At 74.8% G+C, this 57,671-nt stretch carries 44 protein-coding genes, 1 tRNA gene and 1 pseudogene (1 of these 46 running past the window's edge); 28 read left to right on the top strand and 18 right to left on the bottom strand.

Annotated features, from left to right (window positions below; all coding sequences use genetic code 11):
* A protein-coding gene (locus JK356_RS19210) for a DUF5709 domain-containing protein (RefSeq protein ID WP_201869911.1) crosses the window boundary here: on the top strand, positions 1–119 show its 3' end. The gene continues 376 nt to the left of window position 1, outside the view; 119 of the gene's 495 nt are visible here — the last part of the coding sequence; the start codon falls outside the window, past its left edge; its stop codon occupies positions 117–119.
* Between the two features lie 8 nt (positions 120–127).
* Here the strand turns inward: JK356_RS19210 and JK356_RS19205 are convergent, their stop codons facing one another.
* Positions 128–1,423: a DUF4032 domain-containing protein gene (locus JK356_RS19205; RefSeq protein ID WP_201869910.1), complete on the bottom strand. Its 1,296-nt coding sequence runs from the start codon at positions 1,421–1,423 to the stop codon at positions 128–130.
* A 132-nt stretch (positions 1,424–1,555) separates the two neighbouring features.
* Between JK356_RS19205 and JK356_RS19200 the strand changes: the two genes are divergently transcribed.
* Entirely contained in the window at positions 1,556–2,176 is a 621-nt protein-coding gene (locus JK356_RS19200; RefSeq protein WP_201869909.1) for a nucleoside/nucleotide kinase family protein, read from the top strand.
* A gap of 11 nt (positions 2,177–2,187) precedes the next feature.
* Here the strand turns inward: JK356_RS19200 and JK356_RS19195 are convergent, their stop codons facing one another.
* Entirely contained in the window at positions 2,188–2,550 is a 363-nt protein-coding gene (locus tag JK356_RS19195) for a tetratricopeptide repeat protein (protein WP_201869908.1), read from the bottom strand.
* Between the two features lie 353 nt (positions 2,551–2,903).
* Here JK356_RS19195 and JK356_RS19190 point away from each other — a divergent pair, with 353 nt between their 5' ends.
* Together JK356_RS19190 and JK356_RS19185 are read left to right on the top strand one after the other, a co-directional pair.
* Positions 2,904–4,865 carry a serine/threonine-protein kinase gene (locus JK356_RS19190; protein ID WP_201869907.1) on the top strand — a complete coding sequence of 654 codons (1,962 nt, stop codon included), beginning with the start codon at positions 2,904–2,906 and terminating at the stop codon, positions 4,863–4,865.
* A gap of 75 nt (positions 4,866–4,940) precedes the next feature.
* Positions 4,941–6,368, top strand: coding sequence for an MFS transporter (locus JK356_RS19185; RefSeq protein WP_201869906.1), 1,428 nt, complete (start codon positions 4,941–4,943; stop codon positions 6,366–6,368).
* Positions 6,369–6,380: 12 nt separating this feature from the next.
* Here the strand turns inward: JK356_RS19185 and JK356_RS19180 are convergent, their stop codons facing one another.
* Both JK356_RS19180 and JK356_RS19175 read right to left on the bottom strand, forming a co-directional pair.
* A complete protein-coding gene (locus tag JK356_RS19180) occupies positions 6,381–7,229 on the bottom strand; it encodes a LacI family DNA-binding transcriptional regulator (RefSeq protein WP_201869905.1) in 849 nt (282 codons plus the stop codon).
* On the bottom strand, positions 7,226–9,715 hold the full coding sequence (locus JK356_RS19175) for a glycoside hydrolase family 2 protein (RefSeq protein ID WP_201869904.1): 2,490 nt from the start codon (positions 9,713–9,715) through the stop codon (positions 7,226–7,228). The genes JK356_RS19180 and JK356_RS19175 overlap by 4 nt, the downstream gene beginning before the upstream one ends.
* Positions 9,716–10,033: 318 nt before the next feature.
* Between JK356_RS19175 and JK356_RS22085 the strand changes: the two genes are divergently transcribed.
* The gene (locus tag JK356_RS22085) at positions 10,034–10,951 is read left to right on the top strand and encodes an alpha-galactosidase (RefSeq protein WP_307815751.1); all 918 of its coding nucleotides are present in this window, start codon (positions 10,034–10,036) and stop codon (positions 10,949–10,951) included.
* Positions 10,952–10,994: 43 nt separating this feature from the next.
* Here JK356_RS22085 and JK356_RS19165 read toward each other — a convergent pair whose 3' ends face one another.
* Genes JK356_RS19165 through JK356_RS19150 form a run of 4 tightly spaced genes read right to left on the bottom strand, consistent with a single transcriptional unit; the run spans position 10,995 to position 16,559 of the window.
* Complete coding sequence (locus tag JK356_RS19165; protein ID WP_201869902.1) at positions 10,995–11,942, bottom strand: ABC transporter ATP-binding protein; 948 nt, start codon at positions 11,940–11,942, stop codon at positions 10,995–10,997.
* A complete protein-coding gene (locus JK356_RS22450; protein ID WP_307815749.1) occupies positions 11,939–13,855 on the bottom strand; it encodes a dipeptide/oligopeptide/nickel ABC transporter permease/ATP-binding protein in 1,917 nt (638 codons plus the stop codon). Before JK356_RS22450 ends, JK356_RS19165 begins: the two co-directional genes overlap by 4 nt.
* Before the next feature lie 13 nt (positions 13,856–13,868).
* The gene (locus JK356_RS19155) at positions 13,869–14,858 is read right to left on the bottom strand and encodes an ABC transporter permease (protein ID WP_201869901.1); all 990 of its coding nucleotides are present in this window, start codon (positions 14,856–14,858) and stop codon (positions 13,869–13,871) included.
* Between the two features lie 9 nt (positions 14,859–14,867).
* Positions 14,868–16,559 carry an ABC transporter substrate-binding protein gene (locus JK356_RS19150; protein ID WP_201869900.1) on the bottom strand — a complete coding sequence of 564 codons (1,692 nt, stop codon included), beginning with the start codon at positions 16,557–16,559 and terminating at the stop codon, positions 14,868–14,870.
* Positions 16,560–16,783: 224 nt separating this feature from the next.
* Here JK356_RS19150 and JK356_RS19145 point away from each other — a divergent pair, with 224 nt between their 5' ends.
* The 3 genes from JK356_RS19145 (at position 16,784) to JK356_RS19135 (ending at position 20,665) form a co-directional block, all read left to right on the top strand.
* Positions 16,784–18,061 (top strand): ROK family transcriptional regulator, encoded by a 1,278-nt coding sequence (locus tag JK356_RS19145; protein ID WP_201869899.1) that lies wholly within the window; start codon positions 16,784–16,786, stop codon positions 18,059–18,061.
* Between the two features lie 201 nt (positions 18,062–18,262).
* Positions 18,263–19,468 carry a cytochrome P450 gene (locus JK356_RS19140; protein ID WP_201869951.1) on the top strand — a complete coding sequence of 402 codons (1,206 nt, stop codon included), beginning with the start codon at positions 18,263–18,265 and terminating at the stop codon, positions 19,466–19,468.
* 87 nt (positions 19,469–19,555) lie between these two features.
* A complete protein-coding gene (locus JK356_RS19135) occupies positions 19,556–20,665 on the top strand; it encodes a type III polyketide synthase (RefSeq protein ID WP_201869898.1) in 1,110 nt (369 codons plus the stop codon).
* 37 nt (positions 20,666–20,702) lie between these two features.
* Here JK356_RS19135 and JK356_RS19130 read toward each other — a convergent pair whose 3' ends face one another.
* The 4 genes from JK356_RS19130 to JK356_RS19115 all read right to left on the bottom strand — a co-directional run bounded on the left by JK356_RS19130 (position 20,703) and on the right by JK356_RS19115 (position 24,183).
* Positions 20,703–21,212: an NUDIX domain-containing protein gene (locus JK356_RS19130; protein ID WP_201869897.1), complete on the bottom strand. Its 510-nt coding sequence runs from the start codon at positions 21,210–21,212 to the stop codon at positions 20,703–20,705.
* A gap of 50 nt (positions 21,213–21,262) precedes the next feature.
* Positions 21,263–22,054: an SAM-dependent methyltransferase gene (locus JK356_RS19125; protein WP_307815748.1), complete on the bottom strand. Its 792-nt coding sequence runs from the start codon at positions 22,052–22,054 to the stop codon at positions 21,263–21,265.
* Between the two features lie 47 nt (positions 22,055–22,101).
* Positions 22,102–23,019 (bottom strand): LysR family transcriptional regulator, encoded by a 918-nt coding sequence (locus JK356_RS19120; RefSeq protein ID WP_201869895.1) that lies wholly within the window; start codon positions 23,017–23,019, stop codon positions 22,102–22,104.
* Between the two features lie 99 nt (positions 23,020–23,118).
* Complete coding sequence (locus tag JK356_RS19115) at positions 23,119–24,183, bottom strand: NAD(P)-binding domain-containing protein (RefSeq protein WP_374100682.1); 1,065 nt, start codon at positions 24,181–24,183, stop codon at positions 23,119–23,121.
* 502 nt (positions 24,184–24,685) lie between these two features.
* On the opposite strand from JK356_RS19115, the gene JK356_RS19110 reads away from it, so the two are divergent.
* From JK356_RS19110 to JK356_RS19080, 7 genes are all read left to right on the top strand, one after another.
* Positions 24,686–31,735 (top strand): type I polyketide synthase, encoded by a 7,050-nt coding sequence (locus tag JK356_RS19110; RefSeq protein ID WP_201869893.1) that lies wholly within the window; start codon positions 24,686–24,688, stop codon positions 31,733–31,735.
* 3 nt (positions 31,736–31,738) lie between these two features.
* Positions 31,739–36,169, top strand: coding sequence for a type I polyketide synthase (locus JK356_RS19105; protein WP_201869892.1), 4,431 nt, complete (start codon positions 31,739–31,741; stop codon positions 36,167–36,169).
* A complete protein-coding gene (locus JK356_RS19100; RefSeq protein WP_307815747.1) occupies positions 36,166–36,489 on the top strand; it encodes an acyl carrier protein in 324 nt (107 codons plus the stop codon). The genes JK356_RS19105 and JK356_RS19100 overlap by 4 nt, the downstream gene beginning before the upstream one ends.
* 3 nt (positions 36,490–36,492) lie before the next feature.
* Positions 36,493–37,362 (top strand): alpha/beta fold hydrolase, encoded by an 870-nt coding sequence (locus tag JK356_RS19095; RefSeq protein WP_201869891.1) that lies wholly within the window; start codon positions 36,493–36,495, stop codon positions 37,360–37,362.
* Entirely contained in the window at positions 37,314–38,585 is a 1,272-nt protein-coding gene (locus JK356_RS19090) for a glycosyltransferase (protein ID WP_236671592.1), read from the top strand. Before JK356_RS19095 ends, JK356_RS19090 begins: the two co-directional genes overlap by 49 nt.
* Before the next feature lie 343 nt (positions 38,586–38,928).
* Positions 38,929–39,228 (top strand): hypothetical protein, encoded by a 300-nt coding sequence (locus tag JK356_RS22445; protein ID WP_307815745.1) that lies wholly within the window; start codon positions 38,929–38,931, stop codon positions 39,226–39,228.
* 38 nt (positions 39,229–39,266) lie between these two features.
* Entirely contained in the window at positions 39,267–39,689 is a 423-nt protein-coding gene (locus JK356_RS19080; protein ID WP_201869890.1) for an HIT family protein, read from the top strand.
* On the opposite strand, the gene JK356_RS19075 is transcribed toward JK356_RS19080, so the two are convergent.
* A complete protein-coding gene (locus JK356_RS19075) occupies positions 39,670–40,740 on the bottom strand; it encodes an ATP-dependent DNA ligase (protein ID WP_201869889.1) in 1,071 nt (356 codons plus the stop codon). The two genes, JK356_RS19080 and JK356_RS19075, sit on opposite strands and share 20 nt — an antisense overlap.
* 78 nt (positions 40,741–40,818) lie before the next feature.
* Here JK356_RS19075 and ligD point away from each other — a divergent pair, with 78 nt between their 5' ends.
* The gene (ligD, locus tag JK356_RS19070; RefSeq protein ID WP_201869888.1) at positions 40,819–41,829 is read left to right on the top strand and encodes a non-homologous end-joining DNA ligase; all 1,011 of its coding nucleotides are present in this window, start codon (positions 40,819–40,821) and stop codon (positions 41,827–41,829) included.
* A 146-nt stretch (positions 41,830–41,975) separates the two neighbouring features.
* Here ligD and JK356_RS19065 read toward each other — a convergent pair whose 3' ends face one another.
* The 3 genes from JK356_RS19065 to JK356_RS19055 form a co-directional block, all read right to left on the bottom strand.
* Positions 41,976–42,794 carry a calcium-binding protein gene (locus tag JK356_RS19065; RefSeq protein ID WP_201869887.1) on the bottom strand — a complete coding sequence of 273 codons (819 nt, stop codon included), beginning with the start codon at positions 42,792–42,794 and terminating at the stop codon, positions 41,976–41,978.
* Positions 42,795–42,948: 154 nt separating this feature from the next.
* A complete protein-coding gene (locus tag JK356_RS19060; RefSeq protein ID WP_201869886.1) occupies positions 42,949–43,803 on the bottom strand; it encodes a fumarylacetoacetate hydrolase family protein in 855 nt (284 codons plus the stop codon).
* Positions 43,804–43,880: 77 nt separating this feature from the next.
* Positions 43,881–46,202 (bottom strand): excinuclease ABC subunit UvrA, encoded by a 2,322-nt coding sequence (locus JK356_RS19055; RefSeq protein WP_201869885.1) that lies wholly within the window; start codon positions 46,200–46,202, stop codon positions 43,881–43,883.
* Positions 46,203–46,241: 39 nt separating this feature from the next.
* Here JK356_RS19055 and JK356_RS19050 point away from each other — a divergent pair, with 39 nt between their 5' ends.
* Entirely contained in the window at positions 46,242–47,039 is a 798-nt protein-coding gene (locus JK356_RS19050) for a TetR/AcrR family transcriptional regulator (protein WP_201869884.1), read from the top strand.
* A gap of 66 nt (positions 47,040–47,105) precedes the next feature.
* Here JK356_RS19050 and JK356_RS22260 read toward each other — a convergent pair.
* A pseudogene (locus JK356_RS22260) lies at positions 47,106–47,312 on the bottom strand (DUF664 domain-containing protein); the annotation flags it as partial.
* Between JK356_RS22260 and JK356_RS19040 the strand changes: the two are divergent.
* The 11 genes from JK356_RS19040 to JK356_RS18990 all read left to right on the top strand — a co-directional run bounded on the left by JK356_RS19040 (position 47,285) and on the right by JK356_RS18990 (position 56,995).
* Positions 47,285–47,425 (top strand): hypothetical protein, encoded by a 141-nt coding sequence (locus JK356_RS19040; RefSeq protein ID WP_201869958.1) that lies wholly within the window; start codon positions 47,285–47,287, stop codon positions 47,423–47,425. The pseudogene JK356_RS22260 and the gene JK356_RS19040 overlap by 28 nt on opposite strands.
* Before the next feature lie 210 nt (positions 47,426–47,635).
* Entirely contained in the window at positions 47,636–48,664 is a 1,029-nt protein-coding gene (locus JK356_RS19035) for a LacI family DNA-binding transcriptional regulator (RefSeq protein WP_201869883.1), read from the top strand.
* Between the two features lie 59 nt (positions 48,665–48,723).
* Positions 48,724–49,959, top strand: coding sequence for an extracellular solute-binding protein (locus tag JK356_RS19030; RefSeq protein ID WP_201869882.1), 1,236 nt, complete (start codon positions 48,724–48,726; stop codon positions 49,957–49,959).
* Between the two features lie 31 nt (positions 49,960–49,990).
* A complete protein-coding gene (locus JK356_RS19025; RefSeq protein WP_201869881.1) occupies positions 49,991–50,941 on the top strand; it encodes a carbohydrate ABC transporter permease in 951 nt (316 codons plus the stop codon).
* A 6-nt stretch (positions 50,942–50,947) separates the two neighbouring features.
* Positions 50,948–51,775 (top strand): carbohydrate ABC transporter permease, encoded by an 828-nt coding sequence (locus JK356_RS19020; protein WP_201869880.1) that lies wholly within the window; start codon positions 50,948–50,950, stop codon positions 51,773–51,775.
* Positions 51,776–51,903: 128 nt separating this feature from the next.
* Complete coding sequence (locus JK356_RS19015) at positions 51,904–53,310, top strand: GH1 family beta-glucosidase (protein WP_201869879.1); 1,407 nt, start codon at positions 51,904–51,906, stop codon at positions 53,308–53,310.
* A complete protein-coding gene (yicI, locus tag JK356_RS19010; RefSeq protein WP_201869878.1) occupies positions 53,307–55,595 on the top strand; it encodes an alpha-xylosidase in 2,289 nt (762 codons plus the stop codon). Before JK356_RS19015 ends, yicI begins: the two co-directional genes overlap by 4 nt.
* 26 nt (positions 55,596–55,621) lie before the next feature.
* A complete protein-coding gene (locus JK356_RS19005; RefSeq protein ID WP_307815743.1) occupies positions 55,622–55,879 on the top strand; it encodes a hypothetical protein in 258 nt (85 codons plus the stop codon).
* A complete protein-coding gene (locus JK356_RS19000; RefSeq protein WP_374100680.1) occupies positions 55,876–56,538 on the top strand; it encodes an endonuclease in 663 nt (220 codons plus the stop codon). Before JK356_RS19005 ends, JK356_RS19000 begins: the two co-directional genes overlap by 4 nt.
* Positions 56,535–56,861: a DUF3140 domain-containing protein gene (locus JK356_RS18995; protein WP_307815741.1), complete on the top strand. Its 327-nt coding sequence runs from the start codon at positions 56,535–56,537 to the stop codon at positions 56,859–56,861. Before JK356_RS19000 ends, JK356_RS18995 begins: the two co-directional genes overlap by 4 nt.
* A 60-nt stretch (positions 56,862–56,921) precedes the next feature.
* Positions 56,922–56,995 (top strand) — tRNA-Met (locus tag JK356_RS18990).
* Positions 56,996–57,107: 112 nt separating this feature from the next.
* Here the strand turns inward: JK356_RS18990 and JK356_RS18985 are convergent.
* A complete protein-coding gene (locus tag JK356_RS18985) occupies positions 57,108–57,287 on the bottom strand; it encodes a hypothetical protein (RefSeq protein WP_201869876.1) in 180 nt (59 codons plus the stop codon).
* Between the last annotated feature and the right edge of the window lie 384 nt (positions 57,288–57,671).

The raw sequence follows: 57,671 nt of genomic DNA, 5'->3' as shown, positions 1-57,671 counted from the left end.
GCAACGGCTCCTCGGCGCGCGACGTCGGCATCGACGGCGGTGCCGCCACCGCCGAGGAGGCCGCGGTGCACGTCATCCCGGACGAGCAGCTGGGGGGCGAGGAGAGCGAGGCGGCCTGACGGGGCCGTCACTCCCCGGCAGCCTCGCCGGGCCCGTCCTGGTCCGTGCCGCCGCTGCCGTCGTCGTCCCCGGCCACCGCGCCGGGCGGCGGGGCGTTCCGCAGCTGCTCGGCGCGCAGGCGGGCGTAGTCCTCGGCGGCGGCGGCCATGCCCACGTCGCGGTGGGCGCGCTCCGACAGCCGCAGCCGGTGTTCCAGCAGCTCGTGGTAGATCTGCGCGGTGTCGAGCCCGTCCCGCAGCTCGCGCGGCACGGCGCGGACGGCGGGCCGGAACACGTCGCGGACCCAGCGGTGCGCCAGCACCTCCGGCCGCGCCCCGAGCGGGTCGCCCGGAGCGTAGTCCTCCTGGGTCGCCATCCACGTCTCCAGGTCGTTCAGCAGGCTGCGCGCCTGGTTCTCCTCGGCGTCCAGGCCGGTGAGGCGCAGCAGCTGCCGCTGGTGGTGGCCCGCGTCGACGACCTTCGGCACGAACGTCACGGTCTCACCGCCCGGAGAGCTCTGGATCTGCATCTCCGCGACGTCGAAGCCCAGGTCGTTCAGCCGCCTGATGCGGCGGTCGATGTAGTGGCGCTTGGTCCGCGGGTACACCGAGGTGCGGGTCAGCTCGTGCCACAGCTCCCCGTAGCGGGTGCCGATGGCCTCACCGAACCGCACCGGGTCCACAGACGGGTGCAGCGAGCCGCCGGCTTCCAGGTCCATCAGCTCCCCGGCGATGTTGACCCGCGCCACCTCCAGGTCGTATTCGCGCTGCCCGCGCGTCAGCTGCGGCTGGAGCTGCCCGGTCTCGGCGTCCACGAGGTACGCGGCGTACGCGCCCGCGTCACGGCGGAAGAGCGTGTTGGACAGCGAGCAGTCACCCCAGGCGAAGCCGCTGAGGTGGAGCCGGACCAGCAGCACGGCCAGGGCGTCGAGCAGCCGGTTGATCGTGCTGGGCCGCATCGTGGTCTCGAACATCGAGCGGTAGGGCAGGGAGCCCTTGAGCTGCCGGGTGATCAGCACCGGCTCCAGCGGCTGCCCGTCGCTGGTCGTGCGGCCGGTGACGACGGCCACCGGGTCGACGGCGGGGACGGCGAGCCGGTCGAGGTCGCGCAGCAGCCCGTACTCGCGGACCGCTGCCCACTCACCGACCTCCTTGACGGCGAAGACCTCGTCCCCGGCCGAAGCGAAGCGCACGACGTGGCGCGAGATGCCGCGCGGCAGCGCGACCAGATGCTTCTCGGGCCACTCGGCGAGCGGCACGTCAAAGGGGAGGTCGAGCAGGGCGGCCGCGTGGTCCGGGTCGGTCGCGGTGATCTGGAGATCCATCCACCCTCATCTCACGGTCGGCGGCGCCTCGGCTCGGGCGGCGTTCGCCGGAATTCTACGGAAGCCGCCTGACGCGGCGGCGGGCCGCACGGGGCGGTCCCGCGCGGCGGGGCGCGGCCGTAAGCTGCCGCCATGGACGTGGCGGGGCTGGCGGCACAGGCGGCGGAGCTGATCCCGCGGCGCGGGCGGGCGGTGCTCGGGCTGGCCGGCCCGCCGGGGGCGGGCAAGTCGACCCTGGCGCGGCGGCTGGTGGCGGAGCTGGGCGAGGCGGCGGCGTACGTGCCGCTGGACGGCTTCCATCTGTCGAACGCGCAGCTCGACCGGCTCGGCCTGCGGTCCCGCAAGGGATCCGAGCCGAGTTTCGACGTCTGGGGATACGTGGCGCTGCTGCGGCGGCTGCGGCAGGAGACCGCCGAGGAGGTGTACGTGCCGGACTTCGACCGCGTGCTCGACGAGCCGGTGGCGGCACGGCACCGGGTGGCGCCCGGGGCCCGGCTGGTCGTGACGGAGGGGAATTACCTGGCGCTCGACGCTCCGGGCTGGCGTGAGGCCCGCGCGCTGATGGCACGGGTGTGGTACGTCGACGCGCCCGAGGAGGTACGGGACGCGCGGCTGATGCGGCGCCACACCGGGCACGGCCGGGACACGGCGGCGGCCCGGGCCTGGATCGACGGCAACGACCGGCCCAACGCGGAGCTGGTGGCGACCAGCCGCGGCCGCTGCGACCGCGTCCTGACGCTTCCGGACGGCTGACAGGCCGCGGGCTATTCGCCGAAGCGGGCAGCCGCCAGGAAGTCGGGCCGGGGGTCGAGCGCGGCGGCGAGGCGGAAGTGGCGCATCGCCTCGTCCGCGCGTCCCGCCCGCTCCAGCGTGCGCCCCAGCGCGAAGTGCGCGTAGGCGTTGTCCGGCTCGCGCTCCAGCACCAGCTGGAACTCCAGCTCGGCGGACCGCAGCTGGGCGGCGAGGAAGAAGGCGCGGGCACGCAGCAGGCGGGCCGCCGTGTTCTCCGGATGGGCCCTGATCAGCGGATCGAGCAGCTTCAGGGCCCCGCGCGGATCACGGGCGGCGAGCAGCCGCTCGGCCGCGCGGAAGGCCACGACACGGGTCTGCGGGGTGGTATCGCGCACAGCGCATCTCCTTAGGAACCAGACGTACGGAACGCTCGGGACGGGACGGGTATTCCCCCCGGCACGACGCCGGCGCGGGGTGCGGCCCCGGAGCGGGCGGCTGCTCAGGCGCACGGCAGGGATCCACTGGCGGCGCGGCCGCCCGCCGCGGCGGGCTCGGGTCCGCGCGGGGGATCCGGCGGCGGGCCGCTGAACCCACCAGACTGCCACTTCCCCGATCAGCCCGCCAGACCCGCCAGCCCGCCACACTCCCGCCGAAAGCTGGCCGCCGGCACCGGGGGTGACCGGCCGGAGCGGGGGGCATGGCATCCTGGCAGCCACTGCGGCGCCAGAGGTCACAGGGGAGGGCCGTGATGCAGCAGACGCAGCCGGGCCGGGTCGTCGGGGGGCGCTACCTCCTGCGGGAGGAGCTGGGCTCCGGGGGGTTCGGCCGGGTCTGGCGGGCGCGCGACGAGTTCCTGGATGTCGAGGTCGCCGTCAAGGAGATGCGGCTGCCCGAGGCGGGGACGGCGGCCGAGCGGTCCGAGCGGCTGGCCCGGGCCCGGCGCGAGGCCCGCAACGCCGCGAAGCTGCGCGACCATCCGCACATCGTCGCGGTCTACGACGTGGTCGTCGACGAGGACGTCCCCTGGACCGTGATGCAGCTCGTCGACGGCGTGTCCCTGGCCGACCGCCTCGCGGAGCGCGGCCCGCTGCCGGTGGCGGAGGCCGTCCCGGTCGCCGCCGCGCTGCTGAGCGCGCTCGGCTCGGCGCACGAGGCGGGGATCGTGCACCGCGACGTCAAACCGGCCAACGTGATGCTGGCCGCCGGGGACCAGGTCCTGCTCACGGACTTCGGGATCGCCGTCCACCAGGACGATCCCGCACTCACGGCGGCCGGGATGTTCATCGGCTCGGTGGAGTTCACGGCGCCGGAGCGGCTGCGCGGCGCGCCGGGGACGGCCGCCGGCGACCTGTTCTCCCTCGGGGTCACGCTCTACCAGGCCCTGGAGGGCGTCTCGCCGTTCCGCCGGGACAGCCAGGCCGCCACGATGAGCGCGGTCCTGTTCGACGAGGCGCCGCCGCCCCGGCGGGCGGGGCCGCTGGCGCCGCTGCTCGAAGGGCTGATGGCCAAGGACCCGAAGCGCCGGCCGGGGGTGGCCCAGGCGCGCCAGCTGCTGGCCTCCGTCCTGGGCACCGGCGCGGCCCCTTCGCCGGGCGCTCCCCCGGCCAGCGGCGTGCCCGGCGGCGTCCCCTTCGGCCCGCCCGCCCCCGCCGCACCCTCCGGTACCCCTGGCACCCCCGCCCCGCAGCCGGCCGGCCCGGCCGCCCTCCCGCCGCGCGCCCGCGCGGCGCTGGCCGCGGCCGAGACCGCCGCCCGCGGCATCCCTGACGAGTCCGGCCGGGTGGCCGCGCTCACCCAGATCGCGAAGGTGCTGGCCGCGGCCGAGCCGCACCGGGCCGCGGCGCTGCTCCAGGAGGGGCAGCGCCGCGCCGCGGGCATCGCCGACGGCTCCGCCAGGGCGTCCGCGCTCGCCGGGATCGCCGAGGCGATGGCGGGCACCGACCGCCAGGGCGCGGCGTGGCTGGCAGACGAGGCCGAGCGCCTCGCCCGCGGCGTGCCCGGCGGCGAACCGCGCGCCCGCGCGCTGGGCGCCGCCGCGCTGGCGCACGCCGTCCTCAGCCCCGGCCGGGCCGAGCAGCTGGCGCGCGCCATCCCCCACACGCCCGAGATGGTGCGGGTGCTGGCGGAGATCGCCCGGAAGCTGGCGGCCGCCGACCCCGGCCGGGCCGAGCGGCTGGCGGACGAGGCGGCGCGCCTGGCCGGCGGTCTGGCGGACGACGCCAGCTGGCCGGCCCGGTCGGTGGCGCTCGGGGTGACCGCGCTGGCGTTCGCGGCTACCGACCCGGACCGCGCCGAGTACCTCTCCCGGGTGATCCCGGACGACGAGGTCCGGGCGAACGCGCTGGCCGAGATGGCCTCGGAGCTGGCGGCCGCCGACCCCGGCCGGGCTAAGCGGCTGGCGGACGAGGCCGAGCGGCTGGCCCGCGGTTTCCCCGGCGAGGAGGACCGCGCCGACATGCTGGCGGCGGTGGCCAAGGCGCTGGCGGGCACCAGCCCGGACCGGGCCGCCCGCCTCGCCGACGAGGTCGAACACACCGCCCGCGCCCGGTTCCACACTCCCCGGGGGCAGCAGCAGCTGGCCCGGGCCGCCGTGGTGCGGGCGGCCGCCGATCCGCACCGGGCCGAGAGCCTGGCCCAGGGCCTGCCGGACGCCTACGCCCGGGCGTGGGCGCTGACGAAGCTCGCGAAGGCGTGGGCCAGCCCGGTGTGACCGTGTGCGGGGCCGCGCACGCCGGGCCCGGCACGTGGTTGTGGCGCGGCGGCGCGCGGGCGAGGCTGGTGGATCATGAGACACCCACCCGAAGGCGAGGAGCTCTCCCGCCGCGGTCGGCTGATCGTGCTCGCCGTGTGCTGCATGAGCCTGCTCATCGTCAGCCTCGACATCACGGCCCTGAACGTGGCGCTGCCTTCCCTCCAGAAGGACCTGGACGCGGACGTCTCCGGGCTCCAGTGGACGCTGGACACCTACACCGTCGTGCTGGCCTCGTTCCTGATGCTGGCCGGCTCGACCGCCGACCGCGTCGGGCGGCGCCGTGTCTTCCGGATCGGCCTGGTGGTCTTCACGGCGGGCTCCGTGCTGTGCGCGCTCGCGCCGGGGCTGCCGTGGCTGGTGTGCTGCCGCGCGCTGCAGGCCGTGGGCGGCTCGATGCTCAACCCCGTCGCGATATCGATCATCACGAACACGTTCCGCGACCCCCGGGAGCTGGCGCGCGCGATCGGGGCCTGGGGGGCGGTGGTCGGGGTGTCGATGGCGGTCGGGCCGCTGGTCGGCGGGGCGCTGGTGCATTCGTTCGGCTGGCGCTCGATCTTCTGGCTGAACCTGCCGGTGGGGCTGCTGGCGCTGGTGCTGACCGCGCGGTTCGTGCCGGAGTCGCGGGCGGCGCACGCCCGGCGGCTGGACCCGGTGGGGCAGCTGCTGGTGATCGCGCTGCTGGGCTCGCTGACGTTCGGGATCATCGAGGGCGGCAACGAGGGCTGGGGGTCGCCGCTGATCGTGGGGTGCTTCGCGGCCGCGGCGTGCGCGCTGGCCGGGCTGCTGGTCTACGAGCCGCGCCGCCCGGAGCCGCTGATCGAGCTGGGCTTCTTCCGCAGCGTGCCGTTCAGCGGGGCGATCGGCATCGCGGTCGTGGCGTTCTCCGGGATGGGCGGTTTCCTGTTCCTGACCACCCTCACCCTCCAGAACGACCAGGGCCTGTCGCCGCTGGCGGCGGGGCTGCACCTGCTGCCGATGGCGGCGACGACGATGCTGTTCTCGCCGCTGTCGGGGCAGCTGGTGGCGCACGTGGGCGCCCGGGTGCCGCTGGTGGCGGCCGGGGCGGCGATCGCCGCGAGCGGCGCGCTGCTGGCGTGGCGGGAGGGGGAGCTGACAGGCGTGTCCTACCTGCTGGCGTTCGTGGCGTTCGGCACCGGCTTCGGCCTGGTGAACGCGCCCATCACCAACACGGCGGTGACGGGCATGCCGCGGGCTAGGGCGGGCGTGGCCGCAGGGCTGGCCTCGACCGGGCGGCAGGTCGGCTCGGCGCTGGGCATCGCGGTGGTGGGCACGACGCTGGCGGCCGGCGCCCGCACGGCGGGCTGGTGGATCATCTGCGGCTGCGGCGTGCTGGTGCTGGTGTGCGGCGTGCTGACGACGGGCTCCCGGGCGCGGGCGTCGGCCGAGCGCACGGCGGCCCGGTTCGAGGGCACCGAAGCCTCCGGGGCCCGCGCCCGCTGAACCGGGCGGCGGTCAGGCGGGGGCGGCGGTCGTGCCGCGCGGGGTGAACCGGGCCGGCGGCGACCAGCGTTCGGTGACGGGGCGGCCGTCGATCAGCTCCAGGACGGACTCGGCGACCCGGGTGCCGAAGAGGTGCACGTCCACGCTCATGGTCGTCAGGGCGGGCGAGGCGAGGCGGCACAGGGCGGAGTCGTCCCAGGCGACCAGGGACAGCTGTCCGGGGACGGCCACGCCCGCCTCCTTCGCGGCGCCGAGGCCCGCCACCGCCATCACGTCGTTGTCGTACAGGATGGCGGTGGGGCGTGTGTCCGCCGGGGCGTCGAGCAGCCTGGCGGTCAGGCTGGCGCCGGACTCCGCCGAGTAGTCGCCCTCCAGGAGCACCGGCGGTGCGATGCCCGCGGCACGGCAGCCCTCCCGCAGGGCCGCCGTGCGGGCCCGGGTGTGGAGCAGCTCGGACGGGCCGGTGACGCGCGCGATGCGCCGGTGCCCGAGCGCGAGGAGCTGGTCGAGCGCCTCGCGTACGGGCGCCGCGTCGTCGGTGGGCACGGCGGGCATGCCGGTGCGGCCGTGCCAGGTGCCCGCGATGACCGCGGGCAGTCCCAGCTCGCACAGCACGGCCGGGCGCCGGTCCCCCGCGCGCAGGTTGGGCACGATGACCGCATCGACCAGGCCGCGCTGCGCCCAGCGCCGGTGGGTGGCGATCTCCTCCCGCTGGGTGGCGACCACGTGCAGCAGCACGGACAGGCCGCGCTCGGCCAGCCGTTCCTCTATGCCGGCGATGAACTCCATGAAGAACGGCTCGACGCCCAGCAGCCGCGCGGGGCGGGCGAGCACCAGGCCGACAGCTCCGGATCCGCTCACTGTGCCGACCGCACCGCCTTGTCCAGCAGCGCGTTGGCGCTGCGCAGCACCAGCGGGCCGGTCAGCTCCGCCGGGTCGAGCCGGGCGGAGGTGCGGACGCGGAACGAGCGGGTCTCGCCGGGCAGGAGCGTGACCAGCATGTCGTCCACGACGGCGTCGGGCGCGAGGCGGTCGGCGAGCACGGCCACGTCACGAGCCAGGGAGACGGCGGTCACGTCCACCCGGTAACCGCCGTCCACGGCTACCGCCTTGGCGCGCAGCGGCGCCGGGTCGAGGGCCGCGTCGCGGTCCTCGGCGAACAGATGGACGGCACGCGTCTCGCCTGCCGTGATCACGAGCACCTCCCGCGCCGCATCCCCCGGCTGCACCAGTGACGCGGCAAGTTCGAGCCCGGCGGCCGACCGCGCCGGAATGCCGAGGGGCATGGTAGCGCTCGCGATCACCTCGCCCGTGAACGTCAGCCGCTGTGCCCAGACTTCTCCGGTCCAGGGCTCCGGGGAGTCGTTCACGGCGACGAGCGCGGGCCGGCCGTCGCGGGGCTGGACGGTCAGCAGGCGCGGGGCGAAGGCGTGCCGCAGGCCGTACCACAGCGGCTTGGGCCGCCCGTCGCCGTCCACGGCCGCCCAGGAGGTCACCGGCCAGCAGTCGTTGAGCTGCCAGACCAGGGCGCCGGCGGTCCGCGGCCACCAGGAGCGGAAGTGCTCGATGCCGAATGCCACGGCGCGGGCCTGGTTGAGCTGGGTGGCCCAGTGCCAGTCGGCGAAACCGGCCGGCTCGGGCAGGTGGGGTGCCATGCCCCGGCCGAGCTTGCCGTTGCCGTCCTCGGCCTTCTGGTGCAGCGCGAACGCGGGCGAGGACGGCGTGAGCGGCTCGTCGTGGATCCAGCGGGCCAGGGTGGCCCAGGTAGGCGGGCCCTGGAAGCCGAACTCGGAGCAGAACCGGGGGATGTGGTCGCGGTAGTGGGTGTAGTCGAGGCGGTTCCAGACGTCCCACTCGTGGCGGGGGCCGTGGTCCTGCTCGTTGGGGTGCTTCTCCTCGGGGCTGAAGCGGGGGCTGTAAGGGCTGCCGTCGGCGTAGCAGCGGGCCGGGTCGAGCTCGGCCACGATCCGGGGGAACAGCTCGGTGCAGTACCGGTAGCCCCAGCTGCGGCCGTCCAGCTCCTCCTGCCAGCCCCAGTCCCGCCAGCCCCAGAGGTTCTCGTTGCCGCCGTTCCACAGGGCCAGCGAGGGGTGGGAGGCCAGGCGCACGACGTTCTCACGGGCCTCCGCCTCGATCTCGCTCCACAGCGGCTCTTCCTCGGGGTAGGCCGCGCAGGCCAGGAGGAAGTCCTGCCAGACGAGAACGCCGCGCTCGTCGCAGATGTCGTAGAAGTCGTCGGTCTCGTAGATGCCGCCGCCCCAGACGCGGAGCATGTTCATGTGGGCGGCCACGGCCTGGTCAACGCGGCGTTCGAGGCGCTCGCGGGTGACGCGCGTCAGGAAGTGGTCGTCGGGGATCCAGTTGGCACCCTTGGCGAAGACGGGGGTGCCGTTGACGACGAAGGTGAACGGCGTGCCCGTCGCGTCCGGGGTGGTGTCCACGGTGAGGGTGCGGAAGCCGATCCGGCGGGTCCAGGTGTCCAGCGGCTCCCCGGCGCCGTCACCGGCGGTGAGCGTGACGCTGAGGTCGTACAGCGGCTGCTCGCCGTAGCCCGCGGGCCACCACAGGCGGGCGCCGGGGACCTCCACGGTGACGACGGCGCTGGTGGCACCGGCCGGGACGGTGACGCTGGTGCGGTGCCCGCCGACGGCGGCGGTCACGGTGACGTCGCGGTCCTCGCCGAGCCCGGAGCGCTCGAGGGTGACGTGCACCTCCGCCCGGCCGGTGCCGTCCCCGGCGACGGTGACCAGCGGCCTGACCTCGGCGAGGCGGGCGACGCGCCAGCGCTCCAGGCGGACCGGCTTCCAGATGCCGGCGGTCTGCAGGTCCGGGCCCCAGTCCCAGCCGAAGGAGCAGGCCATCTTGCGGACCATGTTGTACGGGTGCGGGTAGGCGCGGGGCCGGCTGCCCAGCCGCTGCTGCACCTCCTCGGCGTAGGCGAGCGCGGAGCGGAACGTCACGACGAGGTCCTGCTCCGCGCCGGTCAGCAGGGAGCGGACGTCGAAGCGGTAGGAGCGGTGCATGTTGGCCGTCGAGCCGAGGCGCCGCCCGCCGAACTCGATGGTCGCCACGGTGTCCAGGCCCTCGAAGACGAGGTCGGCCCGCTCGTCGGGCGCGGCGGCCTCGGCCCGGACGGTGGTCGCGTAGCGCCAGTCGGTGCGGTGGGCCCAGACCAGGTCCGCCTCGGTGCGGTCCAGGTAGGGGTCGGGGATCAGTCCGGCCGCCAGCAGGTCGAGGTGCGCGCTGCCGGGCACCTGTGCGGGCACGGCGCGGCCCGCCAGGGCTTCCGGTACCGGTCCGGCCACCGCCGTGAGGTACCAGCCGTCGTGCAGGGTGCGGCGGATCATCGTGACAACTCTCCCGAAATGAGGCGGCTCAGACCGGAAGAGATTGTTATGCAGCCGAATAAAGTAAGTCAACTACGCTTCGGTATCCCTTGACAGCCAGCGAAGGACCGCCCCGTGACCTCAGCCAGCGCGCCCGTGCCCCGCCCCGCCGGCCCGGCCTCGTCCACCTCCGCGCGGCGGGCGTCAGCCTCGTCCTCGACCTGTCCGGCGGCAGACTGCCCCGGTCGCCGTGCACTGGGGAGGGGACCTCGGCGCGCTCCCCTCCGGCGGCTGGAAGCGCTGCGGCTGGCCCAGCGCCCGCAGCCCATCGGTTTCTCGGTGGACGGCCCGGTCGACGTGGCCGTGCTGCCGGAGCAGTCCGCCAGCTGGCTCGGCACCCCGGGACTGGCCGGGAACCGCGGCGGCGCCGCCTTCTCCACCGCCTTCCGCACCACCCGGGCCGAGCGGGACGGCGACCGGGTCCGGCTCGGCGCCCGCGACACCGCCGCCGGACTGAGCCTGCACCTCACCATTGAGCTGGCTGCCCTCCGGCCTGCTGCGCCAGCGCGCCACCGTCACCAACGACGGCGGGACGCCGTTCACCGCGGACGGCGTCAGCCTCACGCTGCCGGTGCCGCCCCAGGCCACGGAGCCCCGGAGCGGCAGCGGATACAGCGCTGGACCAACGCCCTGGTCCCGCTGGAGCTGATGGGCACACACGTGGGCGCAGGCGAGGCGCACACCACCGGCCGCCGCCACTCGCCCGGCTTCCGCGCCGGGACAGCCCTGTTCGGCCACTTCGGCATCGGGTGGGACCCGTCGGCCGCCTCCCCCGGGGACCGAGAGCGGCTCGCCGCATGGATGGCGCTGTACAAGGAGCTGCGCGGCCTGCTGCACACCGGCACCGCCGTGCACGCCGACCACCCGGACCCGGCGTACCAGCTGCACGGCGTGGTCGCCGAGGACGGCTCCGACGCGCTGTTCGCTCTGGTGGCCATGGCGACGTCCCCGCTGTACCCGCCCGGCCCGGTGCGGCTGCCGGGGCTCGGCGCCGGCGCCGTCTGCCACGCGCGCCCGCAGCCGCCGGGTGACGTCCCGGACGGGAACGCGCACCGCCGGGGCGTGCCCCTGCCGTGGTGGACGCCCGAAGGGGTGCGGCTGCCGCGGCGCGTGCTGGCGGACGCGGGCTTCCAGGCGCCGGTGCTCTTTCCCGAGCGCCTCGTCCTGCTGCGGGCCCCTGGATCTGACGGCGCGTGACGCCGCCACGGCCCCCGGTGCGGCGGGGCCGGTGGCGTGCCGGTCAGGCCGGCGGCTCAGGTGCCGCCCGTGAGCCGGTCCGGGACGGGAGGCCGCCGGGGTCCGCGGCCGGCTCGCCGCCGGGGCCCAGCCATGTGCCGGCCTCGTGGTCGTAGGTGAGCTCCAGGTACCCGGGCGGCACGGCCACCGGGTCCCCGGCCAGCGAGCGGCCCCGCTGCTCCGGGTTGGGTGCCGCGGCGGCCAGCAGCTGGGTGTAGGGGTGGCGCGGCGTGAGGATAACGTCATCGGACGGCCCGCGCTCGACGACGCGGCCGCGGTACATCACGAGGATCTCGTCGGAGAAGTGCCGGGCGGTCGCCAGGTCGTGGGTGATGTACAGCACCGCCAGCCGGTCCTCGCGCTGGAGCCGGGCGAGCAGGTTGAGCACGCCCAGCCGGATGGAGACGTCCAGCATGGAGACCGGCTCGTCGGCGATGACGACCTGGGCGCCCGGGGCCAGCGCGCGGGCGATCGCCACCCGCTGCCGCTGTCCGCCGGACAGCTCGTGCGGCCGGCGGGCGGCCATGGCGCGCGCCGGGGTGAGGTTCACACGCTCCAGCAGCTGCTCTGCCTTCTCCCGTGCCTCGCGCCGCGTGCGTGCCCGGCCGTGCAGCTTCAGCGGCCTGGTGAGATGGTGCTCGATGGTGTGGAACGGGTTGAGCGAGGCGAACGGGTCCTGGAAGACCATCTGGACGTGGTCGCGGTAGTGCCGGTCCGGCACGGGGGTGCCGTCGGGGCCGGTGGCGGTGATGGCGCCCGCGGTGGGCTTCTCCAGGCGGGCGATCATCTTCGCCACGGTCGACTTGCCGGACCCTGACTCCCCGACCAGGGCTACGGTGCGGCCCGGGGTGAGGGTGAAGGAGACGCCGTTGACCGCCCGCAGCCTGCGGTGGCTCAGGCCGTTCCTGACGCGGTAGACCTTCACCAGGTCCCGCACCGTCAGCGTGGTCATGGCGTCACCTTCCCGGGGGCGGCGGTGTCCGTGGGCCGCTCGCGCTCGGACGGCTCCCCGGTGCGGACGAACGCGCCGCGCTCGCCGGTCAGGCTCGGGAAGGAGTCCAGCAGCATGCGGGTGTAGGGGTGCTGCGGCCGCTCGTACAGCTCGGCGGCCGGGGCGTACTCCACGACCTCGCCCTTGCGCATGACGGCGATGGTGTCGCTGAGTTCGAGCAGCAGCGGCAGGTCGTGGGTGATGAAGACGACGGCGAAGCCCAGCTCGTCGCGCAGCCGCACGATCTCCCGCAGGATGCCGCGCTGCACGACGACGTCGAGCGCCGTGGTCGGCTCGTCCATGATCATCACCTGCGGGTCCAGCAGCATCGCCATGGCGATCATGACGCGCTGGCGCATGCCGCCGGACAGCTCGTGCGGGAAGGAGTCCAGGCGCACCGGGTCGACGCCGACGAGGCGCAGCACCTCCTCGCACCGGGCGCGGCGCTCGTGCCTGGCCATGCCGGGCCGGTGGGTAGTGAGGACGTCGTCGAGCTGCTCGTGGACGGAGATCACCGGGTTGAGCGAGTTCATCGCGCCCTGGAAGACCATCGAGAGCTTGTCCCAGCGGAACGCCCGCAGGTCTTCGCCTGCAAGCGCCAGCAGGTCGATGTCCTTCCCGCCGCGGTCGTGGAAGACGACCGAGCCGGAGGTGACCTCGGCCGGAGGCCGGTGCAGGCGGTTGACGGCGTAGGCCAGGGTCGTCTTGCCGCAGCCGGACTCGCCTGCCAGGCCCAGGATCTCGCCGCGTCCCAGGGTGAGGGAGACGTTCCTGACGGCGTGGACCGGCTCGTCGGTCCGGTAGACGACGCTGAGGTTCCTGACGGTGAGGACGGGCTCGCGCCCGCCGCCGGCCCGCTCCTGCTCCGGGCCGGCGGCGGGGACGGGCGCGGAGGCGGCCACGCCCACCGGGCCGTCGCCCGCTGCCTTCGCCACGCGCAGCTTCGGGTTGATGATCTCGTCGATGCTGAAGTTGATCAGCGCCAGGCCGCAGCCGAAGAGGGCGATCATCAGGCCGGGCGGCACAAACCACCACCACGCCTCGTACTGGAGCGCGAAGCCGTTCTGCGCGAAGTACAGCATCGTGCCCAGGGTGTGGGAGCCGGAGGAGCCCAGGCCCAGGAAGGACAGCCCGGCCTCGGAGAGGATCGCCGCGATGACGGCGAAGACGAACTGCGAGGCCAGCAGCGGCAGCAGGTTGGGCAGGATCTCCACCGCGACGATGCGCCAGCGCTTCTCCCCCGCGACGCGCGCCGCCGCCACGTAGTCGCGGTTGCGCAGCGAGAGGGTCTGGGCGCGCAGCACCCGGGCGGAGGCCGCCCATCCGGTGACCGCCAGCACCAGCGCCACCGTCCACCAGCCGCGGTCCTCGGCGGGGACGAACCCCGCGATGACGATGATCAGCGGCAGGCCCGGGATGACGAGCATGACGTTGGAGAACAGGGAGAACGCCTCGTCCAGCGCGCCGCCCGCGTAGGCGCCGATGATCCCGAAGAAGGCCGACAGCAGCGTGGCGAGCACGCCGACGAGGAGACCGACCTGGAGGGAGCCGCGCACCGAGTGCGCCAGCTGGGCCAGGACGTCCTGGCCGGTCTGGGTGGTGCCCAGCAGGTGGCCGTCGCCCGGCGGGGCCAGGCTGTCGTTGCTGATGGCATCCGGGTCCCCGGTGAACACCGGGCCCAGCAGGCCGAACAGGGCGATGCCGCCGACCAGCACGAGGCCGACGGCCAGTTTCGGCGACCAGCTCGGCAGCAGCGCGCGCAGGCGGCTGCCGGGCCGGACCCCCGCAGGCTCCGGGCCGGCGGGCGCCGCCGCCGTGGCGCCCGGGGGCGCGTCGTCACGGGCACCCCCGGTGAGCGGGCTGAGGTCGGTCACGGGTACTCCTTGCTCAGTTCTCGGCTCGGGTGCGGGGGTCGATCAGGCCGTACAGCAGGTCGACGACGAGATTGGCGCCCAGGACCGCGATCGTGATGACGAGAAAGATGCCCTGCATGAGCGCGTAGTCGTTGTTCTCGACCGCCTGGAGCAGCTTCCCGCCGATGCCCGGGTAGGAGAAGACCTGCTCGGTGATGATCGATCCGGCGACGACGAAGCCCAGGGAGACCGCGAACCCGGCGACGGAGGGCAGCACCGCGTTGCGGGCGGCGTAGCGCGTCATGATCCGGCGGTTACGCAGCCCCTTGGCGCGTGCCGTGAGGACGTAGTCCTCGTCCATGGTCGAGACCATCATGTTCCGCATGCCGAGCAGCCAGCCGCCGACGGAGGAGATCACGATGGTCAGGGCGGGCAGCGTGCCGTGGTAGAGGGCGGACTGGATGAACTCCCAGTTCCAGCCGATGGTGAGGGTGACGTCGTAGCCCTGGAGCAGCGGGAACCAGCCGAGCTGGCTGGAGAACACCAGCACCAGGATCAGCGCCAGCCAGAAGTAGGGCACGGCCGACAGCACGGTGGTCGCGGGGACCAGGCTGTCCAGCCAGGTCCCCCGCTTCCAGCCGACGATCGCGCCGAGCGTCACGCCCAGCAGGAACGACAGCAGGGTCGCGATGCCGACCAGCGCGACCGTCCAGGGCAGTGACTGGGAGATGACGTAGGACACGTCCTCGGGGAAGGCGCTGACCGAGACTCCCAGGTCGCCGCGGAGGAGGTTGCCCAGGTACGCGGCGTACTGGTGCCACAGCGGCTCGCCGGTGTCGGTGCCGAGCAGCAGCTCGTAGGACTCACGGACAGCCGGATCGACCGAGCCGCCGCGCTGCTGGAGCTTGGCCAGCAGGGTGTCCACCGGGTTGCCCGGCATCAGCCGGGGGATGAAGAAGTTCAGGGTCAGCGCCGCCCACAGGGCGACGAGGTAGAACCCGAGCTTCCGGGCGTAGTACCTCATCGGTGCGTGTCACCCGCCGTTGGGCGTCAGCTGCTTGAAGATCTCCGCCTGGTCCGGGCGCTGCCAGACGGCGGGGTAGGCGTAGAGGTTGTCCTCGGTCGGCCAGCCGCTGAACTTCTCGGCGTTGTACTCGCTGGTCGTGCCGCCGGTCAGGACCGGGACGTAGGGCATGTCCGCTTCGATCCGCGCCTGGATGGCGTCGTAGTACGGGCGCCGGGCCTCCAGGTCGGTGGGGTCGAGCTGCCGCAGCTCCTCGATGGCCGCGTCCACCTCGGGGCTGGCGTAGCGGGCCCAGTTCGGGTTGGCCTGCTCGCCGACGGGGGCGGTGTTGTCGCTGTTGAAGAAGTAGTTGTAGTTCCAGTACGGGTCGGGTGAGGGGCCCGGGTACTGGGAGTCCAGCTGGAGCTCGAAGTCGCCGCGGCTGCGCGCGTCGGACCACTCGTTCCACGAGGACTGCTCGACCGTCAGCTCGATGCCGGCCTCGCTGACCTGCTCGCGCATGGTGTTGACGGCGGTGATGTAGTCGGTCCAGCCGGAGGGCACGCCCACGGTCAGCGAGACCTTCTCGCCGTCGCGGGCGTAGATGCCGTCGCCGCCGCGGGTGTAGCCGGCGTCCTCCAGGATCTGCTGGGCGCGCTCGGTGTCCGCGTGCATCGGCACGGTCCGCTCCTGCAGCTCGTCCGACACGTAGCCGGCGTCGCGCTCGGGCAGGGCGTAGCCGGGGGACATGGGGCCCGCGGTGTTCTGGAAGGCCAGCGCGTTGAGCTGCTCCCGGTCGATGGCGTAGTAGAGGGCGCGGCGGACGGCCGGGTCGGTCTGGGGGCCCTCGCAGCCGAGCTCCTCGCTGGAGCAGGCGGTCAGGTGCATCTGGAAGGCGTAGACCGTGCTGGCCTGGTAGCCGGGGTACGCCTCTTCGACGTTCTCCAGGTTGGGTACCGGTCCGGTCTGCCAGTCGATCTGGCCGGCGGCCAGCGCGTCGGCGCCGGCCTGGTTGCCGGAGAGCGCCAGGTAGCGCACGCGCTGCAGCTCGGGCTCGCCGTCCCAGTAGGTGGGGTTCGCCTGGAGCGTGAACGCCTGCGCCTTGAAGTCGGCCAGCAGGTAGGGGCCGGTGCCGACGGGGTTGTTGACGGGGTCGGTGGCCGGGTCCTCGATCCCGCTCCAGATGTGCTCGGGGACGATCCAGACCTTGCCGAGGAGCTGCGGGCCGTCCATATAGGAGGGCTTGTCGAAGGTCACCCTGACCTCGTGGTCGTTCACGGCCTCGGCCTCGCCGGCGTAGCCGACGGTGTTGATCTCGTCGTGGGCCGCCAGCATGTCGAACGTGAACGTGACGTCCTCGGCCGTGAAGGGCTCACCGTCGGACCAGGTGACGCCCTCACGCAGGGTGATGGTCAGCTCGGTGCCGTCGTCGTTCCAGGAGAACTCGGTGCCCAGGCGCGGCTGCGGCTCCTCCTGCTGGGCGATGTTGTAGAAGAACAGCGGCTCGAAGATCGTGCCGGGGCCCTCGTTGAGCGTGGGTGAGTAGGGGTTGAAGTTGCGCTGGTAGTCCCCCGCCTGTCCGGTAAAGACGATCAGGGTGCCGGAGTCGCCGCCACCGCTGCTGCCGCCGTTGCTGGAGCCGCACCCGGCGGCCAGCAGGCCCACGCAGACGGCACCGACCGCCGCCGTCCGCAGGCGCCGCGATCCTGGTTGCAAGGACATGTCGATTCCTCTCCTGGTCGCCCCGCGCCGGGGCCTGGGGGACTCACCCGGGGCCCGGGACCCGCCCGGGTTTAGGATTGTTAAGCCGCCGAATTAACAAAGTCAATACCCGGCCGGGACGGGCGAGGCGGCGCCGCTGGCGGGCCACCGGCCCGCACCGGGCGGGGCATAGGAGCCCCGCCACTTACACTTGGCGTCGCGCAGCGTCACAAGCGGAGGACTAGTTGAGCGGACCCGCGGGAGCCACCCCCCATGCCAGCAGCCAGGCGGCGATCCTTGACGTGATCCGGGCCGCCGGCACGATCAGCCGGGTCGGGCTGGTCAAGGCCACGGGCTTCACGGGCGCCACGGTCTCCACGGTGGTGCGGCGGCTGATCGACGAGGGCCTGGTGCTGGAGACGGGCCGGGCCGAGTCCACCGGCGGCAAGCGCCGGGTGCTGCTGGAGCTGAACCAGTCCTCGCGCTTCGCCGTCGGCGTCCACCTCGACCACGCCGGGCTGACGTACGTCCTGACCAACCTCGGCGGCTCGATCATCGCCCGGATGTCGCGCGCCGGCGTCGGCACCGAGGACCCGCCGGACGTGGTGGCGCGCATGGCCCGGGAGATCAGCGCCCTGATCGAGGGTGCGGGCGTGGACCGGGAGCGTGTGCTGGGCGTGGGCCTGGTCTCCCCCGGCCCGATGCACCAGACCTCAAAGATGCGGCTGACCCCGCCCGCGATGCGCCACTGGGAAGACTTCCCGCTCGACGCCGAACTGGAGCGGGCCGCCGGGCTGCCGGTCATCCTGGACAACGATGCCACGGCGGCGGCGCTCGGCGAGCACTGGTCGGGCGGCGTGATCGGCGGCGCCACGCTCGCCGCCGTCTACATGGGCACGGGCATCGGCTCTGGGCTGCTCATCAACGGCATCACCTACCGGGGCGCCAGCGGCAACGCCGGGGAGATCGGCCACATCTGCCTGGAGGCCGACGGGCCCGAGTGCTGGTGCGGGGCGCGCGGCTGCACCGAGGCGCTGGCAGGCCCCGGCGCCGTCGTGGCCGCCGCGCGCGCGGACGCCGCGCTCGCGCGCGAGGCGGGCCTGTCGGCACGGCCCAACGACCGCTCCCGCCTGGTCACGGACTTCGCCGCCGTCAGCCGGGCCGCGCTGCGCGGCGAGCCGCGCGCCCGCGCGCTGCTGGAGCGCTCGGCGCGCTATCTCGCCCTGGCCTCGCGCGCCCTGGCCAACGTCATGGACCTGGAGGAGCTGGTCCTCACCGGCCCCAGCCTGGCCATCGCGGGCTCGATATATCTGCCCGTAGTCGGGGAGGAGCTGGACCGCTCCTTCTTTTCCCGGGCCACCCACTCGGTGACGGTGCGGCTGTCCCGGTCGGCGGCGACCGCGCCGGCGATCGGCGCCGCCGCGATGGTGCTCCAGTCCGAGCTGGTGCCGCTGCGTGAGGGCGTCCGGCTGCCGGAGAACCTCGGCGCCGAGCCTCTCGGGGAGGCGCGGGCCGCCAGCTAGCCCGGCGGACTGCGGAGCGTTAAGGCGTACGCCTGGCTTGTCCCCTAACGGGTTAATCCCGGGGGATCGGCACATAGCGCGTGGTGCGGGCGGGGACAACCTTTTTTGTCCAGAGTTCGTTCGTCCTGATCTCGTCCGGGACGACACCGTCGCGTCGTGGCGATCCGTGACGCCGAGGATGCCAGGGAGGGGAGCGACGCCATGAGCAGCTCCGAGACCGTACGGACCTGCCCGTTCGACTTCGCCGAAGGGCTGGAGTTCGATCCGCTGCTCAGAGAGCTGATGGAGGAAGGGCCCATCACCCGTATCCGCATGGCCTACGGCCAGGGCGAGGCGTGGCTCGTCACGCGGTTCGAGGAGGTCCGCTTCGTGACGACGGACCGCCGCTTCAGCCGGGCGGCCGTCGCGGGCAGGGACTTCCCCCGGATGACCCCCGAGCCGATCGTCCAGTCGGAAGCCATCAACCTGATGGACCCGCCGGAGAGCAACCGGCTGCGCAAGCTGGTCTCGCAGGCGTTCACCGCGCCCCGGGTCGACGCGATGCGCCCGAAGACGCAGCGGATCGTCGACAGCCTGCTGGCGGAGATGGCCGACCACGGGTCGCCCGCCGACTTCGTCAAGCACGTGTCACTGCGGCTGCCGCTGACCACCATCTGCGAGCTGCTGGACATCCCCGAGCCGGACCGGGCCGACCTGCGGCGGCGGGCTATGGAGATGTCCTCCATCGGCGCGGCCACGCGCGAGACGGCCGTGCGGTCCAAGGCCGAGCTGCGGGCCTACTTCAGCGAGCTGACGGCCGCCCGCCGCGCGCACCCCGGTGACGACCTGATCAGCGCCCTGGCCACCGCCCGCGACGGCGACGAGGTCCTCGACGCCGACGAGCTGACGGTGATGGCCATGGTGCTGCTGATGACGGGGCACGACACCAGCACCTACCAGCTGAGCAACATCCTCTACACCCTGCTGACGCACCCGGACCAGCTGGCCAAGCTCCGCGCCCGGCCGGAGATCCTGCCGCAGGCGCTGGAGGAGCTGCTGCGGTTCATCCCGTTCCGCAAGGGCGTCGGCATTCCGCGGATCGCCACCGAGGACGTCGAGGTCGGCGGCGTGACCATCAAGGCGGGGGACACGGTGCACGTCTCCTACCTCGCGGCCAACCGCGACCCGGAGCGCTTCGAGCGCCCCGACGAGCTGGATCTGGACCGGCAGCCGTCGCCGCACATGACGTTCGGCTGGGGGGCACACCACTGCATCGGCTCGCCGCTGGCCCTGATGGAGATCGAGCTTGCCATCGGCACGCTGCTCGAGCGCTTCCCCGGCCTGCGGCTCGCTGTCCCGGCCGAGGAGGTGCCGTGGAACACCGAGTCCATCTGGCGCTTCCCCTACGAGCTCCCGGTCGCCTGGTAACGCGGCCGGCGCTTCGTATCTGACTCAATCACTGACAGCCATCGATGCCGCCCGCCCGGTCGCGGGCGCGGCGGCGCGGGAGGGATCATGGCAACCCTGTGCAGGCCGTCCATCGCGGTGCCCGACAACGTCCTGACGATGGAGGAGACGCTCGACCTGGCGCGCACGCTGCACGCCGACCATCCGCAGCTCGGGCTCGTGCTGCGGCTCATCCGGAACACCGGGGTCCGCACCCGGCATATCGTCCAGCCCATCGACAAGACGCTGGAGCACCCCGGCTTCCAGGCGCGGAACGACCTGTACGAGGCGGAGGCGAAGCGCCGGGTGCCCGCGGTCGTCTACCAGGCCCTGGACAACGCCGGGCTCGGCGTGGGCGACATCGGGCTCATCGTGTACGTCTCGTGCACGGGTTTCATGATGCCCTCGCTGACCGCCTGGCTGATCAACACCATGGGCTTCTCGACCGAGACCAGACAGCTGCCGATCGCCCAGCTCGGCTGCGCGGCGGGCGGCGCGGCGATCAACCGGGCGCACGACTTCTGCCGCGCCTACCCCGAGGAGAACGCGCTGATCGTCGCCTGCGAGTTCTGCTCGCTGTGCTACCAGCCCGTCGACGTGGGCGTCGGTTCACTGCTGTCGAACGGCCTGTTCGGAGACGCGGTGGCCGCCGCCGTCGTCCGCGGCCAGGGCGGCGAGGGCGTCCGCCTGGAGCGGAACGGCTCGCACCTGGTGCCCGACACCGAGGACTGGATCTCCTACGCGGTCAAGAGCACCGGCTTCCACTTCCAGCTGGACAAGCGCGTCCCGACCACGATGAAGATGCTGGCCCCGGCGCTGCGGGCGCTGACGCAGGAACACAGCTGGGACGTCTCCGGGCTGGACTTCCACATCGTGCACGCCGGCGGGCCCCGGATCCTGGACGACCTGTGCGAGTTTCTCGACGTCGACCCGCACATGTACCGCTACAGCCGGGCGACGCTCACCGAGCGGGGGAACATCGCCAGCTGCGTCGTCTTCGACGCCCTGAACCGGCTCTTCGAGGACGGCGGCGTCGCCGACTCGGGGCAGGGACTGATCGCCGGGTTCGGCCCCGGCATCACCGCCGAGATGGCCCTGGGCACGTGGGTGACCCGGCAGCCTGACGCCGGCCCGGCAGGGGTGGGCCTGCCCGCCAGCGCGCAGGCCCCGGTCGGCTGACCGGCGCCGGGCCGGCCCTGTCCCCCTGTCCGTACCGTCAGCGCTCACCGAAATAGGCCCGGACGACCTCGGTGTGCGTCGGGAAGGCCAGCTCGGCCGGCTCGCGCAGCACGAGCCACTCGCTGGCCTCGGCGGTGGCGGCGGACGGGGGCAGCGTGCGCTCGTCGCGCGGGGGCAGCAGGGCGAAGACGTTCAGGGTCAGCCCGGAGGAGCGGACGTCGAACAGGCGCACCTCCTCCGGGTCCGCGTCGTGACCGGTCTCCTCGCGCAGCTCCCGCACGGCCGCCTGCTGCCAGGACTCCCCGGCCTCCATATAGCCGCCGGGGAGTGCCAGCTCTCCCCGGCCCGGTTCTATCGAGCGCCGCACCACGACCAGGCCGCGCCGGCCGTCCCGCTCCACGGGCAGCAGCGTCACGGCGACCGGCAGCGGGTTGAGCCATTGGGTCTCGCCGCACGCCGCGCAGTCCCGGGGCCAGCCGCTTTCGGCGGGGTACGGGGCACCGCAGTAGGGGCAGTGCGTCACGAGACGACCGAGTGTGTATGCCATCTGTCTCTCCTACCACCTCAGCGGCGCCGGCGCGGCACCGGCGGGCCCCGTCAGGGTTTGCGGCCGACCCCGCCGTACACGGCGACCTCCGGGCCGGCGGCCGGGGACCGCCGCCCGGGGCGCCACCGGGAGCAGGCGACGACCCCCGGCGGCACCAGCTGCAGGCCGTCGAAGAAGCCCTCGATCTCCTCGGGCTCGCGCAGCCAGTACGGGGCGGCGCCGGTGGCGTTGTAGTCGCGCTGGGCCTCGGTATAGGCGGCGTCCCCGGTGACGCCGTCGTTGAGCGAGAGGTAACTGCCCGCGGGCAGCCCGTCCAGCAGCCGCCGCACGGCCGACCGCGCCTCGGCGTAGGGGGCGACGTGGCCCATCACGCCGCTGAGGATGAGGCCGACGGGCCGGTACGGGTCGGTGACCTCGGCGGCGCGGGCCAGGATGCGCTCCGGCTCCCGCACGTCGGCCTGGAGGTACTCGGTGCTCCCCTCGGGCCCGCTGATGAGCAGGGCCCGGGCGTGGGCGAGCACCAGCGGGTCGTTGTCCACGTACAGCACGCGGGTGTCCGGGGCGACGTTCTGGGCGACCTCATGGGTGTTCTCCGCCGTGGGCAGCCCGGTGCCGATGTCGATGAACTGCCGGACGCCCGCGGTCTCGGCCATGTACCGGATGCTCCGGACCAGGAAGGCGCGGGAGGCGCGCGCCAGGTCCACCACGCCGGGGAAGGTCGACTGGTAGCGCTCCCCGACGACCCGGTCGATCTCGTAGTTGTCGCGGCCCCCGAGCCAGTAGTTCCAGATCCGGGCCGAGTGCGGCACCGTCGTGTCGATCTTGGGCACGTCGTCGGTCACGGAAGAATCTCCCTGGTGGTACCGGAGTGCGCCGCGCGGCCGGTTGGTCATCCCGTGCCGGTCTTCCCGGTGCTGCGGGCGGTTCCGGTTCCGCGCAGGCGGCGGGCGGTGCGGACGTAGGCGTCCACGGCGGGGTTGCTGTGGTCGGGGTGCCATGCCAGGTCGATTCGTAACGGCTCGACCCCGGTGAGCGGGATCCAGGAGATGCCGGGGTGGGAGAAGTACTCGCCCGAGGTGCGGGGGACGATGATGGCGCCGCGGCCCGCGGCGACGTGGTCCAGCAGCCGGGCGAGGTCATCGTCGGCGGGCCCCCAGCGGGGCCGTGAGCCGTCGGGGCGCGGGTCCACGGCCCACCACGCGGTCCAGTCGCGGGGGGCGCTGCGCGTGCGGACGAGGGGTTCGTCGCGCACGTCCGTGATCGCCAGGCGTGTGCGCTGGGCGAGGGGGTGGGCGGCGGCCAGGCCGATGACACGCGGTTCTTCGGCCAGCGGCATGCTGGCGAGCCCGGTCAGGTCGGCCGGCTGCCAGACGATGGCTACATCCACGGTGCCTTCGCGGAGCGCGTCGGCCTCCCGTGCCCACTCGCAGCCGCGCGGCTCGACGACGATGCCCGGGTTGCCCGCTTCGAACGCGGCACGGAGCCGTGCGGCAAGCGATCCGGCGCCGCTGGCCTGGTAGCCGACGCGGAGCCGGCGCGCCGCCAGCGGGGCGTGGCGGGCGGCCGCGTCACGGACACGCTGGGCGGCCTGCAGCGCGAGCCGGGCCTGGGCGACGACGTCCTGTCCCGCCTCGGTGAGATCGACGCCGCGGGGGTGGCGGCGCAGCAGCGTCACGCCCAGTTCGCGCTCGAGCTTCTTCAGCGCGTAGCTCAGGGAGGGCTGGCTGATGAAGAGCTGGCCGGCAGCCCTGCCGACGTGCCTGGCGTCGGCGACGGCGACCAGATAACGCAGCTCTCTCAGGTCCATGACAGCACGGCATCATAGATGGCGTCTATCGCCTTGTCGAAAGACCGTCACATGTCACTCGGCGTCACCTCGCCGGATAGCTCCTGGATTGACGGTCCGTCAGGCCGCGACGAGCGTCTCGGCCCGTGACAGGAGCGCGGTGATCTCCCGCACGGCGGCGCGGCCGGCCCGGTTGGCGCCGATGGTGCTGGCCGAGGGGCCGTAGCCGACGAGGTGGACGCGCGGGTCGCGGACGACCCGGGTGCCGTCCAGGAGGATGCCGCCGCCGGGCTCGCGCAGCCCCAGCGGCGCCAGGTGCGCGAGGGAGGGACGGAAGCCGGTGGCCCACAGCAGCGTGTCGGCCGCCACGGTCGTGCCGTCGTCCCAGGCCACGCCGCCGGGGGTGATCCGGTCGAACATGGGGCGGCGGCGGAGCACGCCGCTGGCCCGGGCGCGGCGGATGGCCTCGGTCATGGGCAGGCCGGTGACGGAGACGACGCTCTGCGGCGGCAGGCCGTTGCGTACCCGCTCCTCGACGAGGGCGACGGCCGCCCTGCCCTGCTCCGCGTCGAAGGGCTCCTCGCGGAACACCGGCGGACGCCGGGTGACCCAGACCGTGCGGGCGGCGGTCTGGGATATCTCCAGCAGGTGCTGCACGGCGGAGGTGCCGCCGCCGATGACGACGACGCGCTCGCCGCGGAACGCCTCCGGGCCGGGGTAGGTGGCGGTGTGCAGCTGCCGCCCGGTGAAGTCGCGCTGGCCGGGAACGGACGGCCAGAACGGCCGGTCCCACGTGCCGGTGGCGCTGATCAGTGCCTGGGTGAGCCACTCCCCCGCGCTCGTGACGACGCGCAGCCTGCCGTCGCCCGCCTCGCGCACGGCGCTGACGTGGACCGGGCGGCGCACGTCGAGCCCGTGGACCCGCTCGTACTCGGCGAAGTAACCGCCGATGACCTCCGAGGCGGGCCGGTCGGGGTCGGCTCCGGTCAGCTTCATGCCGGGCAGGGCGTGCATGCCGTGGAGCCGGCCGTAGGTGAGGGTCGGCCAGCGGAACTGCCAGGCGCCGCCGGGGCGGGGGGCGTGATCGAGCACGATGAAGTCGCGACCGGGCACGAGCCCGCGTCGGCGCAGATGGTAAGCGCTGGACAGCCCGGCCTGCCCGGCGCCGATGACAACGACCCGCATGTCCGCCACGTGGTGCATGTTCCGTACAACACGCCGGGCGCCCTCGCTCTTCCCGGAAATCGAATACCGGCGAACATCGGGGAATGCGAGCAGTGTGCGGCACTCCGGAATTTCGCGGGACAGCCACCGGAATTTCCCGGAGCGGGACCGGCAGCGCTTATAGACATATCAGAACCGATCTGATCTGCCGCTTTACGACCGGATTCTTTCGTCCTTGCGTCACACCCCCCGCCGGCGACCGGCAGCGCGTGCCACGGAAGCGATATCCGCTTACCTGTTCGCCCGCGTGTCTGCCCGAAGCCAGCTCGCTGACCTGGCACGACGCGGCCGCGCCGCCCTCTGGCCACCCTGCCCGCCACGGGAGGCTCGCAGCAATAAATATGACAAACCTATTCTCGCGTACGACGCCTTGACCTGGTAGATACCATCAGACTAAGTTCCGGAATTCGCTCCCTGCCGCTCTTCTCTTTACTGCGACGCCCCGCAAAGAACCCGGAGTGCCATGCCGTCCGTTCCGCAGAATCCCGGCCCTGCCCCTCACGAACCCGGCGTACTCGGCATCACCCCGTTCGGCGAGCCCGACGCGAGACTGGCGGCGGCGGTCTGCCGGGCGGGCGCGCTGGGCGTGCTCGACCTGGGAACCGGCGACCGCCGGGCCCGTGAGGAACTGGCCCGGTTCCTCGACTGGGCCCCCGGCCCGTTCGGCATCCGCGTCTCCGCCCGCACCGTGCCCGCGCTCCCCGCCCTGCTGCCCCAGCTCGCCGGCGACGGCCCCTCCCCGCACACCGTGGTCCTGGCGGCCGACGCGCCCCCGGGCCCGGCCCAGCTCCCCGGACTGCCCGGCGGCTGCCGCGTGCTGAAGGAGGTGACCAGCCGGCAGGAGGCCGCCGCGGCGGCCGCGGCCGGCGCCCACGGCCTGATCGCCCGGGGCAGCGAATGCGGCGGCCGGGTCGGCACCCTGAGCACCTTCGTGCTGCTCCAGCAGCTGCTGGGCACACCACTGGACCCGGAGCATCCGGAGCACCCGGACACCCCGGGAAACCCTGCGCTTCCCATCTGGGCCTGCGGCGGCATCGGCCCGCGGACCGCGGCGGCGGCCGTCGCCGCAGGCGCGGCCGGCGTCGTGCTGGACGTCCAGCTCGCCCTGCTGGCGGAGTCCTCCCTGCCGCAGGAAGCGGCGGCGCTGCTGCGGCGCTGCGACGGCACGGAAACGGCCGTCGCGGGCGGCTACCGCTTCCTGTGCCCGCCCGGCGGCGCCCGCCGGCCCCCGGAGGCGTCCGCCTCCCCCGAGCACGTGGCCGGGCTGCTGGGCGCGTACGGCCCGGCGGCCCGGTTCCTGCCCGCCGGCGAAGACGCCTACCTCGCCGCGCACTTCGCCGACCGGTGGCACGACGCCGCCGGCGCGGTGCGGGCGGTGCGCGAGGGCGTGGCCGACGCCGTCCGTGACGACGAGCCCGGCCGCGCGCTGCTGCCCGGCTCCCCCATGTGCGCGGTGCTCGGCACCCGCCTGCCCCTGGTCCAGGGGCCCATGACGCGGGTCAGCGACCAGCCCGCCTTCGCCGCCGCGGTCGCGCGCGAAGGCGGCCTGCCGTTCCTCGCCCTCGCCCTGTCCAGCGGCGCGCGCACCCGCGAACTGCTCGCCGCCACCCGGGCCGAGACCGGCGGCGCGCCGTTCGGCGTGGGCCTGCTCGGCTTCGCGGACGAACGGCTGCGGGCCGAGCAGATCGAGGCAGTGCGCGCGCACCGCCCCTCCCACGCGCTGATCGCCGGGGGCCGCCCCTCACAGGCAGCCGCGCTGGAGGAGGCCGGGATCCAGACCTTCCTCCACGTCCCCTCCCCCGGCCTGCTGCGGCAGTTCCTCGCGGCCGGGGCGCGGGGGTTCGTCTTCGAGGGCGCCGAGTGCGGCGGGCACGTCGGCCCCCGCACCAGCTTCACGCTCTGGGAGGCGCAGGTCGCCGAGCTGCTCGCCCACCTCGACGCGGCATCCGACCCCGCCGCCGCGGCCGGGCTGCGCGTGCTGTTCGCGGGCGGCGTGCACGACGAGCGTTCCGCCGCCATGGTCGCCGCGCTCGCCGCGCCGCTGATGCGCCGGGGCGTACCGGTCGGGCTGCTGATGGGCACGGCCTACCTCTTCACCGAGGAGGCGGTGCGCACCGGCGCGATCCGGCCGGCGTTCCAGCGCCAGGTCGTCGCCGCCCGGGCCACCGAGCTGCTGCGCACCGCTCCCGGGCACGCCACACGGTGCGTGGCCAGCCCGTTCACCGCCGAATTCCAGCGGGCCCGGGAGGAGCTGCGGTCACGCGGCGTGCCCGAGCGGCAGGTCTGGGAGGAGCTGGAGCGGCTCAACCTCGGCCGCCTGCGCATCGCCAGCAAGGGCGTGGAGCGGGCGGACGGGGAGCTGGTCCCCGCGGACGAGGCGCGGCAGGTCGCCGCCGGGATGTTCATGGCGGGCGACGTGGCGGTGCTGCGCTCGGACACCACGACGGTCGCCCGGCTGCACCACGCGGCCGGTCCGGGCGCGGCGGCCCACCTGGCGGCCCGTGCCCGCACGCTGCGCGCGGCGCTGCCCGCCGCCGCGGCGCCCGGCGGCCCGGCACCCGCGCCGCTGGACGTCGCCATCGTCGGGATGTCCTGCGTCTTCCCCGGCGCCGACGGCCTCGACGCCTACTGGGCCACCATATTGGACGGCACGGACGCGGTGACCGAGGTGCCGCCCGAACGCTGGGATGCCGCGCTGCACTTCGCGCCCGGCGGGAGCCAGAGCCGAGCAGCAGACGGGGAAACGGACGGCGGAGCCGGCCGCGAGCACGACGAGGCGGCGGCCACGTCCCTCACGCCGTCCAAGTGGGGCGGCTTCCTGCCGCGCGTCCCGTTCGACCCGCTGGCCTTCGGCATCCCCCCGGCCTCGCTGGCCAGCATCGAACCCGTCCAGCTGCTGGCGCTGCTCACGGCGCGCCGCGCCCTGGACGACGCCGGGTACGGCGAACGCCCCTTCGACCGGGCCCGGGCCTCAGTCATCTTCGGCGCCGAGTCCGGCAGCGAGCTGGCGCAGGCGCTGTCCCTGCGCACCGTGCTGCCGTCGTACACCGGCCCGCTGCCGCCCGCGCTGGACCAGCAGCTCCCCCGGCTGACGGAGGACTCCTTCCCCGGGATGCTGGCCAACGTCATCACCGGCCGCATCGCCAACCGCCTCGACCTGGGCGGCGCCACCTACACGGTCGACGCCGCCTGCGCCTCCTCGCTCGCCGCGCTCGACGCCGCCTGCAAGGAGCTGGCGGCCGGCAGCAGCGACCTGGTGCTGTGCGGCGGCGCCGACCTCCACAACGGCATCCACGACTTCGCGATGTTCGCCTCGGTGCAGGCGCTGTCGCCGACGGGGCGCTCCCGCACCTTCGACGCGGCGGCCGACGGCATCGCGCTCGGCGAAGGCGTCGCCTGCGTCGTGCTCAAGCGCCTCGCCGACGCCCAGCGCGACGGCGACCGCGTCTATGCCGTGATCAAGGGCGTCGGCGCTGCGAGCGACGGCCGCTCCCGGGGCCTGACGGCACCCCGCCCGGAAGGGCAGCGGGCCGCCCTGGAACGCGCCTACGCCCAGGCCGGCGTCTCGCCCGCCGACGTCGGCCTGATCGAGGCGCACGGCACCGGCACCGTCGTCGGCGACCGCACCGAACTGACCGTGCTCACCCAGGTGTTCACCGACGCCGGGGCCGCGCCGGGCTCCTGCGCCCTGGGCTCGGTCAAGTCGCAGATCGGGCACACCAAGTGCGCCGCCGGACTCGCCGGGCTCATCAAGGCCGCCATGGCCCTGTACACCGGCGCGATACCTCCCACCCGCAACCTGCGGCAGCCCAACCCCGCCTGGGACGCGGCCACCAGCCCGTTCGTCTTCCACACCACCGCCGCGCCCTGGCCCGGCCCGCCCGAGCGGCGCCTGGCCGGCGTGAGCGCCTTCGGCTTCGGCGGGACCAACTTCCACGCCGTGCTGGCGGCCTGCCCCGGCGGGCCGCCGCCCGCGCACGGGCGCGCGGTCTGGCCCGCCGAGCTGCTGCTCCTGCCGGGCCCCGGACCCGAGGCCGCGGCGCGCCGGGCGCAGACGCTGGCGGACGAGCTGCTGGCCGGGACCGAACCGGCCGCGGCGGCCGGCACCGCCCCGCGTGCCCTTGCCGCCGCAGCGGAACGGGCGGCGGCGGAGCGGCCCGGCCCGCCGCGGCTGGCGGTCCTGGCCGGCGGGCCCGAGGAGGCGGCCCAGCGGCTGCGCGCCGCCGCCGCGGGGGAGCACGACCCGGCCCGCGGCGTGTTCCAGTGCGCCGAGCGGCCGCCGGGCAAGGTGGCGTTCCTCTTCCCCGGGCAGGGCAGCCAGCGCCCCGGGATGCTGGCCGGGCTGTTCACGGCCTTCCCCGAGACCCACCGCTACCTGCGGCTGGCCGAGCGGCTGCCCGGCGATGTCGTCCGCACCGTCTTCCCGCCCGCGGCGTTCGGCGAGGCCGGGGCCAAGGCGCGCCGGGCTGCCGTCACCGACACCCGCGTGGCGCAGCCCGCGCTCGGCATGGCGGAGCTCGCCGTGCTCGACCTGCTGGGCCGGGCCGGCGTCCGCCCCGACATGGCGGCGGGGCACTCCTACGGCGAACTGGTCGCGCTGTGCGCGGCCGGGAGCCTGTCGCCCGGCTCGCTGCTGCGGCTGAGCGCCGACCGCGCCGAGGCGGTGCTGCGGGCGGCGGGGGACGAGCCGGGCGCCATGGCGGCGGTGCGGGCGGGGGCAGCCGAGACCGAACGCGTGCTCGCGGGTGCCGGGCTGGGCGGCGCGGTGGTGGCCGCCAACCGCAACGCACCGGACCAGACGGTGATCTCCGGCCCGGCGGCGGCGGTCAGCGAGGCGGTGCACGCGTTGCGCCAGGCCGGGCACGCGGCCCAGCTGCTGGACGTGGCCTGCGCGTTCCACAGCCCGCTCGTCGCGGCGGCGGGCGGGCCGTTCGCCGAGGCGCTGGCACGGCACCCGGTGCTGCCGCCGGAGATCCCGGTGTGGGCCAACGCGACCGCCGCACCCTACCCGGCCGGCCCCGGCGACATCCGCGCCCAGCTCGCCGCCCAGCTCGGCGCGCCGGTCCGCTTCGCCGAGCAGATCGAGGCCATGTACGCGGCCGGGGCCCGGGTGTTCGTCGAGGTGGGGCCCGGGACCGCGCTGACCGGCCTGGTGCGGCGCGTCCTGGGCGACCGGCCGCACACGGCGGTGGCGTGCGAGCCCCGGCCGGACGCCGGGCTGCGCGGCTTCCTGGAGGCGCTCGCCCGCCTGGCGGCGGCCGGGCTGCCGGTGCGCACCGGCTGGCTGGTGCGGGGCCGAGCGGCCGGCCCGCCCGCCCGGCCCGCCGGGTGGACCGTGGACGGCCACCTGGTCCGCACCGCCTCGGGTGAGCCGCTCCCCGGGGGCCTGCGTCCCGCCCACCGCATTCGTTTGGAGAGCCCCATGCCCCAGCCGGACCCGGACACCCTCATCACCGAGTTCCTCCGCACCGGCCGCGAGATGGTCGCCGCTCAGCGCGACGTGCTGCTGCGCTACCTCGGCGGCGCCGTGCCCGAGCCCTCCGCGCCGGCGCCGCAGGCGCCGCCGGTGCCCGCGAGCGTGACCGTGCCCGCGCAGGCGGCCGGGCCGGAGCCGGCCGCCGCTGTGGCCCTGCCGGAGCCCCCGGCGGCACCGGGGGCGGCGGCAGGGGAGCGGGCCGGGGAAGCGGCCCAGCGGCCGGGTGACGTGCTGGCGACGGTGCTCCAGATCGTCAGCGAGCGCACCGGCTACCCCGTGGACATGCTGGAGCCCGGCCTGGACCTGGAGGCCGACCTCAGCATCGACTCCATCAAGCGCACCGAGATCGCGGGCGAACTGGCCCGGCGCCTGACCGGCGGCGCGGCCGGAGCGCTGTCCGACGCGGAGCTGGAGGAGCTGTCGCGGGCGCGCACCGCCGCCGCCATCGCCGGCTGGCTGGAGGCCCGGCTGCCCGGCGGCGCGCCGCCGGAGAACGGAACGGCCCGGCCTGCTGCCGCGCCCGGCGCGTCCGGCGGCCCGGCAGCGGACGGCGGCCCGGCCGACGGCGGCGGGCTGGCGGGCGTGGCGCCCCGGCGGATGGTGGTGCGCGAGGTACCGCTGCCTGACGTGCCCGACGGCGCCGAACCGCCGGGGATCGCCGGGCAGCGGTTCGCGGTCCTGGGCTCCGGCGAGGTGGCCGACGCGCTGGCCGGAGCGCTGGTGCGGCGCGGCGCCGAGGCCGTGATGCGTGACGCCTGGCACGAGCTGGGCGAGGCGGACGGCGAGCTGGCGGGCGCGTTCCTGCTGGGGCCGCTGGAGACGCGGCCGGGGCCGGACGTGGCGCCGGAGACGTTCCGCGTGGTGAAGGCCGCGCTGGCCCGCGAGCCGCGGTGGCTGGTGTGCGCGCGGCCCGCCGAGGCGCATCCGTTCGGCCTGCACGGGCTGTTCCGCACGGTGGCCCGGGAGCACCCCGGCGTGCTCGCCCGGGTGGTGGCGCCCGGCACGGCGGACCCGGCGACCGTGGCGGAACGGCTGGTGGCGGAGCTGGCGGCCGCCGACCGGGCGCCGGTCGTGGTCCGCACCGCGTCCGGGCGGCACGGGCTGGAGCCGGAGCCGGCCGACCTGGGCGCCGTCGCCGCGCGGGGCGCGGGCCCGGAGGGCACGGGCACGGCCGAGGCGCGGGCCCTGGGCCTGGGCCGGGACTCGGTGGTCCTGCTGGCAGGCGGGGCACGCGGCATCGCCGCGCACGTGGCGCTGGCCCTGGCCGCGGCCAGCGGCTGCCGCGTGGAGCTGCTGGGCCGCACGCCGCCGCCGGCCGGGCCCGAGGACCCGGCGACGGCCGGAGCGGCGGACCGGGCGGCGCTGCGCGCGGCGCTGGCCGGGCTCGGGGAGCCGCCCGCCTCGATCGACGCCCGTGCCTCGCGGATCCTGGCGCGGCGGGAGATCACGGCGACGCTGGCCGCGCTGCGCTCCCTGGGCTGCGAGGCCCGCTACCAGGCAGCGGACGTGCGGGACCCGGAGTCGGTGCGGCAGGCCGTCAAGGACATCAGGACACGCCACGGCCGCCTGGACGGGGTGGTCTGCGCGGCGGGCGTCATCGAGGACCGGCTCATCGCGGACAAGTCGCCCGAGTCGTTCCGCCGGGTGTTCGCCACCAAGGTGGACGGCGCGCGGACCCTGCTCGACGCGGCGGCGGAGGCGGCGCCCGGCCCGCTGTTCGCCGTGCTGTTCGGCAGCATCGCGGCTGTGCTCGGCAACCGCGGGCAGTGCGACTACGCGGCGGCCAACGAGGCGCTGGAAGCGGTGGGCCGCGGCTGGGCGGCGCGCACCGGGCACCGGGCGCTGACGGTGCACTGGGGCCCGTGGGCCCCCTCCCCCGCGCATCCCGGCATGGTCTCGCCCGAGCTGGGCCGGGACTACGCGCGGCGCGGCATCCGGCTGATCGACCCGGAGGAGGGGGCGCTGGCGCTGCTGCGCGAGCTGGCGTGGGGTGACCCGGCCGCCGGTTCCGTCGTCTACACGGCGTCGGGCTGGTGAGGCATGACCACGCCCTCACACGAGCCGGTGGCGATCACCGGCATGGCGGTGCTGCTGCCGGGCGCCCGTGACCTGGCCGCGTACTGGGACAACCTGGTGTCGGGCACGGACGCCCTCACCGACGCGCCGGCCTGGCGCTGGGACCCGGGGTGCTATCCGGACCCGGTGTACTGCCGCCGGGGCGGGTTTGTCGACGGGCTGGCGGAATTCGAGCCGACGCGGTTCGGGCTCATGCCGCACGCGGTGGCGTCGACCGACCCGGACCAGCTGATCGCGCTGGCGGTGGCCGCCGACGCCCTCGCCGACGCCGGGGGCGCCGGGCGGCTGGGCGACCGGGACCGGATCGGCGTGGTGCTGGGCCGGGGCGGCTACCTCAGCCCGGGGCTGGCGCGTCACGACCAGCGGGTGCGGACGGCGCACCAGCTCACCCGCACCCTGGGGGAGCTGCTGCCGGAGCTGGGCGAGGAGCGGCTGCGGCGGGTGCGGGAGGCGTTCTGCGAGGCGCTGGGCCCGCAGCCGCCGGAGGCGGCGATCGGGCTGGTGCCCAACCTGGCCGCCTCCCGCCTCGCCAGCCGCCTGGATCTGCGCGGGCCGGCGTACACGGTGGACGCGGCGTGCGCCTCCTCGCTGGTCGCCGTGGAGCACGCGGTGGCGCGGCTGGCCGCCGGCGAGTGTGACGCGATGCTGGCCGGGGGCGTGCACCACTGCCACGACATCACGCTGTGGACGGTGTTCAGCCAGCTGGGCGTGCTGTCGCCGAGCGGGCTGAGCCGCCCGTTCTCGGCCGAGTCCGACGGCATCCTGATCGGCGAGGGCACGGGCGTGCTGGTGCTGAGGCGGCTGGCCGACGCCGAGCGGGACGGCGACCGGGTCTACGCCGTCATCCGGGGGACGGGTGTGGCGGGCGACGGCCGGGCCGGGGCGCTGGTCTCCCCCGATCCGGGCGGGCAGGCGCGCGCGGTGCGGCAGGCGTGGCGGGCGGCCGGGCTCGATCCGCGCGCGCCGGGGGCGCTGGGGCTGCTGGAGGCGCACGGCACCGGCGCGCCCGCGGGTGACGCCGCGGAACTGGCCATGCTGGCCGAGGTGTTCGGCCCGCCGGAGGAGCGGGAGCGCGGGCGGGAGCCGGTGATCGGCTCGGTGAAGTCGATGATCGGGCACGCCATGCCCGCCGCCGGGGCCGCGGGCCTGGTGAAGGCGGCGCTGGCGCTGCACCGGGCGACGCTGCTGCCGACGCTGGGGGCCGAGCCGCCGCACCCGGCGCTGGCACGGACCCGGTTCCGGCCGGTCGCCTCAGCGCGGCCGTGGCGGGCGGACGGGCCGCGCCGCGCAGCGGTCAGCGCGTTCGGATTCGGCGGGATCAACGCGCACGTGGTGCTGGAGGAGGCGCCCGGCGGCACGGTCCCCCGCTCCCCCGCGCCGCCGTCTCCCGCGCTGGTGCGGGAACCGGCCCGGGTGCTGCTGTTCGCGGCGGAGTCGCCCGCCGCGCTGGCGGAGCGGCTCGACGCGGACGACGCCGCGCTGCGGGCGGGGCCGGCGCACGGCGGCGGCGACGGGGGCGGCTGCCGCCTGGCGCTGGTGGATCCGACGGCGAAACGGCTGGCACTGGCGCGGCGGGCGGCGGCCCGGGGGCGGGCCTGGCGGGGCCGGAGCGACGTGTGGTTCTCGCCCGCGCCGCTGCTGGCGGGCGGCGGGCGGCTGGCGTTCGTCTTTCCCGGCCTGGAGGCGGAGTTCGCGCCGCGCGGCCTGGCGGAGATAGCCCGCCGCTTCGGCCTGCCGCCGGTGGCCGGGGAGCCGGGCGCCACCGGGGTGGGTGACGTCGCCCGGCACGGGCTGCGGGTGCTGGCGGTGGGGCGGCTGCTGGACCAGGCGCTGCGGCGGATGGGGCTGGCCCCCGACGGCGTGGCGGGGCACAGCGTGGGCGAGTGGGCGGCGATGCGGGCGAGCGGACTGTGGGGGCCCGAGGCGGACGAGGTGCTGGCGTCGTTCGACCCGGACGCGCTGCGGGTGCCGGGGCTGGTGTTCGCGGCGATCGGCGCGCCGGCCGAGCGGGTCACCGAGGCGCTGGCGGACTGGCCGGACGTGGTGCTGTCGCACGACAACTCGCCGCGCCAGTCGATGGTGTGCGGGCCGGGCGAAGCGGTCGGCGAGGTGGTGGCGTGGTTCCGGGAGCGGCGGGTGCTGGCGCGCGTGCTGCCGTTCCGGTCCGGCTTCCACACGCCGATGCTCGCGCCGTATCTGGAACCGCTGCTGGCGGGGGCACGGCGGCTGCCGGTGCGCGCGCCGCGGGTGCCGGTGTGGTCGGGGACGACGGCGGCGCCGTTCCCCGAGCAGGCCGAGGAGGTGCGGGAGCTGTTCCGGCGCCACCTGCTGGAGCCGGTGCGCTTCCGGCCGCTGATCGAGGCGATGTACGCGGCCGGTTTCCGGGCGTTCGTGCAGCTGGGCCCCGGGCAGCTCGGCTCGCTGATCGGGGACGTGCTGGGCGAGCGCGGCCACCTGGCGGTCGCGGCCAACTCCCCGCACCGGGACGGGCTGGCGCAGCTGCACCGGGTGGCCGCGGCGCTGTGGGCGGAGGGCGCGGCGGTCGATCCCGGGCGGCTGTGCCCGGCGGCCGGGCCCGGGCGCCGGGCGGTGCGGCTGGACCTGGGCGGCGCGCTGGTGTCGCTCGGCGCCGGCGCGCGGCGGCGGCTGGCGGGCGAGGTGCGGCAGGCGCTGGCGGACGCGGCGCCCCCGGCGGCCGGGCCGGTTCCCGCCGCCGGGGCGGGCGGCGGCGGGGAGCTGGCGGAGCTGTCGCGGCTGGCCGGGACCGTTCCGGTCGCCGCCGAACTGCGGCAGACGCTGGCCGACACCGCCCAGGCGGCGGCCCGGCTGCTGACGGCGCGCCAGGCCAGGTCCGCCGGGGCGGTGGCACCGGGACGGCTGCGGGTGTCGGTGGCGGACATGCCGTACCTGCGCGACCACTGCTTCTTCCCGCAGCGCGCCGGCTGGCCCGAGCTGTCGGACCGGCGCCCGGTCGTGCCGGCGACCACGGTGCTGCACCACCTGATGGAGTTCGCCGAGTCGCGCTCCCGGGGGCTGCGGGCGGTGGCCGTGCACGATCTGCGGCTGACGGCGTGGACGGACGCCGTCCCGGCCCGCGAGTACGAGCTGACGGCGCGCCCGGCCGGGCCCGGGCGGCTGCGGACCGCGTTCGGCGCCAACGCCAGCGCCGAGATCGAGCTGGCCCCCGGCTACCCCGCGCCGCCGCCCCCGCCGCAGCGGCCGGGGCCGGAGCGGCCCTGCGGTCACCGCCCGGCGGAGCTGTACCGCGACCGGTGGCTGTTCCACGGCCCGGCGTTCCGGGGCCTGACGGAGCTGACGGCGCTGGGCGAGCGGCACGTGCGGGGCGTGCTGACGGTGCCGCCGGCGCCGGGCGGGCTGCTGGACAACGTCGGCCAGCTGCTGGGCTACTGGACGTTCGTCACGCTGCCCGAGCGGTCCGTCATCTTTCCCGTGGCCGTGCGCGCGCTGCGGTTCTTCGGCCCGCACCCGGCCCCGGGCACGGCCCTGGCGTGCCTGGTGAGGGTGGTCGCGGTGACCGAGCGCGAGATCGAGGCGGACGCCTGGCTGACGCACGGGGACACGGTGTGGGCCCAGATCCGCGGCTGGCGTGACCGGCGGTTCGGGGTGCCTCCCGCCCGCCGCTCCTCGGGGTACCCGGAGCGGCGCGGCCTGTCGGTGGCCCGGCCCGAGGGCTGGTCGCTGCTGTTCGACCAGTGGCCCGACCTCGCCTCGCGGGACCTGGTGATGCGCATGTACCTCGGCCGCCAGGAGCGCGAGGAGTACGCGCGCCGCCCGCCGCGGGGGCGGCGGCAGTGGCTGCTCGGCCGGATCGCGGCGAAGGATGCGGTGCGGCGGTGGCTGTGGGAGCGCGGCGAGGGCGAGGTGTTCCCGGCGGAGATCACGGTGCGGAACGACCCGTCGGGGCGTCCCGTGGCGGCCGGGGCGCACGGCAGGCGGCTGCCGCCGCTGGCGCTGTCGCTGGCGCACCGGGGGGAGGCTGCCGTGGCGCTGGTGGGCGCCGGGTCCGGTCCGGCGCCGGGGGTGGGCATCGACATCGAGGAGGTCGCCGGGCGCGGCGAAGCTTCGGCCGCCTTCGCGCTCGGCGAGGGCGAACGCGCGCTGCTGGCGGAGCGGTGCGCCAATTCCGGGGAGAGCCCGCAGCTGTGGTTCACCCGGTTCTGGGCGGCCAAGGAGGCCGTGGCCAAGGCGGAGGGGACGGGCCTGCGCGGCAGGCCGAAGGACTTCGCCGTGACCGCCGCCGGTCCGGCGGAGCTGGCGGTCGCGGTGCGCGGGCGCCGGTACCGCGTGCGCAGCGCGTGCGTGACCGAGGGCGGCAGACAGTACGTCGTGGCCTGGACCACGTCACCGAGCGAGGACGAGGAGACGAACGAGTGAACTCCGCAGTGAATCCCGCGCCGCGGGCCGAGGAGGCCGTCCTGGCGGAGGTGGCCGGGATGATCAGGGGGATTCTCGGCGAGGAGGATCCCGCCCAGACGCCGATCGGGATGGACACCCGGCTCGCGGACGACCTGGAGCTGGAGAGCGTCGACCTGGTGACGCTCGCGGAGCGGCTGGAGGAGCGCTACGGCGCAGCGGTCAACCTCGCGGAGTTCCTGGGCGGGCTGGAGCTGGAGGAGATCATCCGGCTGACCGTCGGCCGCCTGGTGGCGTACGTGGCGGGCGTGCTGGAGGCGTCCGGGGGGCGGGTGAGCTGAGCGATGGCCACGATCGCGGTCAACGGCGTGCGCCTGAACGTCCGCCGGCTGCCGCCCCGGAACCCCCGGGGCGGGGTGCCGCCCACGGTGGTGTTCGTGCACGGGGCCTTCATCGACAGCCTGGCGAGCTTCTACTTCACGCTGGGCCCGGCGTTCGCCGCCACGGGGTTCGACGCGGTGCTGTACGACCAGCGGGGGCACGGCCGCAGCGGCCGCCCCGCCACCGGGTACACGGTGCAGGACTTCTCGGCCGACCTGGCCGGGCTGCTGGACGCGCTGGGCATCGGGCATCCGGTGCACCTGGTGGGCAACTCCTTCGGCGGCACCGTGGCGCTGGACTTCGCCTGGCGCTGGCCGGACCGTGCGGCGTCCGTGGTGGTGATCGAGTCCGGTCCCGCGACGCCGCAGTGGGCCGCGACGATGCGCGCGGCGCTCCACCAGGCCACGCGCGAGCTGCCGGAAGGCGAGGCGCTGTCCTGGTTCGTGCGGCAGTACGGCGCGCTGTCCTCGGCGCGCCGGATCGCGCCGGACGACCCGCACATCATGCGGCTGGGCCGGGGCGCGGCGCGGCTGATCGCGTCCACCACGATCGCCGGTGACATCCCGGCGAGTGCGGTGCTGAGCCGGGAGGAGATCGCGGCGCTGCGCTGCCCGGTGCTGCTGCTCAACGGCGGGCAGGGGCTGGTCGCGGCGCAGACGGCCGAGCTGGCGTCGCTGCTGCCCCGGGTGCGGGTGGCGGAGGTGCCGGGGCAGAGGCACTCGGTGCTGGTGGAGGCGCCGCGCGAGGTGTGCCGGATCGCGCTGGGGTGGGTTGGCGAGCAGGCATGGCCGTCCCCGGCGCCGGGGACGGTGCCGGGGGCGGCGGCGCGGTGAGCCGGTTCCTGTTCGTGGTGCCGCCGCTGGCCGGCCACGTCTACCCGGCGGCCGCGGTGGCGGCCGCGCTCACGGCGTGGGGCCACCGCGTGGCGTGGGCGGGGCACCGGGAGACGCTGGCCGCGCTGCTCGGCGGCGGCGCCGAGGTGTTCGCGTGCGAGGGCCCGGCCGGCCTCGGGGAGCGGCCGCCGGGGCTGCGCGGGGTGGCGGCGCTGCGGTTTCTGTGGGACGACTTCCTGTGCCCGCTGGCGGAGGCGATGGCGCCGGGGGTCGAGGCGGCGGTGCGGTCGTTCGGTCCCGGCCTGGTGGTGGCGGACCAGCAGGCGGTGGCGGGGGCGCTGGTGGCCGAGCGGCTCGGGGTGCGGTTCGCGACGTCGTGCACGACGGCGACGGAGCTGGCGGACGGGCTGCGCGGGCTGCCGAAGGTCGGGCAGTGGCTGGCCGGGCGGCTGGCCGCGCTGCGGGAGCGGATCGGTGATCCGGCGGCAACGCACGACCCGCGGTTCTCGCCGTGGCTGACGGTGGCGTTCTCCACGCGGGAGCTGACCGGCGGCCTCGGGGAGGCCGCCGGGGGCGGCGGGCCGGTGCGGCTGGTGGGCCCGGCGCTGGGCGGCCGGGCGGAGCGGACCGAGTTCCCGTGGGAGTGGGTGCGGCGCCAGGGCCCGCCGCTGGTGCTGGTCACGCTCGGCACCGTCAACGCGGCGGCGGGGGCGCGGTTCCTGCGGGCGTGCCTGGCGGCGGTCCGGGCGCGGGCGGGCCGGGTGCGGGCGGTGTTCGCGGACCCGGGCGGGGTGCTGCCCGCGGTGCCGGCCGCGGACCCGGACGTGCTGGTGCGGCCCGTGGTGCCGCAGCTGGACCTGCTGCGGCACGCGTCGGCCGTGGTGTGCCACGCCGGGCACAACACGGTGGTGGAGGCGCTGTGGCACGCCGTGCCGCTGCTGGTGGCGCCGATCCGCGACGACCAGCCGCTGGTCGCCGAGCAGGTGACGGCGGCGGGGGCGGGGCTGCGGGTGCGGTTCGCCCGCGCCGGCGGCGAGGAGATCGGCGCAGCGCTGGACGCGCTGCTGACCGAGGAACGGTTCCGGGCGGCGGCGCGGCGCGTCAGCGGCTCGTTCCGCGCGGCCGGGGGCGCCCCGGCGGCGGCCGAGGCGCTGGCGGAGCTCGCCGCCGCGGGGCCGGACGCGGTCTCCGCCGCGGCGGCCCCGGACGGAAGGGGGGCGTGAGATGGCGGGCCGCGCGGCGGCGCGGGTCGCCGCGGCCCCGCTACCTCAGGGAGCTGGCCGAGGGCACGGAGCGGTTCTTCCTGCCGCGGCGGGACGACTGCCCGTGGTGCGGCTCGCGGCGGCTGGCGCCCCGGCTGCGGACGGCCGACCTGTTCCAGGGCAAGCCGGGGCGGTTCACGCTGGAGCGCTGCCGGGACTGCGGTCACGTCTTCCAGAACCCGCGGCTGAGCGACGAGGGGCTGGCGTTCTACTACCGCGACTTCTACGACGGGCTGGGCGCCGAGAGCACCGGGCGGCTGCTGGGCGGGCGCGGCAGCGAGCGGCGGTTCCGGCCGGGAACCTGGTGCGGAAGCTGGAGCGGCTGGGTTTCGAGGTGCTGCGGGCAGAGCGCGGGACAGCGCACGTGCCGAACGACCTGGTGTGCGCGGCCTGGCTGCGGTACTCGCGGCTGCTGCCGCCCGAGGACGTGCCGTGGCGCGCGGCGCCCCCGGGGCGGCTGGCCCGGACGGTGCGGGCGGCGCTGGTGCCGCCCGCCGTGCCGCTGCTGCTGGCGGTGTACACGCTGGACCTGCTGCTGGCGCCGGTGGCGCGGCGCACGGCGCTGGCGAACGCCTACCGGGTGATCGCGCGGCGGCACCGCTGAGTGGGGCTGCGGAGGGCTGGGAGGGAGAGACTGGGGGCGTGGAGTGCCTGTTCTGCGCGATCGTGAGCGGCCAGGCGGCTGGTCACCGGGTGTTCGAGGACGCCGAGGCGGTGGCCTTCCTCGACCACCGGCCGCTGTTCCCCGGTCACGTGCTGGTGGTGCCGCGCCGCCACGTGGAGACGCTGACGGACCTGCCCGAGGCGGCGGTGGGCCCGTTCTTCACGCGGGTGCGGCGGCTCGCCGGCGCGGTGGAGCGGGGCATGGCGGCCGGGGGCACGTTCGTGGCGGCGAACAACCGGGTCAGCCAGTCCGTGCCGCACTTCCACGTGCACGTGGTGCCCCGCCGCCCCCGGGACGGGCTGCGCGGCTTCTTCTGGCCCCGCACCGGGTACCGGGACGCGGCACACGCCGAGGAGGTGGCGGCGCGGCTGCGGGCCGCGCTCAGCGCGGACGGGGGCTGAGGATCTCGCTGAGGTCGAAGCGGGCGGGCTCGGCGAGCTGGGCGTAGGTGCAGCTGCGCGGCTCGCGGTCCGGGCGCCAGCGGCGGAACCGGGCGGTGTGGCGGAAGCGGTCGCCCTGCATGTGGTCGTAGGCGACCTCCAGGACGCGTTCGGGCCGCAGCGGGATCCAGGACAGGTCCTTGGTGCCGGTCCAGCGGCTGGGGCCGCCGGGCATGCGGCGGGTCTCGTGCGCCGCTGCCTGGGCCCAGTCGGCCCAGGGGTGGTCCTCGGGGCTGGCCATGACCAGGGGCCGCAGCTCGTCCATCAGCTCGCGGCGGCGCCGCATCGGGAAGGCGGCGCAGACGCCGACGTGCTGGAGGGCGCCCGCGTCGTCGTAGAGGCCCAGCAGCAGGGAGCCGACGACCGGTCCGCTCTTGTGGTGGCGCAGCCCGGCGAGCACGCAGTCGGCGGTCCGCTCGTGCTTGATCTTGACCATTGCGCGTTCGCCGGGGCGGTAGGGCTGGTCGGGGGGTTTGGCGATGACGCCGTCGAGCCCGGCGCCCTCGTACTCTTCGTACCACCGCTGGGCCAGCGCCTGGTCGCGGGTGGCGGGGGCGAGGAAGAGGGGGTGGCGGGCGCCGCGCAGGGCGTGGGCGAGGGCGTCGTAGCGGTCGCGCTGCGGGGCGGCCGTGAGCGAGTCGTCGCCGAGGGCGAGCAGGTCGAAGGCGACGAAGCTGGCCGGGGTGCGCTCGGCGAGCTGGCGGACGCGGGAGGCGGCGGGGTGGATGCGCTCGGTGAGGGCGTCGAAGTCGAGGCGGTCACCGCGGACGATGATGATCTCGCCGTCGACCACGCAGCGGTCCGGCAGCTGGGCGCGCAGGCCGTCGGCGAGTTCGGGGAAGTAGCGGGTGAGGGGCTTGCCGGTGCGGCTGCCGAGCTCGATCTCGGGGCCGTCGCGGAAGACGAGGGCGCGGAAGCCGTCCCACTTGGCCTCGTAGTGCATGCCGGGCGGGATCGCCCGGGCGGTGGCAGCGAGCATCGGTGTGACGGGCGGCATCACCGGGAGGTCCATGATTCGTCAGTGTGCGGCGGCGCGGGGCGGTCCGCCCGCCGGCGGGCGGCGCGCGCGGGCCGGGCCTACCGTGGCGGTATGGCGGAGGCGGCCGAGCTGACGGTGGGGGGCAGGACGGTGCGGGTGTCCAGCCCGGACAAGGTGTACTTCCCGGAGCGCGGCTTCACCAAGCTGGACGTGGCCCGGTACTTCGCCGCCGTCGGCGACGGCGTGGTGCGGGCGCTGCGGGACCGGCCGACCACCCTGGAGCGTTACCCCGATGGGGTGACAGGTGAGTCGTTCTTCCAGAAGCGGGCGCCGAAGAACCTGCCGGAGTGGATCGCGACGGGCCGGATCTCGTTCCCCAGCGGGCGGCACGCCGACGAGATCTGCCCGGCGGAGCCGGCGGCGGTGGTGTGGGCGGCGAACCTGGGGTGCCTGACGTTCCACCCGTGGCCGGTGCGGCGCGGGGACACTGAGCACCCGGACGAGCTGCGGCTCGACCTCGACCCGCAGCCGGGCACGGACTACGCGGACGCGGTGCGGGCGGCGTTCGGGCTGCGCGAGGTGCTGGCGGACCTGGGGCTCACCGGCTGGCCGAAGACGTCGGGCGGGCGGGGGCTGCACGTGTTCGTGCCGATCGTGCCGGAGTGGACGTTCCGGCAGGTGCGGCGTGCGGCGATCACGGTGGGCCGCGAGCTGGAGCGCCGCGATCCGCAGCGGGTGACGACGGCGTGGTGGAAGGAGGAGCGGGGCGAGAGGGTCTTCGTGGACTACAACCAGATGGCCCGGGACCGGACGATCGCCAGCGCCTACTCGGTGCGTGCCCGGCCGCGGGCCACGGTGTCGGCGCCGCTGCGGTGGGAGGAGGTGGGGGACGCCGTGCCGGAGGACTTCGACCTGGGCACGATGCCGCAGCGGTTCGCGGAGCGGGGGGACGTGCACGCGGACATGGAGGAGCACGCGTTCCGCCTCGACGCGGTGTTCGAGGCGGCGCTGCGGGACGAGCGCGACCTGGGGCTGGGCGACCTGCCGTACCCGCCGCAGCATCCGAAGGCGGCCGGTGAGCCGCGGCGGGTGCAGCCCAGCCGGGCGCGGCGCGACCGCTGACGGCCGCCGGCCGGGCGGGGCGCCGCGGCGGGCGGGGTCAGGGCAGGGTGCCGGTGCACGACGGTGGCGTCGCCGCCGGGCGCACGCACCCGTCGTCGTGCGAAGGATTGCAGGGCAGGTGCGGCGGCGTCAGCCGGACCGGCCTGTCAGTTCTGGTGGATCTCGTCGGTGCCGGGCCCGCCGGAGAGGCGGTCCGTGCCGGGGCCGCCGTAGAGCTGGTCGTCCCCGCTGTTGCCGTAGAGCACGTCGTCGCCCGGGCCGCCGCGCAGGAGGTCGGGCCCGCGGCCGCCGTACAGGGTGTCGTTGCCGCTGTTGCCGTAGACCGTGTCGCGGCCGCCCTGCCCGCGGATCGTGTCGTCGCCGCGGCCGCCCCTGATCTCCTGGTCGCCGCTGGTGCCGGTGAGGAGGTCGTCGCCGTCTTCGCCGTAGGCGGCGAAGCTGAAACCGGTGATCTGGTCGTTGCCCGGGCCGCCGTAGACGAAGCTGCCGCCGGTGAGGAGGTCGTCGCCCTCGCCGCCCCAGAAGTTGTCGTGGCCGGTGCCGGTGAGGATGTCGTCGCCGTCGCCGCCGTCGATGGTGTTCTCGTCTCCGGCGCCGCTGCGGAGGGTGTCGTCCTCGTCGCCGAGGTCGACGATGACGCGCGTCCAGAAGTCGCCGAACTCCGTGAGGGAGCAGGAGACACGGGTGGGGTCCTGGGGGTCGGGATGGTGGCAGCCCTCCCCGGCGGTGATGGGCACCACGTCGTCGATGATGAACTCGGTGTAGCCAGCGGTGCCGTAGCTGATGGTGACGTCGTTGCGCTCGCCCGGACCCGCCGTGTAGAAGACGGCGTGGCCGCCGTCGTCGGTGACGGCGGTGGCCCCGGTGTCCGCCGCGGTCCGGGGGCTGGCGGCCGCCGTGGCGGCGGTCGCGGCCAGCCCGGCGGTGAGTGCCAGCGCCCCGAGGGCGAGGGTGGACTTGTGCATGTGTCCCCGTCTCTCCTGTCCTTGGCTCGTTGCCGTGCCCGGCCGCGTGCTGCGGACCGGTGTCACGGGTTCTGATGCGCGGTGGGGACGGGGAGTTCGCGCCGGGCGCCGAGGGGCCACCGCCGTCGTGCGCGCGCTGCGCGCGTGCCCGGCGTCAGGGCGCGGGGCAAAGCCGGGTGCGCTGGCGGCCGAGGCCGGAGATCTCCAGCTCGACGACGTCGCCGTCCTTCAGGTACGGGAAGCGGCCCGAGAGCGCGACGCCCTGGGGGGTGCCGGTGTTGATGATGTCGCCCGGTTCCAGGACCAGGTACTGCGAGAGGTGGTGCACGAGCTCGGCGACGGTGAAGATCATGTCCGCCGTGGTGGAGTCCTGCCGCGCCTCGCCGTTGACCCAGGAGCGCAGGCGGAGCGCCTGCGGGTCGCCGGCCTCGTCGGGGGTGACGAGCACGGGGCCGAGGGGGTTGAACGTCTCGCAGCTCTTGCCCTTGGACCACTGGCCGCCGGACTCCTCGAGCTGGAAGGCGCGTTCGGAGACGTCGTTGCTGACGGCGTACCCGGCCACGTGGGCGAGCGCCTCGGCGGGCGAGGACACGTAGCGGGCGCGGCGCCCGATGACGACGGCGAGTTCGACCTCCCAGTCGGTCCGGGTCGAGCCCCGGGGGATGAGCACGTCGTCGTACGGGCCGACCACGGTGTTGGGGGACTTGTAGAACAGGATGGGCCGCTCGGGCGGCTCGGCGCCGGACTCGGCGGCGTGCGCGGCGTAGTTCTGGCCGATGCACAGCACGGCGGAGGGCCGGGCGACCGGCGGCCCGACGCGTTCCCCGGCGATGGAGGTGGCGGGCAGCGCGTCCTCGCCGGGCACGAGGCCGGGGTCGCCGGCCAGCGCGGCGAGGAAGGCGCCGTCGATGTCGGGGGTGACGGGCCGCAGGTCGTAGTGGCGTTCGCCGTCGGAGGAGACGAGCACGGGCCGTTCGCGGCCCGGCTCGCCGACGCGCATCAGACGCATGAGGGGGTGACTCCAGGTTCGGGGCAAGCGGTTGCGGTCAATGGTCACCACACTCTCTCCCCGGAACGCCGCCGGGCTCAAGAGCCACGCCCCGCCCCTTGCGTCTCTTCCTTGCCGAGGTAGCGCCGCAGGTGGCGCGCGGTGAGGGAGTCGCCGCGGGCCACCAGCTCGGCCGGGGTGCCGGTGAACACGACGCGCCCGCCGTCGTGGCCGGCGCCCGGTCCCATGTCGATGACCCAGTCGGCGTGCGCCACGACGGCCTGGTGGTGCTCGATGACGACCACGGTGTTGCCGTCGTCCACGAGCCGGTCGAGCAGGGCGAGCAGCCGCCCGACGTCCGCCGGGTGCAGGCCGGTGGTCGGCTCGTCGAGCACGTAGACGGCGCCCTGGCGCGCCATGTGGAGGGCGAGCTTCAGGCGCTGCCGCTCGCCGCCGGAGAGGGTGGTGAGCGGCTGGCCCAGGCTGAGGTAGCCCAGGCCGGTGGCGGCGAGCCGGTCGAGCACGGCGCGGGCGGGGCCTGAGGTGAAGAACTCCCGGGCCTCGCTGACGCTCATCGCCAGGACCTCGCTGATGTTCTTGCCGCGCAGCGTGTAGGCCAGCACTTCGGGGGTGTACCGCTTGCCCTCGCACCGCTCGCAGACGGAGGCGACCCCGGCCATGACCGCCAGATCGGTGTAGACCAGGCCGAGGCCCTTGCAGGCGGGGCAGGCGCCCTCCGAGTTGGCGCTGAACAGCGACGGCTTGACCCCGTTGGTCTTGGCGAACGCGGCGCGGACCGGGTCGAGCAGGCCGGTGTAGGTGGCGGGGTTGGAGCGGCGGGAGCCGCGGATGGGCGACTGGTCGGCGACGATGACGCCGTCGCGGCGGGCCAGGTAGCCGTGGATCAGGGAGCTCTTGCCGGAGCCGGCGACGCCGGTGACGGCGGTGAGCACCCCCAGCGGTATGCCGACGCTGACGTCCTTGAGGTTGTGGCGGTCGGCGTGCTCGATGCGCAGGGCGCCGCGCGCCGGGCGGGTGGTGTCGCGGAGCGGGGTGCGCTGGCCGAGGTGGCGCCCGGTGAGGGTGCCGCTGCCGCGCAGCCCGGCCACGTCGCCCTGGTAGCAGACGGTGCCGCCGGCCGCGCCCGCGCCGGGGCCGAGGTCGACGACGTGGTCGGCGATGGCGATGGTCTCCGGCTTGTGCTCCACGACCAGCACCGTGTTGCCCTTGTCGCGCAGCCGCAGCAGCAGGGCGTTCATCCGCTGGATGTCGTGCGGGTGCAGCCCGGCGGTGGGCTCGTCGAAGACGTAGGTGACGTCGGTCAGCGAGGAGCCGAGGTGGCGGACCATCTTCACGCGCTGCGCCTCACCGCCGGAGAGGCTGGCGGATTCGCGGTCCAGGCTGAGGTAGCCCAGGCCGACCTCGGTGAGCGAGTCGAGCGTCTCGCGCAGCGTCGCCAGCAGCGGCGCCACCGACGGCTCGTCGAGGCCGGCGATCCATCCGGCCAGGTCGCTGACCTGCATCGCGCAGGCGTCGGCGATGCTGACGCCCTTGATCCGCGAGGAGCGCGCCGCCTCGCTGAGCCGGGTGCCGCCGCAGGCGCGGCAGGCGGCGTAGGTCACGGCGCGGTCGACGAAGGCACGCAGGTGCGGCTGGAGCGCGTCCCGGTCCTTGCTCAGGTACAGGCGCCGCACCTTCACCACCAGCCCCTCGTAGGTGAGGGTGCGGGAGCCGTGTCTGATCTTGGTGGCGGGCTTGTGGAGGAAGTCCTCCCACTGCGCGGGTGTGTACTCGGCGAGCGGGAGGTCCGGGTCGAACAGGCCGGAGCCGGCCATGACCTGCCAGTACCAGGAGCCGACGGCGAAGCCCGGCACGGTGATGGCGCCTTCGTTCAGCGACTTGCCGCGGTCCACGAGCTGGCTGGTGTCGACGGTGGTCTCCTGGCCGAGTCCTTCGCAGGCGCGGCACATGCCCTCGGGGCTGTTGAAGCTGAACGCGGTGGCGGGGCCGGCGTACGGGGTGCCGAGCCGGCTGAAGAGGATCCGCAGCAGGGTGTACGCGTCGGTGGCGGTGCCCACGGTGGAGCGCGCGTTGGCGCCCATGCGCTCCTGGTCCACCACGATCGCCGCGCTCAGGTTGCGCAGCGCGTCGGCGTCGGGGCGCGGCACGCTCGGCATGAACGACTGGATGAAGGCGGTGTAGGTCTCGTTGATCAGCCGGCGGGACTCGGCGGCGATCGTGCCGAAGACCAGGGAGGACTTGCCCGAGCCGGAGACGCCGGTGAAGACCGTCAGCCGCCGCTTGGGGATGTCGAGGGAGATGCCCTTGAGGTTGTTCTCCCGCGCGCCGCGCACCTCGATGACGTCGTGGCTGTCCGCCGCGGCCCGCTGTATACCGTGCTCCGTTGTCTGAGGCCCCATGCCGCGCGACGATACTTTACGCTGTAAGGAGTTGTCACTTTGGTTGTCTACGCCGCTCAGGGCGACCCCCGCACGACCATGGCCCTGCTCTGGCGCGGCGCCGGCGGGGAGCCCCCGGCCCGGCGCCGCGGGCCCGGTCCCCGGCAGCAGCTGAGCGTGGAGGCCATCGTGGACGCAGCCATCACGCTGGCCGACCGGGACGGCATGGCGGCGCTGTCGATGCGGTCCGTCGGCGAGCAGCTGGGCCGCACCGCCATGGCGCTGTACACCTACGTGCCGGGCAAGCGGGAGCTGATCGACCTGATGCACGACCGGGTGATGGCCGAACTGCCCACTGACTACAGCGGCCATGAGGGCTGGCGCGCGGCCCTGACCGCGTGGGCCGAGGACGCCTACGCCTTCTATCTGCGGCACCCGTGGGTGCTCCAGGTCTCGCGGGTGCGGCCGGTGCTGGGGCCGAACGAGTTCGCCGCCGAGGAGACCGTCGTCGGCATCCTGCGGCACGGCACCGGACTTGACGCCCGGACGCTGCGCGGCGTGGTGGGTTCGCTGAACCACTTCGTGCGCGGGGCGGCGCAGGTGGCGGCGGACGCCCGCCAGGCGGTACGCGAGACGGGCGTGACCGACGAGGAGTGGTGGGCCTCGCGCTCGGCCGTGCTGCAGCAGGTGGCCCCCGACCTGGCGGACCGCTTTCCCGGCCTGGTGTGGCTGGAGACGGCGCGGGCTAAGGAGGGCACGGACGCGGGCGCCTACCTGGAACGGGACGCCGAGGTCTCCTTCCGCGACGGCCTGGCGCTGCTGCTGGACGGCATCGAGGCGGCCGCCGCCAGGTCCTAGGAAAGGGCGGGGTGCCGGGTGCGGTCGCCGCGAAGACGGAGGCGGCCCGTTCCGGCCGCGTGTCCGTCAGGCCGCCCCGGACGCCGGCCAGGGCCCGTCACCCGCGGCACCGTCGGTCTGCTCGCGGAGGATGCCGGCGTGGCCGGCGTGGCGGGCGGTCTCCTCGGTCATGTGGACATAGCCCCAGCGGCACCCGGCCCAGACGCGAGTGGGGCACGGAGTCGTCCAGCGCGAGACCGGCGGCGATGCGGCGGGACTCCGCGCAGACGGCCGCGTACTCCGCGAACTGCCTCGCGCTGCCCGCCGGGGAAGGCTTCGAGGACCTCCCGCTCGCCGCCGGTGCCCAGCGGTTCCTCCCGGGCGAGCGGCAAATCCGGCTGTGCTGAGTTGGTCGTGCCCGGGACCGTAGGGCTCCGGCCGGCGGGGCGGGCGGGGGCAGGGGCGCCGCGCGCAGCGTCCCGGCGCCGGAAGCAGGCGGGGCTTGCCTGCCGTAGCAGGGCGGCCTAGTATCCCCTTCCACCGGTCGAATCGATTCGACGAATCGATTCGATTGCACGAGTGTTTCCACTCGCACACAGCCGCGAAGGAGCGGGGGAATGGCCACGATCAAGGATGTCGCCCGGCGGGCCGGGGTGGCGCCCAGCACCGTCTCGTACGTCCTGAGCGGATCGCGGAAGATCTCCGAAGAGACGCGAAAGGCCGTGCGGGCTGCGATAGCGGAGCTGGGATACCACCCCCGCGCCAGCGCGCGCACCCTGCGCAGCGCCCGCAGCGACGTCCTGGTGCTCGCCGTCCCCAGGGAGCCGGGGAAGTACCGGGCTGTGGACGGGAGGTTTGCGATCGAGATCAGTGACGCCGCCCGCGCCCACGGCTACGACGTGCTGATGATGACCGACCAGCCCGGCGTCGCGGGGCTGCGCCGCGTCGCCGGGAGCGGCCTGGCCGACGCGGCCATCCTCATGGCCGTCCAGGAGGCCGACCCCCGCATCACCGCGCTGCGCGAGATGTCCTTCCCCACCGCGCTGCTGGGCCACGGCGACGCCCGCGACGAGACCGGCCTGCCGTGGGTGGACCTCGACTGGGAAGCGGCCGTCTCCCTGGCCCTCACCGAGACCGCCGCCCGCGGCCACGAGCGGATCGTCTTCCTCGCCTCGGCCGAGCACGAGATCGCCGACCGCCGCGGCTACGCCCTCCACGGCCTCGACGGCGCCCGCGAGGCGGCGCGCCGCACCACGGCCGACGTGACGCTCCAGCCCTCCTCCGCCGACCCGGAGCGGCTGCGGCAGCTGGTGCGCCGCGCGCTGACCTCGCGGCCTCGGCCGACCGCGCTGGTCGTGCAGCACCTGGTGTTGCTGAACCAGGTCAGGGACGAGATCGCCGCGCTGGGGCTGCGGGTTCCCGAGGACCTCGCCGTCGTGCCGGTCGGCAGCCTGCCGGACGAGCCGGGCACCAGCGCGCTGCCCCGCATCGAACTGCCCGTGGGCCGGATGGCCGCCGCCGTCGTCCAGCTCGCCGTCGAGGCGATCGGCGGCGGGAACGGCGAGGCCCGCCACGAACTGATCTCCCCGCGGTTCGCCGAGGGCCCCGCCATCCCGCCGCCCTCCGGGCGCGACGCGGCGCCCTGACGCCGGACCGCCGGCTTCCCCCCGTCCGACCCCGACCCCGCAACCCAAGGGACACACCCATGCAGACCACCCCACGGCGCCGGCGCCGCATAACGGTGCCCGCGGCCCTGACCGCGGCAGGAGCCGTGGTCGCGGCAGGGCTGACCGGCTGTGCCGCCGAGCCCGACCCCGGCACCCTCACTGTGCTGAACTCCGCGACCGACACCCGGGAGCACAACGCCAACCAGGAGTTCTTCGAACGCTGCGCCGAGCCGCTCGGCCTGGAGGTGGAGCAGATCAGCGTGCCCGCCGACCAGGTCGCCTCCAAGGCGCTGCGCATGGCGTCCTCGGACTCGCTGCCGGACATCCTGGAGCTGGACGGCTCGGAGCTGCCGCAGTTCGCCGAGACCGACGGGCTGCGCCCGCTGGACGAGCTGGGGGTCGACATGTCGGGCTTCTCCGACGGCGCGGTCGCCATGGGCTCGTTCGACGGCACCCCCTACGGCATCGCCAGGTCCGTCAACTCGCTGGCTTTGATCTACAACGTGGACATGCTCGCCGAGGCGGGCCTGGAGCCGCCGGAGACCTGGGACGAGCTGGAGTCGGCGGCCGCCGCGCTGACCCAGGGCAGCACCTACGGCATGGCCTTCAGCGCCAGCCCCAACGCCGACGGCGTCTACCAGTTCCTGCCGTTCTTCTGGTCGGCGGGCGGCGACGAGTCCCGGCTCGGCGACGGCGCGGGCGCGCCCGCGCTCCAGCTGTGGAAGGACCTGGTGGACGCCGGCTCCGCCTCGCAGTCCGTCGTCAACTGGAACCAGCAGGACGTCAACGACCAGTTCCTCGCCGGACGCGCCGCCATGATGATCAACGGCCCCTGGCAGGTACCGGTGCTCAGCGAGCAGGACGACGTGGACTGGGCTGTCGCCAGCATCCCCGTGCCGGAGGCGGGCGGCGACCCGGTGCCGCCGATCGGCGGGACCGTGATGACCATCCCCAAGGGCGACCCCGAGCGCGAGGCCAACGCCGCCGAGGTCCTCAACTGCCTGAACTCCGAGGAGAACCAGCTGGCCTGGGGCGAGCGCGTCAACAACGTCCCGACCCGTGCCGACGCGGCGCAGGAGTACCGCGAGGCCCACCCGAAGCTGGCCGCCTTCGCGGACCTCGTCACCACCGCCCGCTCCCGCACCGCGCTGGTCGGCACCGGCTGGCCGGTGGTCGAGAACGCGCTCGCCGGGGCGTTCCAGTCCGTGCTGACCGGCCAGTCCTCACCGGAGCAGGCCCTGCAGCGGGCCCAGCGCCAGGCGGCGGGCGAGTGAGACCCGGAGACGGAGAACGGAGAACGAGGTCATGACCACGACCACCCCGCCCCTGGCGAAGTCCCCGGTGCCGCCCGCCCCGGCCACCGTGCGCCGGCACCGCGCCCGCGGCCGCCTGTACCAGTGGCTGTTCCTGGCACCCGCCCTGGCCTACCTGCTCGCCTTCTTCGGGTACCCGCTGGTGCGGAACGTCCTGATGAGCTTCCAGGAGTTCACCCCCCGCACCTACTTCACGGGCGAGGCGCCGTTCAACGGCCTGGAGAACTGGCGGAACGTCTTCAGCAACAGCCTCTTCGGCGACGCGCTGTGGCAGACGCTGCTGTTCACCGCCGGCTCGCTGCTCGGGCAGTTCACCATCGGCCTGGGCCTGGCGGTGTTCTTCTCGCGGCGTTTCCCTCTCTCCGGCTTCGTGCGGGCCGTCCTGCTGCTGCCCTGGCTCGTCCCCATGGTCGTCTCGGCCGTGGTGTGGCGCCGGATCATGGACGAGGAGCACGGCGTCCTCAACAGCTTCCTCGGCGTCTTCGGCGTGGACAACGTGCCGTGGCTGAGCAGCCCGAGCGTCGCCCTGCTGGCCGCGATCCTGGTGAACATCTGGATCGGCATCCCGTTCAACATGGTGATCCTCTACGGCGGCCTGCAGGAGATCCCGCGCGAGCTGTACGAGGCGGCGGCGCTGGACGGCGCCGGCCCGTGGCGGACGTTCCGCAGCATCACGCTGCCGATGCTGCGCCCGGTGGTCACCGTGGTGCTGGTGCTGGGCTTCATGTCGACGGTGAAGATCCTCGACCTGATCCTCGCCCTCACCGGCGGCGGCCCCGCCGACTCCACGCAGACGCTGGGCACGCTCACCTACCAGCTGTCGTTCCTCCAGCTCGACTTCGGCGCGGGCGCCGTGGTCGGCAACGTCCTGATCCTCATCAGCGCCGTGTTCGCCGTGCTGTACCTGCGGGTGAACCGCGCTGACTCCGGCAAGGGGAAGTGACCGACGATGAACCGCCTTACCGCTCCCTCCCGCGCGCGCCGCGCCTGGAACACGGCGGCCGCGCTGCTGGTGCTGGTCGTCATGCTCTTCCCGCTGTACTGGATGATCAGCACGGCGCTCCAGCCGCACGGCTCGATCGCCGACGCCGACCTGATCCCCGCCTCGCCCGGCTTCGAGAACTTCCGGGCGGCGCTGGACACCCAGGGCGGCTCGCTGGTCACCAGCCTGGTGGTCTCCCTGGGCGCCGTGGCCGTCTGCCTGGCGCTGGCGGCGCCCGCGGCGTACGCGCTGGCGCAGTTCGGGCTGCGCGGCAGCCGCGGCATTGTCTTCGGCACGCTGATCACCCAGATGGTCCCCGGCATCGTGGTCGCCAACGCCCTGTACAGCGCCTACGCCGAGCTGGGGCTGGTCAACTCCTACCTCGGCCTGATCCTGGCGGACGCCTCGCTCGGCCTGCCGTTCGCGATCGTGCTGCTGCGGGCGTTCATGGTGTCGATCCCCGGCGAGGTGGTGGAGGCCGCCATGGTGGACGGCGCCAACCGGTTCACCGCGTTCGTCCGCATCGTGCTGCCGATGAGCCGCAACGCGCTGATCACCGCGGGCCTGTTCGCCTTCCTGTTCGCCTGGGCCGACTTCATCTTCGCGCTCACGCTCAACACCACGGACGACGTCAGGCCGGTGACGCTGGGCATCTACCAGTTCATCGGCGCGCACGTCAGCGACTGGGGCGCCGTCATGGCCACCGCCGTGCTGTCGGCCATCCCCGCCGCCATCCTCCTGATCGTCGCCCAGCGTTACATCGCCGCGGGCATCGCGGGAGGTTCGCTCAAGTAACGCACGCACCGCACGCCCCGGCGGCCGGCCGCGTAACCGCAGGCCAGTCCGGGGAGCATGGGATCGCGCCCGGCGCACGCCGGGCGCGCACACGCACGCACCGCACGCAGGAAAGAGACGGGCCTGACATGACCTCCGGTGACACCTCCGGCTTCCCCCGCTTCCCCAAGGGGTTCTTCTTCGGCGCCGCGACCGCGAGTTACCAGATCGAAGGCGGACACGACGCCGACGGGCGGGGCCCGTCGATCTGGGACACCTACTGCCGCGAGCCCGGCCGCGTCGCCAACGGCGACACCGGCGACGTGGCCTGCGACCACTACCACCGCTACCGCGAGGACGTCGCGCTGCTCGCGGACCTGGGCGTGGACAGCTACCGGTTCTCCATCGCCTGGCCCCGCGTGAAGCCCACCGGCGCCGGCGAGGTGAACGTCCCGGGTCTCGGTTTCTACGACCGCCTCGTCGACGAGCTGCTCGCCGCCGGGATCTCCCCGGCCGCCACCCTCTACCACTGGGACCTGCCGCAGGCCCTGGAGGACAAGGGCGGCTGGCGGGTCCGGGAGACCGCCGAGCGCTTCGCCGAGTACACCGCCGTCGTCGCCGAGCGCCTCGGCGACCGCGTCGACCGGTGGATCACGCTCAACGAGCCGTTCTGCTCCGCCTTCGTGGGCTACGCCATCGGCCGCCACGCCCCCGGCGCCCGCGAGGGGCGCGGCGCGCTCGCCGCCGCCCACCACCTGCTGGTCGGGCACGGCCTGGCGGTGCAGGCGCTGCGCGCCGCCGGCGTCCGCGAGGTGGGCATCACGCTCAACCCGGACCGGCTGCTGCCCGCCTCGGACTCTCCGGCGGACCAGGCCGCGCTGCGCCGCGCCGAGACGCTGCACAACGAGGTGTGGTTCGACCCGCTGTTCGCCGGGCGGTACCCGCGCCACGAGGAGGAGACCTGGGGCGCCATGGCCGACGGCTCCTACCGCCGCGACGGCGACCTGGAGCTGATCGGGGCGCCGCTGGACTTCCTCGGCATCAACTACTACCGCCCGATCACGGTGGCCGACGCCCCCTACACCGACCCCGACCCCGCCACGCGCACCGCCGTGGACATCCGCGCCGCCGAGTCGATGCGGCAGGACGTGCGGCTGACGACCATGGGCTGGCCGGTCGTGCCGCACACGTTCACCGACCTGCTGGTCGACCTGACGCGCCGCTACCCGGACCTGCCGCCGATCGTCATCACCGAGAACGGCTCGGCCGAGGACGACACGGTCGCCGCCGACGGGCAGGTCCACGACGCGGACCGGGTCGCCTACCTCCGCGACCACCTCGCGGCGCTGGCCGACGCCATCGCGGCGGGCGTGGACGTCCGCGGCTACTACGTCTGGTCGCTGCTGGACAACTTCGAGTGGGCCTTCGGCTACGACAAGCGCTTCGGCATCGTCCGGGTCGACTACGACACCCTCGAACGCCTCCCGAAGGACAGCTACCGCTGGTACCGGGACCTGATCAAGAACCACCGCACCACCACGCAGGAGACCCCGTGAAGTTCACCGATGGCTACTGGCTGATGCGCGAGGGCGTCAGCGTTTCCTACGTCAAGGAGATCGCCGACGCGCGCGTGGAGGCGGACCGGCTGACGCTCTACGGCGCCGTGCGGCGCGTGGAGCGCCGCGGCCACACCCTCAACAGCCCGCTGCTGACGGTGGAGTGCTTCTCCCCCGCCGAGGGCGTGATCGGGGTGCGGTCCACCCACCACGCCGGCCGGGTGCCGCGGACGCCGTCGTTCCCGCTGCGCACGGACGAGGAGCACACCGCGAAGACCGCGCGCGACGGCTCGGTCGTCGAGCTGTCCAGCGGCCCGCTGTCGCTGCGCGTGGACACCGCGGCACCGTGGCGGCTGGACTTCACGGCCGAGGGGCGCACCCTGACGTCGGTGGAGGGGCGCGGCACCGGGTTCGCCGTCACCCCCGACGGGGCGCACCACTCGCTGGCGCAGCTGTCGCTGGGCGTGGGTGAGCTGGTGTACGGGCTGGGCGAGCGGTTCACGCCGTTCACCCGCAACGGCCAGGTCGTGGACATCTGGCAGGCGGACGGCGGCACGGCCAGCGAGCAGGCGTACAAGAACGTGCCGTTCTACCTGACGAACAAGGGCTACGGCGTGTTCGTCAACCACCCCGGCCTGGTCTCCTACGAGATCGGCTCGGAGGCCGTGGGCCAGGTGCAGTTCAGCGTCGAGGACCAGTCGCTGGAGTACCTGGTCATCTACGGCCCCACCCCCAAGGAGATCCTCAACCGCTACACGGCGCTGACCGGCCGCCCGGCGCTGCCGCCGGACTGGTCCTTCGGCCTGTGGCTGTCCACGTCGTTCACCACGGACTACGACGAGGAGACGGTGACGCGGTTCGTGCGCGGCATGGCCGAGCGCGACATCCCGCTGGGCGTCTTCCACTTCGACTGCTTCTGGATGAAGGAGTACCAGTGGTGTGACTTCACCTGGGACCCGGACACCTTCCCGGACCCGGAGGGCATGCTGCGGCGCCTGAAGGAGCAGGGCCTGCGGATCTGCGTGTGGATCAACCCGTACATCGGCCAGAAGTCGCCGCTGTTCGCCGAGGGCATGCGCGAGGGCTACCTGCTGCGCAAGCCCAACGGCGACGTGTGGCAGTGGGACATGTGGCAGGCGGGCATGGCGCTGGTGGACTTCACCAACCCGGCCGCCCGCCAGTGGTACGCCGACAAGCTGCGCGCCCTGACCCGGCAGGGCGTGGACTGCTTCAAGACCGACTTCGGCGAGCGCGTGCCCACCGACGTGGCCTGGCACGACGGCTCCGACCCGGAGCGGATGCACAACTACTACACGCAGCTGTACAACGAGACGGTCTTCTCGGTGCTGACGGAGGAGCGCGGCGCGGGCGACGCGGTGCTGTTCGCCCGCTCGGCCACCGCCGGCGGCCAGCGCTTCCCCGTGCACTGGGGCGGCGACTGCGAGTCCACCTTCAGCGCCATGGCCGAGTCGCTGCGCGGCGGCCTGTCGCTGGGCCTGTCCGGCTTCGGCTTCTGGAGCCACGACATCGGCGGCTTCGAGGGCACGCCCACCCCCGCCGTCTTCACCCGCTGGGTGCAGTTCGGGCTGCTGTCCTCCCACAGCCGCCTGCACGGCAGCAACTCCTACCGCGTGCCCTGGGACTACGGTGACGAGGCCGTCGAGGTCACCCGCGACTTCACGCGCCTGAAGAACCGGCTGATGCCCTACCTGTACCGCGCCGCGGAGCAGGCCCACGAGCACGGCACCCCCGTGATGCGGGCCATGCTGCTGGAGTTCCCGGACGACCCGGCCACCCACACGCTTGACCGCCAGTACATGCTCGGCGGCGACCTGCTGGTCGCGCCCGTCTTCAGCGAGGACGGCACCGTCGAGTACTACGTGCCGGGGGGCACCTGGACCCACCTGCTGACCGGCGAGCCGGTCCAGGGGCCGGGCTGGCGCCGCGAGCGGTTCCCGCTGTCCAGCCTGCCGCTGCTGGCGCGGCCCGGCTCGGTCATCCCCCTCGGCGCCACCGGCGACCAGACGGTGTACGACTGGGCGAACGGCGTCACCCTGCGGGTGCACGCCCCGGCCGACGGCCAGGAGACGATCACCCGCATCCCCGGCAACGGGGAGGGCCCCGGCGCCCTCTTCCGCACCACTCGCAGCGGCGGCACGGTCACCGTGCGCGCCGAGCGGGCCGCCGGGCCGTGGCAGGTGAGCCTGGCCGGGCCCGGGGGCTACGGCGAGCCGGTGGCCCCCGGCGATGACGGGGACACCGTGACCCTCACCGTCGCGGACTGAGCGGCCCGGCGTACCGTTTTACCTCGGTGCCCACCGGGAACCCGGCGGGCACCGAGGTGATCGTGATGCCAGAACCCGGCAGCAAGAAGTACGACATCCACCGCGCCCACCGCCGCAAGGACGCCGAGAACCGGGGCGTCCCCGACCAGCACGCCAACCAGGAGGCCAACGACGAGCTCCAGCGCGATGCGCACTGGCAGCCGCGCGGTCCCCGCACCGAGCGCGGCGCCGGCCCCGAGGGCGAGCGGAGAAGCGAACGGCGGGAACGGCGGCGGGAGGGGTGACATCCGTGGCGAGAACCGCGCCGGCCAGGAAGGCCGAGGCCACCACGCGCGCGCTGCTGGACCGCTGCGGGCGGACCTACGCCGCCCAGGCCGGGATCCGGCTGCGGAACACCCCCGCGGCCCTGTACCAGCTGCTGGTGCTGGCGCACCTGCTGTCCGCCCGCATCCGCGCCGACGTGGCGGTGGCGGCGGCGCGCGCCCTGTTCGACGCCGGGATGCGGACGCCGGAGCGGATGGCGAAGGCCACGTGGCAGCAGCGGGTCGACGCGCTCGGCGCCGGTCACTACCGCCGCTACGACGAGCGGACGGCCACCCAGCTCGGCGACGCCGCCCGGCTGCTGCTCGACCGGTACGGCGGCGACCTGCGGAAGCTCAGAGGCGCGCGGGACCTCCGCGCCGCGCTCCAGGAGTTCCCCGGCATCGGCCCGGCGGGCGCCGAGATCTTCCTGCGGGAGGTACAGGCGGTCTGGCCCGAGTGCGCGCCGCACATCGACGCCAAGGCCCGCGAGGGTGCCCAGCGGCTGGGGCTGCCCCGCTCCCCCAAGGCGCTCTCCGGCCTGGTGGCGGGCGACGACGTGGCGCGGCTGTCGGCGGGCCTGGTGCGGGTGGCGCTCGACCGCTCGCTCGCGGACGAGGTCAAGGCGCGGGCCGCCGGGTGAGCCAGCTGACCGGGCCGCTGGAGTTCGCCCTGCTGCGGGCGGAGTTCAAGCGTGCCGTCAACATGACGCCGCTGGAGCTGGCCGCCTGGCTGCGGACCGGCACCGCCCGGGCGCAGCCGCGCGCCGCGCGCGGGCGGCGGGTGCTGGCCGTGCTGGCGCTGCTGGCCCGGCGCCCGTCACAGCTGACGGAGGCGGACACCGGGCTGATGGGCGAGGTCGTCGCGACGGTCCGCGCCGAACGGGCGGCCGGCCCCGGCGAGCTGCCGGACGCGCTGTGGCGGGCGCGCCTGATGTGCCTGGGGCACGACCCGCTCCGCTCCTGACCCGGCCGCTGTGGGTAGGTCAGAGCACCGTCCGGCAAGGGGTATACTGGGAGGCACCGACGCGGGGTGGAGCAGCTCGGTAGCTCGCTGGGCTCATAACCCAGAGGTCGCAGGTTCAAATCCTGTCCCCGCTACGACGGAAGGCCCGGACCACACGGTCCGGGCCTTCGCCATGTCCGGGCGCAGCAAGCCCGGACGGACTCGTGCGAGGCGGGACCAGAGACCGGAGTGAGGGGCGCGTGCGGCTCACCGGCTGCCCGGCCAGCGGCGCAGCAGGATCGTGAGGGCTTCGCGGGCGTCGCGCCGGCGCCGGGTGTCCCGGGCCAGAGCGGCGGTCAGAGCGACGGCGGCGACCGTGACGGTGTACACGGCGACGATGACGGCGGACACCAGGATGCCGTCGAGGAGCGGAAGCAGAGCGGTCATGGTTGGACACCTCCGGTTCGGCCGGGTGGGGGCGGTTGGTGGTGTCCATGAGCCCACCGTGGGGCAGTTGTCCGGAAACGCCGCACAGGGCGGTGCGGGCCGTTTATCCTGGCCAGCCCGTGTGCGAGGGGGTTCCCGGAATGTTCCGTCCGGACGGGGTCCGGACGGTGCGCGGGGTGGCAGGCCGCGGAGAGAGGAGCGGTAGCGGGTGGGACCGCAAGGCGATCCGGAGCGGGAGTTTCACGCGAGGCTGGCCGCGCTGTACCGGGCAGCCGGAAAGCCGACCTACGAGAGGCTGGCCCAGCGGACGGGGGTGGGTACTTCGACCCTCCACGACTGGCTGACAGGAGAAACCATCCCCAGCGACTGGCAGAAGCTGGCGAT

This window comes from Streptomyces sp. 7-21, from assembly GCF_016741785.1.
Classification (GTDB): Bacteria; Actinomycetota; Actinomycetes; order Streptomycetales; family Streptomycetaceae; genus Streptomyces.
Note: the sequence above shows the minus strand (reverse complement) of the source record. Positions and strands in the feature narration are given on the sequence as shown.

Bases quoted from the DNA above. Each gene is read 5' to 3' on its own strand.
- JK356_RS18985 (WP_201869876.1), bottom strand. From the start codon at position 57,287: ATGACCGCTCTGCTTCCGCTCCTCGACGGCATCCTGGTGTCCGCCGTC.
- JK356_RS19175 (WP_201869904.1), bottom strand. From the start codon at position 9,715: ATGATCCGCCGCACCCTGCACGACGGCTGGTACCTCACGGCGGTGGCC.
- JK356_RS19140 (WP_201869951.1), top strand. From the start codon at position 18,263: ATGAGCAGCTCCGAGACCGTACGGACCTGCCCGTTCGACTTCGCCGAA.
- JK356_RS19035 (WP_201869883.1), top strand. From the start codon at position 47,636: ATGGCCACGATCAAGGATGTCGCCCGGCGGGCCGGGGTGGCGCCCAGC.
- JK356_RS19110 (WP_201869893.1), top strand. From the start codon at position 24,686: ATGCCGTCCGTTCCGCAGAATCCCGGCCCTGCCCCTCACGAACCCGGC.
- JK356_RS19055 (WP_201869885.1), bottom strand. From the start codon at position 46,202: ATGGGGCCTCAGACAACGGAGCACGGTATACAGCGGGCCGCGGCGGAC.
- JK356_RS19130 (WP_201869897.1), bottom strand. From the start codon at position 21,212: ATGGCATACACACTCGGTCGTCTCGTGACGCACTGCCCCTACTGCGGT.
- JK356_RS19190 (WP_201869907.1), top strand. From the start codon at position 2,904: ATGCAGCAGACGCAGCCGGGCCGGGTCGTCGGGGGGCGCTACCTCCTG.
- JK356_RS19150 (WP_201869900.1), bottom strand. From the start codon at position 16,559: ATGTCCTTGCAACCAGGATCGCGGCGCCTGCGGACGGCGGCGGTCGGT.
- JK356_RS19040 (WP_201869958.1), top strand. From the start codon at position 47,285: ATGCGGCGGGACTCCGCGCAGACGGCCGCGTACTCCGCGAACTGCCTC.
- JK356_RS19060 (WP_201869886.1), bottom strand. From the start codon at position 43,803: ATGCGTCTGATGCGCGTCGGCGAGCCGGGCCGCGAACGGCCCGTGCTC.
- JK356_RS19115 (WP_374100682.1), bottom strand. From the start codon at position 24,183: ATGCGGGTCGTTGTCATCGGCGCCGGGCAGGCCGGGCTGTCCAGCGCT.
- JK356_RS19155 (WP_201869901.1), bottom strand. From the start codon at position 14,858: ATGAGGTACTACGCCCGGAAGCTCGGGTTCTACCTCGTCGCCCTGTGG.
- JK356_RS19095 (WP_201869891.1), top strand. From the start codon at position 36,493: ATGGCCACGATCGCGGTCAACGGCGTGCGCCTGAACGTCCGCCGGCTG.
- JK356_RS19165 (WP_201869902.1), bottom strand. From the start codon at position 11,942: ATGACCACGCTGACGGTGCGGGACCTGGTGAAGGTCTACCGCGTCAGG.
- JK356_RS19105 (WP_201869892.1), top strand. From the start codon at position 31,739: ATGACCACGCCCTCACACGAGCCGGTGGCGATCACCGGCATGGCGGTG.
- JK356_RS19025 (WP_201869881.1), top strand. From the start codon at position 49,991: ATGACCACGACCACCCCGCCCCTGGCGAAGTCCCCGGTGCCGCCCGCC.
- JK356_RS19020 (WP_201869880.1), top strand. From the start codon at position 50,948: ATGAACCGCCTTACCGCTCCCTCCCGCGCGCGCCGCGCCTGGAACACG.
- JK356_RS19185 (WP_201869906.1), top strand. From the start codon at position 4,941: ATGAGACACCCACCCGAAGGCGAGGAGCTCTCCCGCCGCGGTCGGCTG.
- JK356_RS19030 (WP_201869882.1), top strand. From the start codon at position 48,724: ATGCAGACCACCCCACGGCGCCGGCGCCGCATAACGGTGCCCGCGGCC.
- JK356_RS19205 (WP_201869910.1), bottom strand. From the start codon at position 1,423: ATGGATCTCCAGATCACCGCGACCGACCCGGACCACGCGGCCGCCCTG.
- JK356_RS19135 (WP_201869898.1), top strand. From the start codon at position 19,556: ATGGCAACCCTGTGCAGGCCGTCCATCGCGGTGCCCGACAACGTCCTG.
- JK356_RS19200 (WP_201869909.1), top strand. From the start codon at position 1,556: ATGGACGTGGCGGGGCTGGCGGCACAGGCGGCGGAGCTGATCCCGCGG.
- JK356_RS19090 (WP_236671592.1), top strand. From the start codon at position 37,314: ATGGCCGTCCCCGGCGCCGGGGACGGTGCCGGGGGCGGCGGCGCGGTG.
- JK356_RS19120 (WP_201869895.1), bottom strand. From the start codon at position 23,019: ATGGACCTGAGAGAGCTGCGTTATCTGGTCGCCGTCGCCGACGCCAGG.
- JK356_RS19075 (WP_201869889.1), bottom strand. From the start codon at position 40,740: ATGGACCTCCCGGTGATGCCGCCCGTCACACCGATGCTCGCTGCCACC.
- JK356_RS19065 (WP_201869887.1), bottom strand. From the start codon at position 42,794: ATGCACAAGTCCACCCTCGCCCTCGGGGCGCTGGCACTCACCGCCGGG.
- JK356_RS19015 (WP_201869879.1), top strand. From the start codon at position 51,904: ATGACCTCCGGTGACACCTCCGGCTTCCCCCGCTTCCCCAAGGGGTTC.
- ligD (WP_201869888.1), top strand. From the start codon at position 40,819: ATGGCGGAGGCGGCCGAGCTGACGGTGGGGGGCAGGACGGTGCGGGTG.